This window comes from Staphylococcus edaphicus (assembly GCF_002614725.1).
GTDB lineage: Bacteria > Bacillota > Bacilli > Staphylococcales > Staphylococcaceae > Staphylococcus > Staphylococcus edaphicus.
This window is the reverse complement of record NZ_MRZN01000005.1, coordinates 57,672-115,342: the sequence shown is the minus strand read 5'-3', so window position 1 is coordinate 115,342 and position 57,671 is coordinate 57,672. Positions and strand designations below refer to the sequence as shown.

General features: G+C 31.1%; 51 protein-coding genes, 4 pseudogenes and 1 riboswitch (2 of these 56 cut by a window edge). Of the genes and pseudogenes, 23 read left to right on the top strand and 32 right to left on the bottom strand.

The genetic code is table 11. The features are described from left to right. Together BTJ66_RS05065 and BTJ66_RS05060 are read right to left on the bottom strand one after the other, a co-directional pair. Positions 1–3,839, bottom strand: the 5' portion of a protein-coding gene (locus BTJ66_RS05065; RefSeq protein WP_099089880.1) for a Rib/alpha-like domain-containing protein. 1,114 nt of this gene lie to the left of the window's left edge; 3,839 of the gene's 4,953 nt are visible here — the first part of the coding sequence; its start codon is at positions 3,837–3,839; its stop codon lies beyond the left edge, outside the window. A gap of 251 nt (positions 3,840–4,090) precedes the next feature. After that, a complete protein-coding gene (locus BTJ66_RS05060; protein ID WP_099089879.1) occupies positions 4,091–4,327 on the bottom strand; it encodes an HTH domain-containing protein in 237 nt (78 codons plus the stop codon). A gap of 633 nt (positions 4,328–4,960) precedes the next feature. Here BTJ66_RS05060 and BTJ66_RS13940 point away from each other — a divergent pair. Both BTJ66_RS13940 and BTJ66_RS05055 read left to right on the top strand, forming a co-directional pair. Further along, the gene (locus BTJ66_RS13940; protein WP_274521113.1) at positions 4,961–5,095 is read left to right on the top strand and encodes a hypothetical protein; all 135 of its coding nucleotides are present in this window, start codon (positions 4,961–4,963) and stop codon (positions 5,093–5,095) included. 359 nt (positions 5,096–5,454) lie between these two features. Beyond that, entirely contained in the window at positions 5,455–6,411 is a 957-nt protein-coding gene (locus tag BTJ66_RS05055; protein ID WP_099089878.1) for a DUF418 domain-containing protein, read from the top strand. A gap of 411 nt (positions 6,412–6,822) precedes the next feature. On the opposite strand, the gene BTJ66_RS05050 is transcribed toward BTJ66_RS05055, so the two are convergent. Together BTJ66_RS05050 and BTJ66_RS05045 are read right to left on the bottom strand one after the other, a co-directional pair. After that, positions 6,823–7,485, bottom strand: coding sequence for an ABC transporter ATP-binding protein (locus BTJ66_RS05050; protein WP_099089877.1), 663 nt, complete (start codon positions 7,483–7,485; stop codon positions 6,823–6,825). Between the two features lie 18 nt (positions 7,486–7,503). Further along, positions 7,504–8,553: an ABC transporter permease gene (locus BTJ66_RS05045; RefSeq protein WP_099089876.1), complete on the bottom strand. Its 1,050-nt coding sequence runs from the start codon at positions 8,551–8,553 to the stop codon at positions 7,504–7,506. Between the two features lie 321 nt (positions 8,554–8,874). Between BTJ66_RS05045 and BTJ66_RS05040 the strand changes: the two genes are divergently transcribed. The 7 genes from BTJ66_RS05040 to BTJ66_RS05010 all read left to right on the top strand — a co-directional run bounded on the left by BTJ66_RS05040 (position 8,875) and on the right by BTJ66_RS05010 (position 15,981). Beyond that, positions 8,875–9,804: a ketopantoate reductase family protein gene (locus BTJ66_RS05040; RefSeq protein ID WP_099089875.1), complete on the top strand. Its 930-nt coding sequence runs from the start codon at positions 8,875–8,877 to the stop codon at positions 9,802–9,804. Positions 9,805–10,485: 681 nt separating this feature from the next. Further along, on the top strand, positions 10,486–11,979 hold the full coding sequence (xylB, locus tag BTJ66_RS05035) for a xylulokinase (RefSeq protein ID WP_099089874.1): 1,494 nt from the start codon (positions 10,486–10,488) through the stop codon (positions 11,977–11,979). Positions 11,980–12,155: 176 nt separating this feature from the next. Beyond that, positions 12,156–12,264: riboswitch (TPP riboswitch) on the top strand. A 57-nt stretch (positions 12,265–12,321) separates the two neighbouring features. Then, entirely contained in the window at positions 12,322–12,918 is a 597-nt protein-coding gene (locus BTJ66_RS05030; protein ID WP_238597592.1) for a thiamine phosphate synthase, read from the top strand. Further along, on the top strand, positions 12,902–14,017 hold the full coding sequence (locus BTJ66_RS05025) for an NAD(P)/FAD-dependent oxidoreductase (protein WP_099089873.1): 1,116 nt from the start codon (positions 12,902–12,904) through the stop codon (positions 14,015–14,017). The genes BTJ66_RS05030 and BTJ66_RS05025 overlap by 17 nt, the downstream gene beginning before the upstream one ends. Then, positions 14,014–14,214 carry a sulfur carrier protein ThiS gene (thiS, locus tag BTJ66_RS05020; RefSeq protein WP_099089872.1) on the top strand — a complete coding sequence of 67 codons (201 nt, stop codon included), beginning with the start codon at positions 14,014–14,016 and terminating at the stop codon, positions 14,212–14,214. The genes BTJ66_RS05025 and thiS overlap by 4 nt, the downstream gene beginning before the upstream one ends. 1 nt (position 14,215) lies before the next feature. Continuing rightward, entirely contained in the window at positions 14,216–14,983 is a 768-nt protein-coding gene (locus BTJ66_RS05015) for a thiazole synthase (RefSeq protein ID WP_099089871.1), read from the top strand. Next, positions 14,980–15,981 carry a ThiF family adenylyltransferase gene (locus BTJ66_RS05010; RefSeq protein ID WP_099089870.1) on the top strand — a complete coding sequence of 334 codons (1,002 nt, stop codon included), beginning with the start codon at positions 14,980–14,982 and terminating at the stop codon, positions 15,979–15,981. The genes BTJ66_RS05015 and BTJ66_RS05010 overlap by 4 nt, the downstream gene beginning before the upstream one ends. 278 nt (positions 15,982–16,259) lie before the next feature. On the opposite strand, the gene BTJ66_RS05005 is transcribed toward BTJ66_RS05010, so the two are convergent. Further along, on the bottom strand, positions 16,260–16,601 hold the full coding sequence (locus BTJ66_RS05005) for a winged helix-turn-helix transcriptional regulator (RefSeq protein WP_238597591.1): 342 nt from the start codon (positions 16,599–16,601) through the stop codon (positions 16,260–16,262). Positions 16,602–16,707: 106 nt separating this feature from the next. On the opposite strand from BTJ66_RS05005, the gene BTJ66_RS05000 reads away from it, so the two are divergent. Beyond that, positions 16,708–17,367, top strand: a complete 660-nt coding sequence (locus tag BTJ66_RS05000; protein WP_099089869.1) for an MBL fold metallo-hydrolase — start codon at positions 16,708–16,710, stop codon at positions 17,365–17,367. 3 nt (positions 17,368–17,370) lie between these two features. Beyond that, a complete protein-coding gene (locus BTJ66_RS04995) occupies positions 17,371–18,147 on the top strand; it encodes a carbon-nitrogen family hydrolase (RefSeq protein ID WP_099089906.1) in 777 nt (258 codons plus the stop codon). Positions 18,148–18,578: 431 nt separating this feature from the next. Here BTJ66_RS04995 and BTJ66_RS04990 read toward each other — a convergent pair whose 3' ends face one another. The 4 genes from BTJ66_RS04990 to BTJ66_RS04975 form a co-directional block, all read right to left on the bottom strand. Beyond that, the gene (locus BTJ66_RS04990) at positions 18,579–21,734 is read right to left on the bottom strand and encodes a DEAD/DEAH box helicase (RefSeq protein WP_099089868.1); all 3,156 of its coding nucleotides are present in this window, start codon (positions 21,732–21,734) and stop codon (positions 18,579–18,581) included. 244 nt (positions 21,735–21,978) lie between these two features. After that, positions 21,979–23,217: a DNA (cytosine-5-)-methyltransferase gene (gene dcm, locus BTJ66_RS04985; RefSeq protein WP_099089867.1), complete on the bottom strand. Its 1,239-nt coding sequence runs from the start codon at positions 23,215–23,217 to the stop codon at positions 21,979–21,981. Between the two features lie 104 nt (positions 23,218–23,321). Further along, positions 23,322–24,791 carry a Sau3AI family type II restriction endonuclease gene (locus BTJ66_RS04980; RefSeq protein WP_099089866.1) on the bottom strand — a complete coding sequence of 490 codons (1,470 nt, stop codon included), beginning with the start codon at positions 24,789–24,791 and terminating at the stop codon, positions 23,322–23,324. Positions 24,792–24,948: 157 nt separating this feature from the next. Continuing rightward, positions 24,949–25,674: an HNH endonuclease gene (locus tag BTJ66_RS04975; RefSeq protein WP_161940543.1), complete on the bottom strand. Its 726-nt coding sequence runs from the start codon at positions 25,672–25,674 to the stop codon at positions 24,949–24,951. A gap of 502 nt (positions 25,675–26,176) precedes the next feature. Here BTJ66_RS04975 and thrS point away from each other — a divergent pair. Continuing rightward, positions 26,177–28,090, top strand: a complete 1,914-nt coding sequence (thrS, locus tag BTJ66_RS04970; RefSeq protein ID WP_099089864.1) for a threonine--tRNA ligase — start codon at positions 26,177–26,179, stop codon at positions 28,088–28,090. 665 nt (positions 28,091–28,755) lie between these two features. Here thrS and BTJ66_RS04965 read toward each other — a convergent pair. Then, the gene (locus BTJ66_RS04965) at positions 28,756–29,784 is read right to left on the bottom strand and encodes an NADP-dependent oxidoreductase (protein WP_099089863.1); all 1,029 of its coding nucleotides are present in this window, start codon (positions 29,782–29,784) and stop codon (positions 28,756–28,758) included. A gap of 48 nt (positions 29,785–29,832) precedes the next feature. Here BTJ66_RS04965 and BTJ66_RS04960 point away from each other — a divergent pair, with 48 nt between their 5' ends. Continuing rightward, positions 29,833–30,387, top strand: a complete 555-nt coding sequence (locus BTJ66_RS04960; protein WP_099089862.1) for a TetR/AcrR family transcriptional regulator — start codon at positions 29,833–29,835, stop codon at positions 30,385–30,387. 35 nt (positions 30,388–30,422) lie between these two features. On the opposite strand, the gene BTJ66_RS04955 is transcribed toward BTJ66_RS04960, so the two are convergent. Continuing rightward, positions 30,423–31,265 carry an alpha/beta fold hydrolase gene (locus tag BTJ66_RS04955; RefSeq protein WP_099089861.1) on the bottom strand — a complete coding sequence of 281 codons (843 nt, stop codon included), beginning with the start codon at positions 31,263–31,265 and terminating at the stop codon, positions 30,423–30,425. Between the two features lie 236 nt (positions 31,266–31,501). Between BTJ66_RS04955 and BTJ66_RS04950 the strand changes: the two are divergent. Next, positions 31,502–31,738, top strand: a pseudogene (locus tag BTJ66_RS04950) (carboxymuconolactone decarboxylase family protein); the annotation flags it as partial. Positions 31,739–31,919: 181 nt separating this feature from the next. After that, on the top strand, positions 31,920–33,005 hold the full coding sequence (locus BTJ66_RS04945; RefSeq protein WP_202971255.1) for an acyltransferase: 1,086 nt from the start codon (positions 31,920–31,922) through the stop codon (positions 33,003–33,005). A gap of 313 nt (positions 33,006–33,318) precedes the next feature. Here the strand turns inward: BTJ66_RS04945 and BTJ66_RS04940 are convergent, their stop codons facing one another. The 12 genes and pseudogenes from BTJ66_RS04940 to BTJ66_RS13625 all read right to left on the bottom strand — a co-directional run bounded on the left by BTJ66_RS04940 (position 33,319) and on the right by BTJ66_RS13625 (position 42,775). Further along, positions 33,319–34,200, bottom strand: a complete 882-nt coding sequence (locus BTJ66_RS04940) for a mechanosensitive ion channel family protein (protein ID WP_099089858.1) — start codon at positions 34,198–34,200, stop codon at positions 33,319–33,321. A gap of 736 nt (positions 34,201–34,936) precedes the next feature. Beyond that, complete coding sequence (locus BTJ66_RS04935; protein ID WP_099089857.1) at positions 34,937–35,224, bottom strand: hypothetical protein; 288 nt, start codon at positions 35,222–35,224, stop codon at positions 34,937–34,939. Between the two features lie 3 nt (positions 35,225–35,227). Beyond that, positions 35,228–35,554, bottom strand: a complete 327-nt coding sequence (locus BTJ66_RS04930) for a hypothetical protein (RefSeq protein WP_099089905.1) — start codon at positions 35,552–35,554, stop codon at positions 35,228–35,230. Further along, positions 35,554–36,918 (bottom strand): hypothetical protein, encoded by a 1,365-nt coding sequence (locus tag BTJ66_RS04925; RefSeq protein ID WP_099089856.1) that lies wholly within the window; start codon positions 36,916–36,918, stop codon positions 35,554–35,556. Before BTJ66_RS04925 ends, BTJ66_RS04930 begins: the two co-directional genes overlap by 1 nt. A gap of 2 nt (positions 36,919–36,920) precedes the next feature. Beyond that, positions 36,921–37,700 (bottom strand): tandem-type lipoprotein, encoded by a 780-nt coding sequence (locus BTJ66_RS04920; protein ID WP_099089855.1) that lies wholly within the window; start codon positions 37,698–37,700, stop codon positions 36,921–36,923. Positions 37,701–38,050: 350 nt separating this feature from the next. Continuing rightward, a pseudogene (locus tag BTJ66_RS04915) lies at positions 38,051–38,350 on the bottom strand (hypothetical protein); the annotation flags it as partial. A gap of 1 nt (position 38,351) precedes the next feature. Continuing rightward, on the bottom strand, positions 38,352–39,110 hold the full coding sequence (locus BTJ66_RS04910) for a tandem-type lipoprotein (RefSeq protein ID WP_099089853.1): 759 nt from the start codon (positions 39,108–39,110) through the stop codon (positions 38,352–38,354). 556 nt (positions 39,111–39,666) lie between these two features. Continuing rightward, a complete protein-coding gene (locus BTJ66_RS04905; protein WP_238597590.1) occupies positions 39,667–40,242 on the bottom strand; it encodes a hypothetical protein in 576 nt (191 codons plus the stop codon). Between the two features lie 187 nt (positions 40,243–40,429). Continuing rightward, positions 40,430–40,922: pseudogene (locus BTJ66_RS04900) on the bottom strand (tandem-type lipoprotein); the annotation flags it as partial. 328 nt (positions 40,923–41,250) lie between these two features. Then, complete coding sequence (locus BTJ66_RS13800; RefSeq protein ID WP_238597589.1) at positions 41,251–41,589, bottom strand: hypothetical protein; 339 nt, start codon at positions 41,587–41,589, stop codon at positions 41,251–41,253. A 61-nt stretch (positions 41,590–41,650) separates the two neighbouring features. Then, positions 41,651–42,286: a hypothetical protein gene (locus tag BTJ66_RS13795; RefSeq protein WP_238597588.1), complete on the bottom strand. Its 636-nt coding sequence runs from the start codon at positions 42,284–42,286 to the stop codon at positions 41,651–41,653. 156 nt (positions 42,287–42,442) lie between these two features. After that, positions 42,443–42,775: a hypothetical protein gene (locus tag BTJ66_RS13625; RefSeq protein WP_099089850.1), complete on the bottom strand. Its 333-nt coding sequence runs from the start codon at positions 42,773–42,775 to the stop codon at positions 42,443–42,445. 100 nt (positions 42,776–42,875) lie between these two features. Between BTJ66_RS13625 and BTJ66_RS04880 the strand changes: the two genes are divergently transcribed. Next, positions 42,876–43,205, top strand: a complete 330-nt coding sequence (locus tag BTJ66_RS04880) for a DUF1433 domain-containing protein (RefSeq protein WP_338014376.1) — start codon at positions 42,876–42,878, stop codon at positions 43,203–43,205. Beyond that, a pseudogene (locus BTJ66_RS04875) lies at positions 43,195–43,598 on the top strand (DUF1433 domain-containing protein). The gene BTJ66_RS04880 and the pseudogene BTJ66_RS04875 overlap by 11 nt, the downstream one beginning before the upstream one ends. A 105-nt stretch (positions 43,599–43,703) precedes the next feature. Here BTJ66_RS04875 and BTJ66_RS04870 read toward each other — a convergent pair. The 5 genes from BTJ66_RS04870 to BTJ66_RS04845 all read right to left on the bottom strand — a co-directional run bounded on the left by BTJ66_RS04870 (position 43,704) and on the right by BTJ66_RS04845 (position 49,083). Next, a complete protein-coding gene (locus BTJ66_RS04870; RefSeq protein WP_238597587.1) occupies positions 43,704–44,465 on the bottom strand; it encodes a helix-turn-helix transcriptional regulator in 762 nt (253 codons plus the stop codon). 126 nt (positions 44,466–44,591) lie between these two features. Continuing rightward, positions 44,592–45,755, bottom strand: a complete 1,164-nt coding sequence (locus tag BTJ66_RS04865) for a DUF418 domain-containing protein (RefSeq protein WP_099089848.1) — start codon at positions 45,753–45,755, stop codon at positions 44,592–44,594. A gap of 270 nt (positions 45,756–46,025) precedes the next feature. Further along, the gene (locus BTJ66_RS13790; protein WP_238597586.1) at positions 46,026–46,979 is read right to left on the bottom strand and encodes a hypothetical protein; all 954 of its coding nucleotides are present in this window, start codon (positions 46,977–46,979) and stop codon (positions 46,026–46,028) included. After that, on the bottom strand, positions 46,979–48,493 hold the full coding sequence (locus tag BTJ66_RS04850; RefSeq protein ID WP_099089847.1) for a protein kinase domain-containing protein: 1,515 nt from the start codon (positions 48,491–48,493) through the stop codon (positions 46,979–46,981). The genes BTJ66_RS13790 and BTJ66_RS04850 overlap by 1 nt, the downstream gene beginning before the upstream one ends. Positions 48,494–48,510: 17 nt before the next feature. Then, on the bottom strand, positions 48,511–49,083 hold the full coding sequence (locus BTJ66_RS04845; RefSeq protein WP_099089846.1) for a hypothetical protein: 573 nt from the start codon (positions 49,081–49,083) through the stop codon (positions 48,511–48,513). A 55-nt stretch (positions 49,084–49,138) separates the two neighbouring features. Between BTJ66_RS04845 and BTJ66_RS04840 the strand changes: the two genes are divergently transcribed. From BTJ66_RS04840 to BTJ66_RS13560, 3 genes are read left to right on the top strand one after another with little or no spacing between them, the layout of a single operon-like run. After that, entirely contained in the window at positions 49,139–49,420 is a 282-nt protein-coding gene (locus BTJ66_RS04840) for a hypothetical protein (protein WP_099089845.1), read from the top strand. An 18-nt stretch (positions 49,421–49,438) separates the two neighbouring features. Further along, positions 49,439–49,741 (top strand): hypothetical protein, encoded by a 303-nt coding sequence (locus BTJ66_RS04835; protein ID WP_099089844.1) that lies wholly within the window; start codon positions 49,439–49,441, stop codon positions 49,739–49,741. Positions 49,742–49,746: 5 nt separating this feature from the next. Then, positions 49,747–49,923 (top strand): hypothetical protein, encoded by a 177-nt coding sequence (locus tag BTJ66_RS13560; protein WP_161940542.1) that lies wholly within the window; start codon positions 49,747–49,749, stop codon positions 49,921–49,923. Between the two features lie 73 nt (positions 49,924–49,996). Here BTJ66_RS13560 and mecI read toward each other — a convergent pair whose 3' ends face one another. Both mecI and BTJ66_RS04825 read right to left on the bottom strand, forming a co-directional pair. Continuing rightward, complete coding sequence (gene mecI / locus BTJ66_RS04830) at positions 49,997–50,371, bottom strand: mecC-type methicillin resistance repressor MecI (RefSeq protein WP_099089843.1); 375 nt, start codon at positions 50,369–50,371, stop codon at positions 49,997–49,999. After that, positions 50,368–52,101: a BlaR1 family beta-lactam sensor/signal transducer gene (locus BTJ66_RS04825; RefSeq protein ID WP_153043318.1), complete on the bottom strand. Its 1,734-nt coding sequence runs from the start codon at positions 52,099–52,101 to the stop codon at positions 50,368–50,370. The genes mecI and BTJ66_RS04825 overlap by 4 nt, the downstream gene beginning before the upstream one ends. Positions 52,102–52,222: 121 nt before the next feature. Between BTJ66_RS04825 and mecC the strand changes: the two genes are divergently transcribed. Together mecC and blaZ are read left to right on the top strand one after the other, a co-directional pair. Next, entirely contained in the window at positions 52,223–54,220 is a 1,998-nt protein-coding gene (gene mecC / locus BTJ66_RS04820) for a PBP2a family beta-lactam-resistant peptidoglycan transpeptidase MecC (protein WP_099089841.1), read from the top strand. Between the two features lie 94 nt (positions 54,221–54,314). Further along, positions 54,315–55,166, top strand: a complete 852-nt coding sequence (gene blaZ / locus BTJ66_RS04815) for a mecC-type penicillin-hydrolyzing class A beta-lactamase BlaZ (RefSeq protein ID WP_099089840.1) — start codon at positions 54,315–54,317, stop codon at positions 55,164–55,166. 315 nt (positions 55,167–55,481) lie between these two features. Here blaZ and rlmH read toward each other — a convergent pair whose 3' ends face one another. After that, positions 55,482–55,961 carry a 23S rRNA (pseudouridine(1915)-N(3))-methyltransferase RlmH gene (gene rlmH, locus BTJ66_RS04810; protein ID WP_099089839.1) on the bottom strand — a complete coding sequence of 160 codons (480 nt, stop codon included), beginning with the start codon at positions 55,959–55,961 and terminating at the stop codon, positions 55,482–55,484. Positions 55,962–56,681: 720 nt separating this feature from the next. Further along, positions 56,682–57,482 (bottom strand): MBL fold metallo-hydrolase, encoded by an 801-nt coding sequence (locus BTJ66_RS04805; RefSeq protein WP_099089838.1) that lies wholly within the window; start codon positions 57,480–57,482, stop codon positions 56,682–56,684. A gap of 56 nt (positions 57,483–57,538) precedes the next feature. On the opposite strand from BTJ66_RS04805, the gene BTJ66_RS13505 reads away from it, so the two are divergent. Continuing rightward, positions 57,539–57,671 carry the 5' portion of a hypothetical protein gene (locus tag BTJ66_RS13505; RefSeq protein WP_153043317.1) on the top strand. It continues 110 nt past the right edge of the window, so only the first 133 of its 243 coding nucleotides appear in the window; it begins with the start codon at positions 57,539–57,541; its stop codon lies beyond the right edge, outside the window.

Below are 57,671 nucleotides of genomic sequence, written 5' to 3'. Positions count from 1 at the left end.
CTTGGATAATCTGGGATTGTTACTGCTCCTGTTACATCTTCTGCTGTTGTTGGTGTTCCATGATCTTTTGTTACACCTTCTGTTGTTGGTTCGTATGCTTGATTATCTGCTTCGTTACCTACTGTCACAGGTACTTTGATGTGATCTTTCGTGCCATCTGGGTATGTCACAGTCACGTCTACTTCTGTTGTGCCTGGTGTATTACCGTTCGGTAATTGGCTTTCATCATCCACTGTGATTTTCGGTTGTTCTTTGTCACTTGGATAATCTGGGATTGTTACTGCTCCTGTTACATCTTCCGCTGTTGTTGGCGTTCCATGATCTTTTGTTACACCTTCTGTTGTTGGTTCATATGCTTGATTATCTGCTTCGTTACCTACTGTCACGGGTACTTTGATGTGATCTGTTGTGCCATCTGGATATGTCACGGTCACGTCTACTTCTGTTGTGCCTGGTGTATTACCGTCCGGTAATTGGCTTTCATCATCCACTGTGATTTTCGGTTGTTCTTTATCACTTGGATAATCTGGAATCGTTACTGCTCCTGTTACATCTTCTGCTGTTGCTGGCGTACCATGATCTTTTGTTACACCTTCTGTTGTTGGTTCGTATGCTCGATTATCTGCTTCGTTGCCTACTGTCACGGGTACTTTGATGTGATCTGTTGTGCCATCTGGGTATGTCACGGTCACGTCTACTTCTGTTGTGCCTGGTGTATTACCGTCTGGTAATTGGCTTTCATCATCCACTGTGATTTTTGGTTGTTCTTTATCATTTGGATAATCTGGAATTGTTACTGCTCCTGTCACATCTTCTGCTGTTGCTGGCGTACCATGATCTTTTGTTACACCTTCTGTTGTTGGTTCATATGCTTGATTATCTGCTTCGTTACCTACTGTCACGGGTACTTTGATGTGATCTGTTGTGCCATCTGGATATGTCACAGTCACGTCTACTTCTGTTGTACCTGGTGTATTACCGTTCGGTAATTGGCTTTCATCATCCACTGTGATTTTCGGTTGTTCTTTATCATTTGGATAATCTGGAATTGTTACTGCTCCTGTTACATCTTCCGCTGTTGTTGGCGTTCCATGATCTTTTGTTACACCTTCTGTTGTTGGTTCGTAATGATCTTTATCACCTAAATGATCCGTTGAATCTTTAGGATTTGTTGAACCATTGATTTCATTATCATCTGGTACACCATCACCGTCATCGTCATCGTCAACAATGTCTGGCATACCATCTTTATCTGTATCTCTTTGTACTTTAATCACAAAATCTTCGCTTGCCGTTGCACCATTTTCATCAGTCACTGTAACAGTCACTTGGAAATCCCGTTCTTCTTCAAAAGTACTTGCTGATGGATTATTTGGATCCCAATTATCGTTCCAATCATTTACTATTGGTGTTCCAGAAATAATACCTGTTTCAGGATGATATGTTACGCCTTCTGGTAAGCCTTCTACTTTAATCTCTGAGCCTGGTTTATTAGTGTTTACAGTAACATCAGCAATTGGATTACCTTCTACAACTGTTTGATTATCAATTGCATCAATTTCAAGTTTAATAACGTTATCTGCAGCAAATGTATCTGCAGCGATTACATTATCATTAACTACTAATTGGACAGTATATGTTTTTCTACTATCGATGTCTTCAGGTACTGTAAATTGTGCTGCGCTCTCTGCTTCTGCTTTATTATTCACCGCCGTTCTAGAAAGCTCTACAGGTGTGTCACCTGATGTATCCAACCACACAATTTCAGTTTTCTCACCAGGATAATACATTGAACTTACATTACTTACTGCAGTATCACCCGGATGTGCTACATTATCAATTGCATCAAAATTAGTAATATCAATATCATATTTAGCTGGATCTGCAACTAATGCAAAGTGAACATTATAAGCATATGATTTATTAGCTGAAACGAATGGTACTGAGCTAGCATAATCATTAGGTGAAGTAAACACTGGAGATGAGTACCCTGTATAACCAGGAACTACATTACCATCTTTATCCATTACATATTGATACATGTAATTAACATCGAATTTGTCATCAAACCTAGCAGTATATTCACCGTTTACAATTGGTGCTACTACTGTTTGTTGAATGTATTCTGGATTTGTTTTGATTAATGCTTGTTGTGCTTTAATACGTTCATTTACATCGTCTATACCATTTGTAGTAGATAGCGCTTGCTTACCTTCTGGAGTTAAGACACTTGTAACTACTCTAAAACCATTTTTCGCTTCTTCTAACGTTTGATCAACAAACGATTCACCAGCTGAAGTTGGATATTCTGTTCCGGCAGTTGATGTTTCCCACCAAACCTTACCACTTACCGCATAGCGATCTTTCTTATTAATTGTATCTGGGAGGTAGGAAGGGTTTTTGTCTGGTCCTTTATCATCATATTTCCATTCAGATTCTGGTGTCGTCATTGTGGCATTAGTCGGTTTTTCGTAAACATAAACAGCCGTTCTTTGAATACTGTGCCCTGCTAAAATAAATTCACCTGTTGGTACAACCGCACCAGAAAACCCTGTTGAATTACCCGGTTGTTTTCTATAAGTAAAATATTCATTACCATTTTTTGAATTTTGACCAGGTGCTAACCACATTTTATATTTTTGACCTGATACAGATTGGAAGTCTGGCTTGTGAACTTTACCATTTGCATCTGTCCAACCTTCACCAATGTCAAACGCATACGTTCCATTACCACCTTGATCTGAACGAGTACCACCTAAGTCATGAGTAATAGCTTGATAAACAGGAGAGACTGTGCCATCTTTATCCATCCATTGTAGATATACTTTGTAATCATTTAACGCTGTTTTTGATCCGTTAATACCAGGGCTATAGTTATCAGTTGCAACATCTAACCAACCACTGACAATGCCTTTTGTAGTTTGAAAATCAGAACCCTTAGTAATTTTTCCTGACGCGATAGCATCAACATCAACAATTTGATTAGATGTTGTAGCTAATGTGTTCACATGTCTGTTAGAAGCAATATTAATGGATTCACTATCACGCGGTGTAGCAGATCTATATACTGTGGCTAATGGTTTGCTTTCCTTTTGTTTATTAGCTAAATCTTTAAGTAATGCCAATTGTAGTTCTCGTTCGCTCATGTTTTTTGTATCTAAATCACGAACTACTTCTCGAGCTTTTTCATTTGAAACATTAGCAGCATTCTTATAATATGTAATAGTTGTTTCTTTGTCTGTCACATGTGAAATGTCTACATTATTTTCTTTTGGCAATGTTTCAGTACTTTGTGATGTGTTTTGTGGCGTCTCTTTTGATGTTGACTCTTCAATACGTTCTGAAACCTCTTTTGGCGCTGCCTCTTCAGTGCTTCGTGACGTTTCTTTGGATGCTACTTCTTCAGTGGGTTCTGAAGCCTCTTCTGATGTTGACTCTTTTACATTTTGTGGGGTTTCTTTGGATGTTGGTTCTTCTGTTACTTCCGAATCCTCTTTAGATGTCGCTTCTTCTGTACCTTGTGGCGTTTCTTTGAATGCTACTTCTTCAATACTTTCTGGAACTTCATTAGATGTTGGTTCTTCAGCATTTTCTGCAACTTCTTTTGATGGTGAAGCTTCAGTATTGTCCAGGGTTTCTTTTCCTTGATTTGTTTCAGCTTCCGTATTTTCTTGGTCAAGCTCTGTAGTATTTGTACTATTTTCTTGAGCCTCTGCTTGATTACTTAATCCAAAAAGTAAAGTTGCACCAACTAATATTGATGCTGTACCCACCGTAAATTTACGGATTGAATACTTATTTAATTTATTAGATAAAAAATCTAATCTTTTACCATTCATCTTTTTTAAAACCACCTTTTTTTGATATACCAAGAAAACAGACTTATTATAGGTATTGATCACCTATAAACACATAAGCTAATTCAATAAATTCGCTTTTTTAACCCAAGTGCAATCAGTAACATAGTATTTAGTCCCTCGTATGAGTATCCTTCCTAATATACAGCTCATAATCCAACCTTTGTTTTAAAGTTATTATCATAGCTACTAAGTATTAAAACCGTTTTCTTTTTTCAAAGATCAGACAAATTTTAAAAATTTATTTCTCTTCCATTCTTAATAGAGTACTTACAATTAACATAGTCATAATAGATTTCTTTCTTTTCAATCCACTCATCATTATCATAAAAATAATTTCTTATCTCTTGAATGTCCCTTATAATTGTTCTTTCGCTAACTTTAAACTCAGTAGAAAGCTCCAACTTATCCAATTCTTTTCGTTTTAATAAACGTGTATATATACTCAAAAGCCTATGTGAACGATTCAACTAAGTCACCCTCTTTCTTGGTAACATTATTGTACAATTAAGGAACGACATATAATGGCACAACTATATAAAAATTACATATTTTTTATATAGTTTTTAAAAATTTATGTTCACATTTTCTAATAATTCAATAACGCTACCATTTAATTAGTTATAAATAATGAAATTATAATAGTTATTATAAAATATTTATTTTTTCTCTTCATCGGAATAAGAAATTTATTTTACTTAAACTAAATTATACAAAGGTGCAAAACTAAAATGTACATATAAATAATGATTCATTACTAGTTTGAATACAATATAGTTTCAAACTAAATACTAGAATCTGACATCAATATAAATCTTTCCCATTATTAGCGTATAAATAGTAGAAAACTGGAATAAAATTAAAGGACTACGATTTCAAGAATGACAATCGTAGTCCTTAACTAAGGCAAATGTTTAATTATGTGTTTTATAAATTTATTTTTTAATGAATTCTATGAACTCCCAGATAATCCAAATAACTCGACTAACCCAGAAAACCCAATCAACACTAATGATACTAAGCGCTTTAACTATGTATCAAGCTTAAATACGTTAGTAACAGCTACTAGTTTTAATTGAGTTGTAGATTAAGGAGATGACAAAATGAGTAATCATATCACTAATCAAAATGTTTTACCTAGTGCTGAAAAACTACAGGAAAGTTTGACTATATCAATCGGAACACTTATGTCATTGACTGGTATGCTATTACATTTATTTATACGAAAAAAATCATAAAACACTAATTGATACGCTACTAATTTTCTTAATTACAATGAGAATTAGTAGCTTTTTATTTTTGAATTCTAAAAACAATGGTAAATAAACTCAAAATTATAATAAACTTTTCTACTAAAAAAAGTACTAGGCTTTCTTCTGCTTTTTTAATCATTCGTATATAGTAGTTTTCTATAATCATGACATTAAAAGCAATAATTACTTCATAATAAAGATTTTAATAGCACACGATTTTATCAGTATTCACAAATATTACAACTTTGTTCGTATATCATGTGATTTTGTCACTTCATTTACATTACAGTCTTTTCAATGATTGCTACAATCGCAATGTGACTACACAAGAGAGAGGGATTACAGTGAATAATCATAGAATAGTAGGATTAGATATTATTAGAGGTCTAGCTATTTGTATCGTTATTTTTGTCAATATGCATGAAGTACTACCTATTATAAAAGGAACTAAGCCTCATTTCTCTGACACTGATAAATGGATAGACTCAATATTCAAAATTGTCATAAATGAAAAGTTCATTAGTTTATTTACAATCCTATTTGGTATTGGGATGGGCATTTTTATAAATAATGCCAAACAAAAACATTTATCTCCTTTAATGTTAATGTTTAGAAGATTAATTTTTTTACTTGTAATTGGTTTGCCACTCGTTATTTATGAGTTGCCGTTTGTAGGTTATGCTCTTTATGGAATGATCATTATGTTTGCTACATTAATCAAAAGAAAATGGATTATATTATGCTTAGCAACACTCTCCATAGCATATACTTTAGGCAATACATTTATTTATCATAGTAGTTCTTTAAACATATTGTTTTTGATGCTGTTTGGTCTATATATGAGTGAAAGTAAAAAGATATATGATATCAGAAAGCATGTTAAATTTTTCTTTACTACATTTTGTATATCATTAGTTACTTTACTCATTATTATTAGCTTATATCTCTTGGATATGAGTAATTGGCAAACAACACTTTCATTGTCAGCGCCATTGCAAACGATTATTTATTTTATCGTATTACTGTATCTCACATTGTTAACGCCTGTACAAAAATTATTAAAACCTTTTGAAAATGTAGGTAAAATGGCGTTTACATTATTTATTTTACAAATATTATCCATTATCATTACACTGAAATTAACTGGTATAAATTATCCTACCCCAACCGAATCATTATTATATGGGTTTCCTATACTATTATTAATGATTATTATCTCATCATTATGGTTAGCAAAATTCAACCAAGGTCCTTTAGAAAAATTATGGAGAAAATGGACTTATAAAAATGTAAAACGATAAATTAATCATACCCTTTTATTAAATTTTGACAGTTTCACTCATTTGATTCGTATTCTTGTAGAATAAGATTTATTTACTTCTTATATTATGATTTCAAAATATACAGTTGATAATGAAATATAAAAAAAGCTGAGCATCATTTTGCTCAGCTTTTTTATATAAATGATTTAATCAATTATTTGCGCAACTTATTTTGACGATTATAGACCTTGTCCTGTAGCCCATCTCTTATCAAGTTTAACAAAACACTATGCTATAATCAGCTTTACGTTGTTTAATTTCGTTTCAGAGTATCAATAAATAGCGCAATTTTCACGATCTACTAAAGCTCTGCTGTATTGGGAAAATCCACTACCTCTCAATCATTAGCAAAGTATTTCAACCAACAGGCTTTTACTATAAACCTTTAAATTACGTAAGTGTAAGTATGCCATCTTCCATATGATAGACTTTGTCACAATACGCAGTAAGCCGCTCGTCGTGCGTAACAACGATGCATGTTTTGTGCTTCTCTTTTGTCTGCTCTTTTAAAATTTTCATAACTTCCATCGCATTCTTGGTATCAAGCGAAGCTGTTGGTTCATCAGCCAAAATAATAGATGGTTTTGTATATAGCGCTTTGGCTATTGCTACGCGTTGTTTCTGCCCACCAGATATTTCACTTGGAAGTTTATTTTCAAGCGTTTCAAGATTTAACTGTGAAATAAGTTGATTATAGTCCTCTGCTGTTAAGACGTCTTTTTTTTGTTTTTTTAATAATATAAATTGTTGTTTCACCGTTAAAAAAGGAACAAGGTTTGTCGCTTGAAGTATAAAACCAATCTCCTGCATTCTCGTACGGGCCAATGCTTTTTGAGACATTTGAGAAACTTCTCTATTGTTAATGATAATATCACCAGAACTTGGTGTTTGCAGTGCACCCGCCATTGTTAAGCATGTGCTTTTCCCAGAACCTGATGGCCCGATAATTGCGGTAAGTTCATTTTGATTGAATTTCAGTGTTGTTGGTTTAACAGCTTCTATTTTTTGATTGCCATCTTGAAAATATTTCGTTACATTTTTAAATTCCAACATTTGTTATACGCTCCTACTCTATCCAATCGCTTTGAGAGGATCTACTTTTCTGATTGTTAATATAGAGAACAAACTACCGATTAATGACACTAAGATAAGGACGACACCGTAGACAACAAGCGTTACTGCACTAAATTTAATAGGAACGGCACTAGGTAAAAACGCGCCTGTAATCAACGTTAACAGCAGACCAATGACTGTACCAATCATCGCAATAATCAATGTTTGTGATAATACAACTTTTGCTAAGTAGCCATTCGTAAATCCTTGCGCCTTTAACACACCAAATAAATTTGTTTTTTGCAAAGTAATCACATATAAAAATATGCCTATAACCGTTGCAGAAATAACAAATAAAAATGAAATCATAAAAGTTAATGTTAGATTTTGTGCCTGATAACCAGGTAAGTTTTTAACGAAACTTTCTATTTCAATGGCTTCTAAATCATTATTTACATGCTTATCTTTCCAGTGTTTATCTTTTACAACAACTGCATTTGTCTTATTCTGACCTAAGGAAGCATTGATTTTTTCAATCGTCTGATTATTGGCAAATAGTACAGGAGAGGCATTGTATTTAGCACTTTCACTAAAACCTACAATTTTCAACTTCTCATCTGACTGAGATAGGGATAAATGATCACCTATTTTAAAGTTTTTCTCTTTCAAGGTTTCATCTGCGATTACTTCATTATTGGAAGTGAATTTTTTCCCTTCAATCATTTTAGGTATTAAAAATGAATTGTCAGTAACGCCAAATAACAGCGCATTTTCTTCAACATTTCCATTAGAAACAATGACACCCGATTGTTTTAACGTTGTTTGTTTGTTATATGTATCTTTTACATCTTTCTCATTGAATATCGATTGTTCAACAGTCTGGTTTGCATCTTTATTTAATACGATTGCATCTGCTTGCCATTTATCAATACCTTCTCTATTCATATTGATTAGGCCACTTGCTAACCCTGAAAGTAAAAAAAGTAAGTAACTAATCATGATTAATACACCAATAATCAAACTGAATTTTAGTTTATTCCGTTTTATTTCATTCCAAGCTAAAAACATAAAAAACCTTCTTCCCTCGACTCACTCTATTTGCCTTACACGCTGAATCAATCAATTACTTTCGTATCTCATATTCATTATAGGCGTTGCGTCTATGTAAATAAACCGTTCACATCAAAACATCTTCTCTATAGTCAATTACCCCCTACTAGAATATGTAATTATGCTAAGAATTAAATCTCAAGCAATACTTTATGCCTTGTCTAATTAGACAAATAAATCATCAATAGAATCGATGCTCAATTTAAAATACATAAAATGATATAGTTATACTATGCTTTACTTTTTAAAAACGAAACATAACTAAGGAGCGTGTTTTGAATGTATAAAATAGCTATAGCGGGAGCAGGCGCAATGGGTGGAAGAATTGGTGTTTCAATAAAAGATGCTGGCTATGATGTTACACTTATAGATAATTGGGAAGAACACGTCAAACGTATTAATACAAAGGGTATGGAGATTAAAACAGAAAACGATACCTTTTTTGTCAATTTGCCAGCTGTACTAACTAAAGATATTTCAACTAAATTTGATCTTATTATTATACTAACTAAGGCTATGGCGTCTGAAGAAATGTTACAATCCTTACATGAGGCTGGCTGTATTCATAATGATACAGCCATATTAAGTATGATGAATGGCTTGGGTCATGAAGAACGACTTTCACAAATTGTTCCCCTATCACAAATTTATCTTGCTGTAACTATGTGGACTGCAGGACTTCGTGGACCAGGACAATTATTACTAGAAGGAGAAGGGTCTATATATTTACAAAGAGCTGACGGCGCAATGGATGCCCATACTAATACAATTCTTCAAATACTCAATGACTCAGGTTTAAATGCACAAATTAGTACCAATGTTTTTGAAGCAATATGGTCCAAAGCAACATTAAATAGTGTTTTGAATCCTCTTTGTACAATATTAAACAAAACCATTTATGAATTTGGTAATGATGCCTATTCAAATGAAATAGTGATGGCAATCATTGAAGAGATTGTCGCAGTTGCAAAAGCAAAAGGGATTCATTTGGATAACAATGCACTTTTAAAAAAAGTTGAATTATCCTATCCCAAAGATGCGCAAGGCCTCCACTATCCATCGATGCATCAAGACTATACAAACGGCCGTTTAACTGAAATTGATTACCTTAATGGACAAATATCAACTTATGGAAAAGAATTCGATGTTCCTACACCGATTAATACCATGTTAACCCACCTTATCCATCAATTAGAATCAAAATTATAACTACCAAAAGTAATTTTAATTATTGTTCTATCGACGAAGTGCTTAGAAGGCACTTCGTCTTAATTTTGCCCTAAACACTTCACTAAAGAAAAATTAAATATCAATTATGGAGACCTTCCGCCAAATAGCGAACACTTTTACTCGTGTAAAAGTACAATGACCATTTCATATAAATCGTACCGATAAAAAATTTATATATAATTTCCATGCATCAAAAATATTGAAGGCACTTCTTCAAATGTTTTCAGTGTACACACAAATAAAATGACTTAATATACTCAACCACTTAACCATTAAAATTATCCTCAGAAACATATGTGGACATCTGTCGTCTAATCAAAAATAATGATTCTCCCGCTCTGCTCATGTCTTATTATGTGAAACAAGCCTTTTTCATGCTGTATTTTATCCTGAGTTCAGTCTAACTTCAGACAAACCGCACTGTTACCACAATCATTCTAGAGACTAGCGTGACTAATGGCCACATAGCTTACTAAAAAGTAAAACATGAGCTTACATTGATTCTTTTTATTAGCAGTGTAAATCCTATGTTGAACCATAATTCACGCCAGTAACAAATTTTTTTCGAATTTTTAATTTAAATTAAATCATGTTATAAATAGTAAACATAAAATACTGTAATATCTTATTTTAAATATCTAAAACAAAGGAGCCCCCTATATGAAAGAAGTAGTGCTAGGTATAGATGTTGGGACAAGTGCCGTCAAAGTAATCGCTGTGACCAAGTATGGTGAAGTACTAAAAAGCGTTCATGCACCAGTAAAAACCATGAATTTTATAAATGGTTATAGTGAGCAAAATCCGGATGATTGGTTTGAGGGCGCATGCGATTGTATCAAACAGTTAATACACAGCAAGGAATTAACTCACTATCAAGTGACAGGCTTATCATTGTCTGGTCAAATGCATAGTTTAGTCATTCTAGACGATGAATATAAACCAATTCGTAATGCTATTTTGTGGAATGATACAAGATCAACATTCCAATGTAATTTAATTAAAAAGAAATTGGGAGATTATGTATTAGATAATCCAGTATTAGAAGGATTTACGCTGACTAAATTATTGTGGATAAAGGAAAATGAACCTAATCATTGGCTTAATACTGAAGTATTCCTATTGCCTAAAGACTACGTCCGCTTTAAATTGACGGATAAATTAAATATGGAATATTCAGATGCTTCCAGTACACTGTTATTAGATAATCAGCAAAAATGTTGGGCTAAAGAAGTTGGCCGACAATTTGGTATTGATCATATTTATCCTAATCTAGTAAATTCTGATGACTTTGTGGGCTATGTGACTGAACATGTTGCACAGGAATTAGGATTAAATAATCTCGTGGCTGTATTCGCAGGAGGTGGTGATAACGCATGTGGTGCACTTGGTTCAGGAGTTATCGCTGATAACCAAACACTGTGTAGTATCGGTACTTCTGGAGTTGTATTATCTTGTGAATCTGATAAAAATGCCGACTATCAACAAAACATGCACTATTTTAATCACGTCGTAACGGATATGTCTTATGTAATGGGCGTGACCCTCGCTGCAGGTGATAGTCTAAGGTGGTTGAAAAATAATATACTGCCGCATTTAAACTATGACCAAATTATTTCAAAAGCCAAGTCGGCACCTTTAGGTAGTAATGGACTATTATTTACACCATACTTATCTGGTGAACGCACACCCCACGGAGATGCTAGTATTAGAGGGAGTTTCATAGGACTTAAGACATCACATAATCGTAATGATATAGCACGTTCTGTTATTGAAGGCATCACTTTTTCTTTATATGAATCTATAAATTATTTACGTCATATGGGTAAAACAATCACATCTGTTACATCAATTGGTGGCGGTGCACAAAGCGACTTTTGGCTACAACTCCAAGCCGATATATTTAATACTAAAATTAAAAAATTGAAACATGAAGAAGGCCCTTGTATGGGAGCTGCAATGTTAGCTGCCTTAGGATTAGGCTGGTATGAACATGTGGCCGATATAACAAAGCATTTTATAAAGTATGAATACGTTTTTGAACCTGATTCTAAAAGACACAAACAATATATGGCTTACTTTGAATTGTACCAAGCTGTTTATCAGCAAACACAATCGATTACTGCGCAATTGCTTAAAATATCTGACGTTGATTAATGTTAAAAATATTTCTTCCGAAATGAGCACAAAATTGTGTTTATCAAGGTAATCAAATATAGTAATATACACATTTATTTTTAAGTGAAACTTGAAAAAACAAATAGGATACGTTAAATTGAAGATAATTATTCAGAAAATTAGAAACACAGTATAATGAACAATTAAATAGTTTGCGAAACCACTGGAAGTGCCTTGTCAAAGGCTGAGACCGAAGTAATAACTTAGGAATTCCTTGAACCTGATCCAGTTTGTACTGGCGTAGGAAAGTGGCGTTTAGGTATATTACTCGTTATTTCAACGTCATTTTTCTAGCCGGAAAAGTGACGTTTTTTTAATGGGGTGAGCCATATTTTTATAGCAATTACCGAATACGAAAATTTAGATTCAGATGATATGACACATTATTTAAAAATAGAATCCATGATTGATTTTTTAATGATACGTACACCAATGTCACACAAGGACCTGGTTAACTGGATTAATGGTTTAATACACAGTGGATTTTCAAGAAACAAAATAATCATTCATAGCAATATTGCTGTTTTAGAACAGTGTCATTTACAGGCAATACACTTTAGTGAGTCTGACGTACGTGTAAATTCTTTCAAACACACACATCCTATTATTCAAATCAGTATGTCGACACATCATGAACAAAGCATAAAACAGGCACAAGCACGCCATTTAGATTTTATATTGTTTAGCCATATTTTTAAAACCAATTCTAAACCGGATCAACCACCAAGAACAAAAACAGAAATTGATAAAGCGTTACAACATCACATACCAATTATTGCACTTGGTGGTGTGAATGAACAAACACTGAACTATTTGCCGAAGGGATTTGATGGTATTGCTGGCATTACAATATTCAGAAGAAAAAGCATAGCATCTATTGCTGTATTAAGGGAGAGATGGAATGAATACCAAATTTGATGTCATTATTATTGGGTCAGGTGTGATAGGCATGTCAATTGCCAGGGAGCTGAGTCAAAAAGGTGCACGTGTCGCGATTATAGATCGGAATATTCGCGGTATGTATGCATCTTACGCAGCTGGAGGCATGTTAGGTGCACATAATGAATTTACGGAGGCGTGTCAGTTATTTCACTTTGCTAAAGAATCTCAAAAAATGTTTAAACCGCTTCAAGACAGTTTACTTTCAGAAGTCGATATGGATATTGAATATTTGGAAAGTGGATTGGTTAAAATTGCAGAAAGTGAACAAGATAATCCAATCGTGGAAAAACAATTCAAATTTCTGCACCAACATAATACCAATACGCAATTATTATCTCCAAAGTCCCTAGAAGACATTACCGATCATAATGTAAAGTCGCCATCTTTAACAGCGATGCTGATACCTGAAGACAATCAAGTCAACGCACATAAATATACTAAAGCATTATTTCACTCTTTAGCTAAACGTCACATCCAATTTATTGGTCATAGTGAAGTGCAAGCAATTAACAAGCAAGGTAATGGGTATGCGGTGCTTACGCAAAAAGAAACATATCATTCTAACAAGGTTGTTGTCGCTGGTGGCGCATGGAGTGGTCAGTTATTAAACCGGTATCTTCCTGAACATCAAGTTACCGGCGTAAAAGGCGAGGTACTCTTAGTCGAGCACCCCACTTTAAACCTTAACACCACACTATTTATGACGAATGGCTGTTATATCATTCCTAAAATGAACCATCGTTACTTAATAGGTGCGACAAGCTATTACGATAATTATTCTGTCGGCGTATCAAAATCTGGAAAAAATTGGTTGTGCGAACAAGCTACAAGCTACGTACCAAACTTAGCAAACAGTAAACTGATTCATCAATGGTCTGGTATAAGGCCATTTGGCTTAAACGGTAAGCCGATTATGGATGAAGTAGATAACAATCTATTCGTTGTTACTGGTCACCATCGCAATGGCATTTTATTATCGCCATTGATTGGTTTAAAAATGAGCGAATGGATTGAAAGTGGACGCAAACCAGTGGCATTTGAAGACTTTTCAATTGAAAGGAGCTGTAGAACATGAAATGCGTTATAAATGGTGATGATTTTACTTTTAATCAGGCGCTAAGTATTCAAGCAATACTCCAAGAATTAGATTTGGATGCCGATAGAGTGATTGTTCAGCATAATGAAAATTTAGTAAAACAAGAAGACTACCAAGCAGTAAAGATTAATGATGAAGATTGTCTTGAACTATTAGAATTTGTAGGAGGCGGATAATATGTTTAACATTGGTGACTTTGAATTAAACGCGAGATTATTATTAGGTACAGGTAAGTTTGACAACGAAACGATACAAACAAAAGCGATTGAAACGTCTGAAACTGAAGTATTAACCTTTGCAGTCAGACGCATGAATTTATACGACAAAGCGCTTCCTAACCCATTAGCAAAAGTTGATTTATCAAAATTTATTACTTTTCCAAATACGGCAGGTGCAAAAACAGCAGAGGAAGCAGTCCATATCGCCAAAATTGCTAACCATGCGGGCGTATGTGACATGATTAAAGTCGAAGTTATCGGTGATGATGAAACGCTATTGCCTGACCCATTAGAAACATATGAAGCTTGTGACATTTTATTAAAACAAGGCTATACCGTTTGTCCATATGTATCTAATGACGTGGTATTAGCCAAACGTTTAGAAGATTTAGGCGTACATGCGATTATGCCTTTAGCATCACCAATTGGCACAGGGCGCGGCATCAATAATCCATTGAATTTACGCTATATTATTGAACGCGCAAACGTACCTATTATTGTAGATGCAGGAATAGGTTCACCTAAAGACGCCTGCCACGCTATGGAACTTGGTGCAGATGCTGTGTTGCTTAATACAGCGATTTCTAGTGCCAAGGACCCTGTAAAGATGGCTGAAGCAATGAAGTTGGGTATTAATGCAGGCAGACTAAGTTATGAAGCTGGTCGTATTCCAGTTAAATATACTGCTCAAGCATCTAGTCCACAAGAAGGCATCGGATTTCTATGAATGAACGTTATAGCCGCCAAATTCGTTACAATGCGTTTAGCGAATACGGGCAAGAACAACTACAGAAACTTCATGTGATGATTATGGGCGTCGGCGCATTAGGAAGTCATAGTGCAGAAATGTTGGTCCGTATGGGTGTTGGCCGATTAACCGTAATTGATATGGATATCGTTGATGAATCAAACCTGCATAGACAAGCGACCTATGATGAGTCTGATGTAGCGCATATGCTTCCGAAAGTAGAAGCCTTAAAAGCACATCTCAATTTAATTAATAGCAATGTAGCAATTACAGCTTTAAATCAAGAACTCACAACTTCCAATATTGAAGCTATTTTATATGAACAACAACCCGACATCGTGTTGGATGGAATGGATCATTTTGAGATTAGATTTCTAATTAATGAAATATGCTACAAATGTAATGTACCGTGGATTTATGGTGCAGCCGTTGGGAGTAAAGGTACCGTCTTTGGTATAGATTATCAAGGACCTTGTTTAAAATGTATGTTACGTGTCATACCAACGACAGGAGAAAGTTGTTCTATTAATGGCGTCTTACCCCCAAACGTATCGCAAGTCGCAAACATGCAAGTGTCAGAGCTCATTCGATGGGTCGCTGGCGACGGCTTTTCTCAAAAAATAATGACCTTCGATTGCTTTAATTTAAAATTTAATACATTTAACGCAGAGAATTTGAAGGATACCCAATGTCCTATATGTGTTCATCATAACTATGAGCTACTCAATACACAGCAGAAACAATCTGTTGAAGCACTTTGTGGAGATGTATTTTTGTTTCGGCTGGGCACTAAAATCTTTGAACTTGTAGACTATCTACCGCTAAATGTAACGAAAAGTAATCATTTTGTGAAATTAGCTAATTACGGAGATTATACGATGACCATTTTTAAAGATGGACGTACACACGTATACGGTATTGAAGACCACAAACAAGCAGAAACGATTTATCATCAACTCTTGAAAGCTATAAAATAGCACCATTGTATAGTTTGTGCGTCGTTAATATATTTTTGTATAGCAAGTTGTGTGTGTCTGATAATAGTCGCATCTATACATGCTATCTATTTTTGGTTGACTGACCAAAATGATATGAGCTTCTATAGATGTGATTTTTTATGCCACGCTGAAATTATACTTTCCCTTGTGTCATGTGTGCGATTTATTTTAACAAAATATAATGCGTAACTAAAATACTTATCTACTGTTATCAGAAAACTATTATCACACGGTTATTTTCCTTACAAAGTTAATATCTATGAACTTGTATTTATAATTTGAGTCATTTCTTGAATCATTGGGTAGATAGTCTTCCCTTTTGGTGTTAATGCGTATTTAACCTTATTTTGATAGTCATCCATTTCTTCCCTTTGTACAATTTGTAGTGAAATTAAATCATTCAGTTGTTCTGTTAATGTTTTTCTGCTTATTCCTGGTATATCTCTATGTAGCGCATTATAAAAATGAGGTTCATGATAAAGTGCGCTGATAATGATACCTTTCCATTTCCCACCTAATGCCCGAAGAATGGTTTCAATCGGACATCCACGTTGAATCACTGCATTACAATTACCATACTTGATTGCTGTATGCATCATGGTTTCCCTCCTATAATCAACCAGTTACTTATTTGTGCCTTCTTGTGATAGCAATAATCCTATTTTACACTTTTATCATATCAAATCTTACAAAGGAGTGGGGAAATTGGAACTAAAACAAATATCAACTCATATTTATAAATTAACTGTAGAAACTACAGTCGGTATTCCAATTATTATCAACACATGGTATGTCGTGAATGGAGATAATGTATATATTATCGATACAGGAATGGCATCCTATACTGATATGCAAATTAAAACAGCTCAACTACTTGGTACACCTCAAGCAATATTTTTAACACATGGGCACTTAGATCATATAAACGGCGCAAATAGCATAACGGAAGCACTCAATATTCCGATGTATGCGCACGAACTTGAATTACCCTATATTGACGGCGTATTACCTTATCCAAATAAAAATGAAGTTGAAACAACTCGTGTTGCACATAAAGTACAACCACTGAACCCATCATTAAATATGCCTTTCACTTACTATTTAACACCCGGTCATGCACCAGGACATGTGATTTACTATCACAATGAAGACGATGTATTGATTTGTGGAGATTTATTTATCTCGAATTCCGAAACATTACATCCGCCAATAAATAAATTCACTTATGATATGACACAAAATATTAATAACGGAAGCATCATTGATAAAGTTAAACCTAAATTAATTACCACTTCACATGGTCATGACATTGTCTATTCAGAAGACATTTATCCACTATATAAATTTAAATATGAGGAGCAGTAAATGATGAAAATTCAAATATTCCAATTTGAAATTGTAGAAGCCAATTTTGACAATAATAAAAATAAAATAAAACGCTTATTTAAGGAGAATTATACTGATGCAGATGTCGTTGTCATACCCGAAATGTGGAACAATGGCTATGCATTAAGTCAATTAGCAAACAAAGCTGACATCAATCTAGAAAACAGCTATCCCTTTATTCAGAAGCTTGCAGAATCATACAATACAAATATTATAGCTGGATCTGTTTCAAATTATAAAAATGATGGTATTTACAACACCGCCTTTTCGGTAGCCAATGACGGTACACTCATCAATACCACAGATAAAATTCATTTAGTACCAATGCTTGATGAACATAAATTTTTAAAAGGCGGTACAAATAAGCCTAACGTTTTTGAAGTAAATGGTGTCCCTGCAACACAAGTTATATGTTATGACTTGCGTTACCCTGAAATTACTAGGGCATCTATCAAGTCTGGCGCCCAAATTGTGTTTGTTGTCGCCCAGTGGACAACTAAAAACTTGCACCACTGGCGTACATTACTTCAAGCACGTGCAATCGAAAATAATTGTTACGTCATTGCTTGTAATAGCGTGGGTAAAGTCAATCACAAAAACCACCAATCTAACACCTACGCTGGACATTCAATGATTGTCACGCCAGATGGCAACATTTTAATCGAAGCTCAAGCTGAAGCAGCAGTTTTAGCAACAGAAATTGATGTCAGTGCCATTGAAAAACAAAGAAAAGCCATACCGACATTAAATGATGTTTAATTTTATCTAATGTATAAATATGAAAATGTTTTTATTCTCACAAATTAGTGAAATTTCACTTCTCATTATCGGTTTATAATTGGATTTTTGAAAATATATTTGAATTATAGATAAGTTTTATCTATTACTTTTTAATGCGACTAGTTAAAATTATATATTTAATCTATCAATATCAACTATAATTGCACATTCTATAGTATAAACAAAAAGCACTTTCAAGGTATTGAGCTTGAAAGTGTTTTTAATCTCTTTTTTAATTTAATTAATTATATGTTTTTCTTCAAACTCCTTAGAGCTTAATTTAAATAGCTATTTTGTGTATAAATAAAAAATTTTTGTTACAGTAACTATTCTTAATAAAAATACCTACAATATAGCTCCCATATAAGCTCGCACATTCGATGATTTGATTATTAGCACTCCAAATCACATTATTGATCTACGTTCTTTTCTTTATTTATAATTTCATAAAATGGCTTTGTCTGTATTCTTCGCAGGTCACCTATAACATAGAATTCTTTTTTAGCCCTTGTAACTGCTACATTTAATAAGTTGGGTTTCTCACATGACCAATTCACAGCACCATCTTGAGTGTTGTCAGTACCTACTACAAAGTATACTTTATGTGCTTCTTTTCCTTGAAAAGTATGAACCGTACCTATAGATTTATTAACCCAGTTATTGATTCTCTCACGTTCAACATTAATCTTAGTGGGTAATTGGGATTTCACTAAACGTCTTATTTGTTGTTGTACTGCTGAAAATGGCGATATCACGAATGAATTGGGTTCTATCTGGTTAGCTTTTATTGCTTTATTCCAATCATTAACAACTAGTTCTAGCAATTTTTCACCATGTTCTTTCACATATTGTTTTTGAGTTGAAGTTCCAATTACATTATGCCACCCTATCCTACCAATTTCTTCAACATTACTAGGTAGTACCATTTTATTATTATAAGCAATTTGATTAGCTACTGTGAACATAGGGTTTAAACACCGTCTATGCACCCAGAGTGGAATGCCTATCCAGATTTTTTGACTTTTCCCTGTAACATCCTTTTTCCAGTAACCATAATAATTAGCATGATCTGCAACAGATTGAACGGAGGCTTCTTTTGATACCAAACGTTCTGGTACATTATAATTTTTACGTATGTTATCTATTAAATGACTTTCTAGTGTAACAACAGGTTCTATTTGAATTGGATCTCCTACAACTGTAACTTTTTTAGACCGATATAAAGCTCCAACAGCTGCTTGAGGAACTGCTTGTCCCGCTTCATCTATGAATAAATAATCGATAAAATCTTTGGGGATGCCTTGATACATAGCTTTAAAGCTCGCAAATGTCGTACTCACAATTGGAAATATCAAATGTATGACATTCCATGCGTTATATACTAACTCAGGCTTTGTATCTATCAATTTGCGTCTATCTTTAAAATCTTTGATGGCATGATAAACTGATGTATTATTAGCAATCAATAACAGTTTATGCAACATCATTGCTCTTAAAAATAACATTGCTCGTCTATACTGCAACTCATCACTCGTCCATAAATTAGAAATTTGTCGCTCATCATAATTAGTCTTACTCCAAAAGTCTTTGGAAGGAATTGTAATATTTGATTCATTACGAAATGCTTCGAAAACTTGTACTTTATGATTAACGTCTTCTACTTCTTTTTGAATTTTTAATAGCTTATTATTTAATGACTCTTGTTTTTCATTATTACTATCAATGTCATCTTGTTTAGCCATTTTAGCTTTCTCTAAATCCAACTTTTGTGTTAATAACTGTTGCCTTTCTTTATTATATTTCTGAAATTGTTCATCTTCTTCTGCACTAAACATGGCTTTTAGTTTATTAACCAATCCTTTGTTACGTTCTTTTATAGATTGGAGTAAGTCATTGATGACATCTAATTGGTTGTCATGATGATTAATTTGTTTATCTATACCTATTAATGCTTCATTGCCTTTATCTATTTCATTTTTAATTTTTTGTATATTATTTTTTACTGTTTGTTTTTCAGCTTTGAGTGAATTTTCTTTATTTATAGCTTGTTCATAGTCTTTATACACTTCGAATGCTTTAATAGATTCCTTTTTTAACTTCTCTACATTTTTAAGCTCTTCTAAAAATAGTTCTTTTTGAGTTTTCCATTCTTTCATTAATTCTTGCACACTAAAATTATTATTCTCATTTTGCAGCATTTTAGCAAAATCAATAGCATCTTTATCTTGTTTTAGAAGATGATGTAGAACTTCATTAATATTTTTACTTTTACCAAATACACCTGAAAACAGCCCCCATGCGTCTTCACCAATCAAATCTCCAGCTATTTCAGCAAAACTGTCTAACTCTTGCGCTAACCCTGCATAATCTTTTTCATATTCTGGAAATGCGCAATGTTCAGGCTCTCTAATAATCTCTTCTAATTTCGGCAAATCTTTAGAAATATTCTCAACCGCTCCATTATTACTCGAAGCAACAACCATCTTGTATTTTGAAATAGCTTCTTTTAAAAGGTAAACCTCTTTCTCATCTGTTTCATGTAATTTTTGGGGGTTAAACGCACTTTTAGGATTTTCAAGCTTAGCTAATTCTTTACCTCTTTCAACTACAATGTGTGCAAATACCTCTTTTAATAACGTTGTCTTACCCGTTCCAGGCGGTCCATTGACTGAACTAATCTTTTTATCACTACTCGTTATTTGATTTACAGCAACTTGTTGCATGAGCGATAGTCTGAATTCTGTCTGTGAAGGCCAACGTCCATCAGGTAGTTGTGACGGATGTAAAAATTGCTCGATAAGTTCTTTGTTTTCATCAACTTCTATTCGTTGATCTTCCTCTAGTCCTTCTATATAGTCTACTAATGTCTGATTTGGGCCATTCTTTGCCATTTCAATATCACTTATAAAGAAACTGTTAAATTCTGGTCGAGGTAACTCATTGTTTTTCACAAATTCTATAGCTATATAATGTCGAAATAATCCATTGTTTTTTGAATTTAAAACTGAAAAATACTTATCATAAGCTTTATCCATTTTTTCCAATTTTTGTTCATTAATAGGTTCATCCGCTACAATTTCATTAACCTTCTGTAGAAATTTTTCAACTGAGTCATTGAACTGCGCTTCTATATTTGCATTCTTGTCTCTTTCGATTTCTTTTAATGCGCTCATAATCATTGGAATATGTAAGGAATCTGCTATAACTTTACCATTTTCATCTGTATTAAAGGTATATCCATAACAATGTGTTGTATTAGGATTATAAATCTCTAAATGACTATCAAAAATATCTTGAATTTTCAGATTAATTTCTTTATAACGAAAGCAATTCCTATAAAATTTGAAGATTCTTTTGCCTTTTACTTTCTTTTCGTTTGAAATGATAAAGCGCTTATCCATCCATATATCAAAATATTCATTAAAACTTTGAAGTTGCTTTTGCTTACTTTCATTTCTAAAATGATTAGCTGACAAAGTGTCTTCAGTTGTATAAGTCACTTCTCCAGGACTTAAAGATTCTAATAATAACCATGCTGACAATGTATCCTTTACCAAATGCCCCATCATAACCCACCTTGAGTATATTAATTTTTTTACTTAACACTATTTTAACAAATGAATTAATAACATTAATAGTTTTTTAAAATTTCAAAAATTACTTTTTACTAATATAATTGAAATTATCATAAATCGCAAAATTTTTTTAGTGATTATATAAGTAGCTTTAGTATATCTACGAGGCAGTTAATTAAAAAAATTCAGTAGCGATTGATACGCTACTGAATAGTATTAAATGCATAATATTATTTTAAAACAGTTTCAACTGACTGAAAGAATCCTTGGTCATATGTTCTATTTTCTCTATTTGATTACCTATTCTAGTTATAATAGGAACAACTAAGGCATTACCCATACAGAAAAACCTCATCCTATCTGGCATGGTGTCTGTCCAATTATCAGGAAATCCATTCAATCTTTCCGCTTCAATTGGTGTTAATGTACGATAAGTGTTATTAATATTCAAAAAGTGCGTGCTTCTATTTACAGAAGCTTCACTTGTTAACATTGTTCTAGCTGGTAAATCGAGCGCGTCTGTTTCTGACATACCACCTTCTGAAAAGTAGTATTCATGACCTTCTTTTGTTGTTCGCTTAATCTTCTTAGGACCTCGTAAGTATCGAAATTTTTCGATTTGATCAGAGTTTAATGAATAGCTGTCCCCAACATTATCTTCTATTATATCATTTAATGTTAATGCATTTTCATATTTCGGTATCGTGTCAATAGTCAGGACTTTGCCATCTCTCATAATACCACTATTGTAAAAATGGAACTTAAAATTATCTGACACTTCAACTATATCACTTGAAAGTGTTGTTTGTGCTACTCTGTTTTTATTAGGCTCATTTTCAATAGGAAACGCTTGTGCAAACATTCCATTTTTGTAAATGATATCTTCAAGATTTTCTTTACTCATCTCATTACTGTAATCTAAATCATGTTTATACCCAAAAATAAATACTCTTCTTCGTCTTTGTGCGTTGCCGTAATCAGCAGCATTTATTACTCTCCATTCAACCACATATCCTAACTCACTTAGAGTTGATAACATGACCGCAAAGTCTCTGCCTCTTTGATTTGATGGTGATTTAAGTAAGCGATCTACATTCTCTAACAATAAATATTTGGGATACGTATTCTGAACAAATCGTATAATTTGCCAAAATAATACACCTTTCTTTCCTTGAATTCCAAGTTCACCGTTTAAGGTTCGAGCAACGGAATAGTCTTGACACGGAAAACCTCCAACAATCATATCAGCATTGGTATCTGCCATTTCTTTATCTGATATTTCTCCTATATCTCTATTCACATGTTCTCCAGTGTCAAACCGCTTATTATAACAGTCAAAAGCATGTTGCACTTTACGTGAAGGCTCCCACTGATTTGCCCAAGTGACATCAAAAATTCTATTTTTTGTTTGTTCTAAACCTAAACGAAACCCGCCAACTCCAGCAAATAGCTCTACTACTTTAATATCATCCATTAGGCGACCTCCTAAAATTACTTGTTAACCATTATACCACAAAAGCGAACGATCGTTCTATATTTATGTCATAATTAAACATTGTAAATTATAACATAGATTGATTAAAGTAATTCTTCAACTTGCTTTTTAATATAATCATTATTAATCCAAAAACATTGCTTAGTCATCCACTCATTTGAATAATCAGCACTTTCTGGTTTATTAATCCATTTAGCTGGGGTTGGTAATTTATCAGCATACCGCCCTTTTTCACTGTAATCTCTTTGTTGCTCATGCGGCCTTACATGACAAATTAAATTATCAGACTTACTTATAAAATTATTGTTTATTCTCCAACCATCTTTAGTTCCTTTATCTGGAACAGCTTCTAAAGTAACACCCTTATTAATTTTATCTACTGTGTCTTCCCACATTTTATATACAGGGCCTTCTATATCTTCCTCTGGCATACTAAAGAACTTAATGCCTTTAAAAACATCTATTTTATTCTCAGCCTTTACTACAAAAAATAAAAATCTTGTCTCTAATAAAAAATTATGCCACTGTGCACTTGGTAGACCGTCTTCATCAATCCATTGTTCATTAGCTAATTCTTCAAATTTAAAAGCTCCAAACGACATACTTTCTTTATTTCTATTATTTTCATCAAATTTAATAGTCTTCACGACTATCGAGGACTTTTCAAACTCTTCCACTTCAGGAAATGGTTTGCTTTTAGTTATTTTCCCTTTCAAATTTAAAATGGCAGATGCAAGTCTATAATTTAAATTATATGCCCCTTTTTTGATATTAAAATGTTCACATAATTCATCGATTGACCATCCAATATAAGGTTGAAATTTTTCTATTACGATATCTTCTATTGTTTTTGTTTTTATTTCAAACTTGTCTTTGATGATAGAGTCTATTTGCTCATCACCTAATACATATTTTCTTAATAATGAAGTCATATATCCTGACTTGAATGAAAATGCTCTTTGTTTTGCCTTTATATCTGAAAATGGCTGTGTTCTAACAGACTTAGCCGATGCACCTTTTGTACATGGTGATAAATAATTTGTTAAACCTTCGCTTAATTCATGCGCTTTACCATTATTTATGTAATCATGAATGATTTCCCAGTCTTGCCTAATAATTTCATAATCCACAGGGTTGTGCTTCATTTCATATAATATCGCTTCTTTTATAAGCCATTCATCCTGTTTAAGTTCTTTATCATGTTCATAAAAAGCTAGTTCAATCGTGCCATTTTTGTACAAAAAGCTGCTTTGTTCAAATTGTTCTTTAGCTACTTTTTCATAATTTATTATATTTAATACTAATCTTTCCTTTGAACTATATTGTCCATTTTTTAATTTTTTTATAGGCGTTGCTTTTAATTCAACTCCAGCTTCTTCCATATCTGGCCTACTATCACTATCTTTTTGTTTACCAAACCATGTCTCAAATGCATCCCCTGCAGAACTTTTTGTACCAGAAATTAGTATGCCATCATTGAGTTCTATTAACCTTTTCCCCACCGCTTCCTTAGCTCTATTATGAACCTGTTGCTTTGTTTTATATTCGGTCACAATACCCCTCCACCACTATATATTTGCATTTAATAAAATACTTATTGATTTCAAAACATTTAATAGTACTCAAATTGGAAAAATAATAATCCATAAAATTTCGAGATGTACAAATCTTTGTTAATAGACATTCTTTAGATATAACATAATTAGATTGTTAAAATTTATTCGCTTTTCTATGTTCTTTCAAATACTTTTTATCTGGAATATTTTCAGATGGAATGCTGAATTTTAAATCAGTATCAATACCGTTTTTATTGAAATCCAATACTTTTGTAAATAATACATTATAACTATCGGAAATACTAATTTTTCCTTTATCAAATAATTTGTCATGTAGCACACATAAAATAATTCCATTACTAAGATCTATTTTCTCTTTTTGATTAGAGTTACTCCACGGTTTTATATGACTAGCAACTAGTAAGTCTGTATCTGTAATGTTACATAAAGCGCACTTATTGTCATAATTTTCCAGTAATTTCTTTCTCCATTTTGCTTGTCCAATCCTTAATTTCCCAATTTTCAATACATTCTTACCATCATTTTTCGTAAATTCAGAAAATGGTATTTTAATATCCTCTAAATCAACATTTCTAATTTCTTCATGCAAATCGTTAATATCTATGTTTTCTATTTCTTTTAAAATTTCTTTTTGAATATTTTTACTATTATCTCCATATAAAATACCTTTTGTGGAACTATCGTACCCATAAACTTGAAGAACATTCCATGACTCCCATCCATTTTTTCTCTTACCAAGAACAATTTCCTCTATTGTTCTTGTACTTTCACCTAATACTACATGTCTGTAGATAATTTCCGAACGTATTTTCATATCTAATGATTCTACAAAATTAACCATACTCTTTTTAACAGTCATCACAATCCTCCAGCCCCAATAATTAACAAGCCATACCATAAATAAAAATCACTATACACTCATTTGAAAAATTATAAACAAATTGTTTTTGTGCAATATTACAATTTAATTTCATTAAAATGATTACTATGATTTTAACATATAAAAGCATAAATATAGGATTGTTAAAATCCCATAAATTTAGAATATATTGCAATTACTAATAAACTCATTTATGATGATAAGTAATTTAAAATGTTAATCGGAGAAAAAGAAAAAGTATTTAATTAAAAATAGGGAATAGAGGTCATCGGCTGAAAGCTTCTATAATCATAAATACTTTACTACTTTGGAGATATGTATGAAAATACATCGTTTAATGACATGTTACGTTGTTCACTGAGCCCTAATTGGTTAACAAATCAGTTAGGGGAATTTGGGTGGTACCACGAGACTGCGCTCGTCCCTATATCTATTAGGGATAAGCGCAGTTTTTTTATTAAAAAATAAAGGAGTGTTATCAATGTTTGTAGATAATGTGAATATTAAATTATCAAATAATAATGAATTGGAGGTGCCCCAAGAAACAACATTACTTCATGTTGCTAAAAATATTGGTAGCTCTTTCTCTAAAAAAGCTGTCCTAGCATATGTTAACGGTGAATTAAAGGAACTCACTTATAAGATTAAAGAAGATAGTAAAGTTGAATTTATGACTTTTGATGATAAAAATGCTGAAAAATCAATGAGGTATACATTATCATTTTTGTTAGGATATATCATTCAACAACAATTCGAAGGAATCGAAATTGCTGATATAGGTGTTTCTAATACAGATTTTTATTGTGACTTTAAAACAGCTAAAAGAAATCTCAATAGAGATGATTTGAAACTGATAAACAAGTCACTAAATAAACTTATCAAATCTAATCCAACATTAACAATTTTAGAAGTATCAAAAGAAGAAGCACAAGAAGTTTTGGCAGATAAAAAATACATGAAATATCATGTTGAAAGCAATGAAGATAATATTGTTAGAATAGCTGGATTTGGTAATTATAAATCATTAATTAGTTATCCTCTTATTATTAATTTATCAAAACTACAAAACTACAAACTTAAAAACATTTCTTCTACTAATTGGCTAAGAGATGTAAACAACGAATCCTTACAGCGTATATCAGGTGTAGCTTTTTCTAGTGAGAAATCCTTAAAAGAGCATGAAGAATTTCTTGAAAAATACGAAAATATTAATCATAGAAGAATAGGTAAAGAACTCAATTTGTTTACATTTTCTGATTATGCACCTGGTATGCCTTTTTATAAACACAATGGCCAAATTATACGTCTTGAACTTCAAAACCTTCTAAGAAAACTACAATTTGAAGAAGATTATGAAGAAGTTTATACACCGTTTATAATGAATGAATCATTGTGGAAGAATAGTGGTCATTGGGAGCACTATAAAGATAATATGTATTTTACAGAAGTAGATGATATAAAATATTCATTGAAACCTATGAATTGTCCAGGTCATATGCTCATTTATAAAAATGAGCATCATTCATATAGAGATTTACCTATTCGCATGGCTGAATTTGGACAAGTACATCGACATGAATTAAGTGGCTCTTTAAATGGTTTGTTCAGAGTAAGAACTTTTAATCAAGATGATGCTCACATATATGTAAGTAAAAGCCAAATAGAAAGTGAAATTCTTAATGTACTTAATTTAATTGATAAGGTATATACAATCTTTGGGTTTGATTACAGTATTGAATTATCTACACGGCCAGACGATTACATGGGAGATCTAAGTTTATGGGATTTTGCTGAAACATCACTTGAAAATGTTTTAAACTATAACAAGTTAAAGTATACAATTAATAAAAAAGACGGCGCATTCTATGGTCCTAAAATAGATATCCATATAAATGATGCTTTGGGAAGAAGTCATCAATGTGGAACAATCCAACTTGATTTCCAGATGCCTGAAAAATTTGATTTAAATTATATTAATGAATATAACGAGAAAGCAAGACCTGTAGTAATTCATCGCGCAATCTATGGATCTATCGATCGCTTTTTAGGTATTTTACTCGAACATTTTGGTGGTAATTTACCTTTATGGTTAGCACCAAAGCAAGTTAATATTATACCAGTAAACAATAAAATACATTTAGCTCATGTAGAACAAGTTAAAAAGAAATTAAAAACTCATCGAATAAGAGTTACTGTAGATAGTAGCGAAGAAAAAATGAGTTATAAAATTAGACAATCTCAAATTAAAAAAGTGCCTTATACAATTGTTGTCGGAGATAACGAAGTAAAAAACGATAGACTTTCTATTCGAAAACATGGTGAAAATAAAGAGCAAATACTTGCTGTTGCAGATTTTATAGAAAAGCTTATAAAAGAAAAGAACGTATTATACTAATGTGTTAAAGCCCTTCATCAATGTGTGAAGGGCTTTTTAAGCTAATAATGTAAATTTATCGAATTCATTAATTGATAAAAATATTTTGCTTTATGTGCCTTATTTAACTTAAACTTTGATTCCAGTGTATGTGAAATTTGTTTTGCAGTAAGATTTTTGTTTGAGCTCAACATCCATAGAATAGCTAGTACATTACCTAATTTAGACATAAAGAGGACCTTGTAAATAAACCGATTTAAATGCCTATATTTTTATCCGCATCACTTGTGATACGCTTCCCCCTGTTACTGATATTGCTAAAATTTTAAAAAGGACAACCTGAGCTTTGGCTCATGCATAAGTCCCACTATCTCAATAAATTGAGAAGTGGGACTTTAATTTTCATTTCAGTCGTCTGCTGAGAATATGATGTGAGGCTTAGCAAAATCAACTATGTAGCAATCTCTTATATCAGAAAATAAGCAACTCCTAAACTATCAAATACAGCAAATTCTTTTCGTCTGATTTAAAACTTTCAAAATTAATAAATCTCAGTTATCCCTATTCACAGTTGAATGTGTTCATAGATAATTCCGTATACCAGTAATGTCTTCTTTTAGCACTCTATATGCATATCATTTTTCAGACTTATAAATTGATTTGACGCATATTGATAATTGTCATGTTTATTCGCTCGTAGCGTCCTCCATATCATCAAATTGCAATAAAACTTTACCATTTGTATGATGATTAAATACATAATCTAGCGCCTCATTCACCTCGTTTACTGTAAATATTTTTGAATCAATATCTGGAATAATGTTTTCTCTTTCTATCATTTGAGTTAGTGTGCTTAATTGATTACCATCAGCTCGTACATAAACAAATCGATAGTTGATACCTTTAGAATGTGCTTTTTTATCGAATTTTTTACCGGCTAAAGAGAATAATATAGTTTTTAATTTTGAATACCCATTTTTTTCAGCAAAATGCTTATTTGGTGAGTTTATTAAACTTACTAACGTTCCTCCATGCTTGATAACAGATAGTTCTTTATCGAATTCATGTGGTCCTAATGTATCGATAATATAATCTACGTCAGTTAGCACGTCCCAATAATTTTCTTGTTTATAGTCAAGATATTGATCGACTCCTTTAGCGATAAATTGCTCTTTTAATCTTGGACTACCGGAAACAATGACTTTAAGCCCTAACGACTTTGCTATAGGTACTGCCATTTGTCCAAAACTTCCAGATCCCCCTGGAATAAATAATGTTTTACCAGGTTCTATATTAAGTTCCTCGGTTAGTGCTTGATAAGCCGTTAAACCTGTCAATGCTGCTGCAGCACCCGTTTTGAAATTTAAATTATTGGATAATTTTGAAATGTATTTTGCATCAACTGTAACATAATCAGCAAAAGCACCTATTTTTTCAACTGGCAACCGTGTATACACAGCATCACCAATAGAGAAGTTTTTTATACCACTGCCTATCTTTGAGATTTTACCTGTAAGTTCGTTACCAAGTGTAAAAGGTTTTTGATAATCTTGAATTAAGCGTACTTTTCCAGAAATGGTTAAATTTTCTAATGGATTGATTGCAGCATAAGCAACTTGAATTAATACCTCATTGTCATTAACTTTGGGTATTGGAATTTCATTGACTTCTACACTTAAATTTTTATTGTATTTATTAAGCTGAATTGCTTTCATACTTTAACACCTCTTTATATTTTAATAAATTATGGTAGTATATTGATTATGGAAAAACATAAAATAACACGACGTTTAATAATTAATACTGCACATACATTGATTCAAGAAACTCAAAAATCTGAGATTTCACTTTCGAAAATTGCCTCTGCGCTTAACATCACGCATGCAGCAATATATAAACATTTTAAAGACAAACAAGATTTATGGATTGCTGTTTGTGCAGACTGGTTCCAAACATACATCATTAATAATATTGACATTAAAGATGACGCATATGATGACAACCAGTTGTGGCTACATGATTATATCTGGGCATTTGTTAACGCTAAAAAAAATGCTTACCAGTCAAATCAATTGATGTTTGAATTAAATACGTATTATGTTGAAAAAAACCCATTTATCCTTCAAAAAGTGTTAAAACCTTGTTTTATACGCATACAACAAAAAATGAATTATGATGACAGTAATTTATATAAACCCGAAATAATTTTATCGGCATTTTCAACATTTACACTCCCTATGTTTAAAGACACTTGGAGCTTACCAGACTATCACTTACGCTTTGAAATGACTTGGGATTTAATAAAGTACAATGTATAGAATAAGCGATGATTATTAATATCATTGCTTATTTTTTATTCATTTAAGAATAGATTTACATGCTGAGCAAAGCGTTTTGGATGTTGATGTAAGTGACCATGACCTGCTTCAGGATATATAATTAGTTGTGCATCAAGAATGTTTTCACTTAGAATAATGCTATTTTCTGTAGGTACCATAATGTCATTATCTCCATTAATTACTAATGTAGATTGCTGTAATTGATTAAGCTGATTTAATGCGTGTTCATGATCACTGCTTGACCATTTTTCAATAGCTGCCAATTGTGCATCACGCACTTGTAAAGTACTTTCAATCGTTTTTTGATTTAAGATGCGTTTTAATGAGGCAATACCTAAGGCTTTGCCATTTTCAGTGTTAGGATAGAATAAAAATAAGAATGTATTTATTACATCTTCTTGATTACCATCTTCTCTATACATTGCATCTTGTAATGCAGGATGTGTAGGTGATATACCGCCAGCTGCAGATGTTCCAGAAACAATCAGTTTACGAATGAGTTCAGGATGTTGAATTGTTAGCATTTGTGCAACCATACCGCCAATTGAAAACCCTAATAAATCTACTTGTTCATATCCTAATGCAGTAATAAATTGAAACTCGTTTTCTGACATTTCTTCAATTGTTGTTGGTGTCACACCATTTGTATAACCAACACCAGTATTATCAAATAAAATAACTGGACGTTCGCCTACGATATGTTCTAACATTGCAGGATCCCAATTTTCCATTGTTCCACGAAAATGTATTAGAAAAACAAGTGGAATGCCTTCTTTCTTCCCAAATTTTTTATATGCAAAATCTATATCTCCAACAGAAATATAGTTATTTTCACTAGGTAAAGTAAAACGAGTCATATTAGCGCTCCTTTTTAGTTACAATTTCAATATTTTGTAACTAAAAGATAGCACAATCCTTTAATTATTTCTATAATTACACATCACACATCTAAAATCGCTTTACGAGATGATACAATTACACATTAAAATATTGAAAAAGATTAGATGATGTAGCGCCTGGTTTAAGTAAGTACGTTACCGAATTTGCTTTTGGAGATATTTATTCAAGATAGGAATAAGATTATAGGAAACGTGCAATTAGTACAATATCTGCACTAGTCACACTTGGCACCAAACCACAGTTTGAATTAAACATTAATGTATCATTAACAGTTGGTTTAACATCTCAAGAAATTTCAGAAACTATTATGAATTTATTAACTTATGTAGGTTTTCCAAGAATATTAAATGCTTTAAAAATTGTTAAACGCGTCTACCAAGAACGTTACGGTTTTTATAATTCAAAATGTAACCAACCTTACTCCTTTTAGCATATTATTTTTCATTTTTAAATAATGCCTTTTACAACTTCTCCTAAATTTACATCTTATATTTAGACATAATTATTTAACTATATTTAATTAAATAATTTTCATTTTCACTACTAAATTAAATAATCTTTATGCTATAATAAATTGGTTTGTAATTATAATCTTTTTATGGGGGTACGTTTTGAAGTATATTGAAGAAATACCTATTATTAGGTCTATTGCAACGTTATTTATCGTATGTGTCCATCTATCTGTTTCATATACAAATAACGAAAACAGTTATAGTATGACCATCATTGCAGGATACCTTAGTCAAATTGGTCGGCTCGGGACGCCTGTGTTCGCAGTTATTAGTGCTTTTTTGTTAACACATTCTGTCTTAAAACGTGGTTTTGATTTAAACTATTTTGTAAAATCAAGATTCACCAAAATATTTATACCATACATAATTTGGACTACTGTCTATTTATATTACTTAGGTGTTGTGGAAGTAACCCTGGATAGTAATAAAAACTTTATTGGCTATTATTTATATGGCACTGGAAATTACCATTTATATTTTATATTAACCGTTCTTCAGTTTTATATTTTATTTCCAGTCTTACAAAAAATTAAAAAAGGTGTACCCTTATTGCTTACTTATGTGCTTTCGACAATACTCACTATTTTCTGGCAATTAAACTACGAACAACTCTCGATTGATATACCAGTTATAGGTACTTTTCTTATGAGTAGAGCATTTATTCTCAATTGGATTTCTTATTTTATTTTAGGAATCATTTTTGCCAAACATTATGAGGAGATAAACAATGGTATTAGAAAGTATAAAACTTTATTATTACCTTCTATTACAGCCATTTTTATCTCATTTTTAATATTTATTGATTTAAATCATTTTGTAACTTCATCCCACCCGATGTTTTTATTATATACACCGTTTTTCTTAGTATTTTTGATTTATTTTTATCTTCTTATTACAAAGCGTAAATCAATCATGCAAATACTAACTTTAATCGGTAATTACTCTATGGGAATTTATTTAGTTCATCCTTTAGTAAAATGGCTTGTAATGAAAATACCAATTTTTGATAATAGAGATAGTTTATTATTGTACGGGGTTTTATTTATTATTATTGTTATCATATCTGTATTAATCATTCATTTGCTTATTAAAATTCCGAATGGCAACTATATCGTTCCAGTGCCTAAAAAATCAAAATTTGTTAGTAATCAAACTAATAGCTTTAGTCGTAAAGCGACAAACTAACTTAACCAAATTCCTTAATGTCTTATTCCAAAAAAAGTGGCTATTATAAACTGATATACTTTCTTAAAAAGTAAACATTTTAAAAATGAAAACTTTGAAGACCAAAACCTAATCATTATTAACAGAGACCCCACACCTTTGACAACAATACCCATTAGTTATTCACGATGATATGGTTTCAGTCATTAATGAACTGCTGTTGATCTCATAAAATTCCAAATAAACTAATATGCTTGTATAGTTTAAAAAATAAAAGCGTATCTACATGTATAATTAACACGTAGATACGCTTTCTTTATTTATAATTTCAATATTATTCAACTTGTGGTTCTTCAAATTTTGCCAGCGTTGGTTTTGGTGTAGCAATACCTTCATCATTAAAATAGTTTAGAACTTCTTTACGCAATAGTCTTTGCCCCGGAAAATGCATACCCGGCTTTACATGCGCTAATAGTTTAATAATCATTTGATTGCCATCGATGCTGTCTAATCCTAATAAATCAGGTGCTGCGACAAATGAGTCATATTTATCTTTGAGTGTTGGTAAAAACTCTAATAATTTTTTCTCAATCATTTCATAATCCTCTGACGGAGAAACGGGTATCATCACAAGTGGTGATACATCTGTTGCAGAATAATTGACTATTTCACTGATTGTTCCATTGGGTAAAGTGTATATTTCACCTGTATCTGATTGTATACGTGTAGACCTTAAACCAATCGTTTTAACTGTCCCCTCTGCAATCGTTACACCAGAAGCATTTATTTGCACATAATCGCTCACATCAAATTGTCCTTCAAATATAATAAAGAAACCAGTTATGATATCTTTGACAATTGTTTGTGCACCAAAGCCGACTGCTAGACCGACTACACCCGCTCCGGCTAAAATCGCTGATACACTTATCCCAAAGCGTGAAAGAATTGAAGTGAGCACGATAAACCATACAACATAACTAATTAAATTTTGAACAAGTGTAGATAACGTCTCACTCCGCTTAATTTTATAATGTGTTTTTTTCTTTGCATTTACTTTAAAGAATTTCGTCACTAATTTCTTCGCGATGGTAATCACAATAATACCCATCAAAATATATGCCAAAATAATTAATATATTGACTAAGAGCGCTTGATAAAATTCAACCTGTGTAAGTGGTTCTATCAACTTCATAAAAAATTGCTTCAATTGATTCATATTGTATTTCCTCCATTCTTAGCTCGTAATACGGTTGTGTTACAATACATCAAATAGTAGTGATTTATTAAGAAATTGTTTTTCCCATTACAAAAGTTATCATACTTTAATTGTTATCTAAACCCTTTGAGGTTTTAGCCAACGCACACCAACGTAAAATGCCATTTTCATTTCAATATGCTGTCTAAAAGCAGATAACTAGTGCACTTATTTTATCCGCCATTATTACTCTCCTTTAGCTTAACTTTGTTATAGACCCTAGGACTAAATAAAGCATATTGATAAAATAAATTTATAACGGCTGTACTCTATTAACGGTTGGTGATTTATATCCTCAATTGTTACTTTTAGGGATAAAAAAGAGCACAGATACCGCTTATAATTATAAACGCCTACACCATAATTAAAGGAGAGGTATCTGTACTTAATAATAGGCTATATCGAAGCCCTTGAATTTGAAACCACAAATATTTATTTTCATTGTATACGTACTTTATTTAATAATGCAGTCAAAATTTTACTGGTTCTAATAATTCTATGATTTCACCGTTTGGACCTTCACGATTACATATAATTACCGAACACCTCTAACTTAAATTACGAACTATAATCCTAAGTTTCCCACTAATTTTCTAGTGAGTTGGTTAATCTTATTATAAATTATATTAATAACCTTTTTTATTCCTTTATACACTTCTGTGAAAGACAATCATGATACAATGTTAAAGTTGACTTTCTAATCCACAATACTCTTTAAACTTTCTCCTATCTTATCCAATTCAGACATTGCACTGTCAACCCAATCCCCTTTAGCTGATTTTTTAAACCCACTTCTAAATGTGTTACAATGACTGATTGTTTGTTCAATAAGCATTTCTTCTTCGTTTTTCATTTTGTTTTCATGGTCATGATGCCGCTTGTTATGTTCTGGTGCAATGACATTTGTAATACGTTTTTTTTCCATCATTTTTTTCAGTTCACTTACAGCTGATTCATCAAGTGCGACTGGGTTTGTCATTAACATAACTTAATCACCATCCTCTATTTGCTCAGATTGCTTTAGATATTCTTTTCTTAGTTCATCTTTGTAATTTTCTAATTTTATCTCGTTTTGTCTAAGTTGTTGATTGACTTCATGCTCGTATTCTTCTATATTGTTTAGCATTCTGCCACTCGCTTCATTACTGTAATTCATTTTTTCTTTTAAATGTATGAGCAAATCATAGCTCTGCTCATTTTCTCTTCGTATTCGATGCCTTAGTTCATTCAATTTTTGTAATGCTTGATCTACTTGCTTTTTTTCTGCGTCATATACATCTTCTAATTCATTAAGTTGCTTATATTCAGAAAGCATCATGCTAAATCTCCAATTTGACTTGCGAGCGATTGATCTTTCGCAATAATTTCATTGATACTCGTCTTAATTTTTGAAACATAAGTATCGTATTGTGATGATACATTCGTAAGTTGTGTTAATTTATGAGAAATTTTACTATGTGGCATCGTTACTAATTTGTTTTCATTAACACTTCCCGCATTAAGGGCGTCTAAGACTTCTCCATTAGAAAGATGTTTTCCCATCGCCCTTCCAGACTCCTGGGCGTCTTCCCAATTTTTTTCAAACAACTTTTCCATATCAGCGTACATCTTTCGCAACTGTTGCATCTCTTCTTCTACCATTTGACTTAGACTTTCAGCAATCGAAAGCGCTGTCAAAAATTCTAATAATTTTTGTTGAGATGACGATAATGCACCACCACTTGCTTGCACCATATTCGCTTTCACTGTATCAATTTGTTGTAGTTTATTTGACGCCTGCTTTTTCGCAGCCACAAAGGATTTATTGTTGGCATCTTGATATCCCTTTGGCTTATCTAATACTGCTTTGATTTCACTTTGCTCGCGTTTCCCTAAAAATCCGAGCATTGCATGCCCTTTACCATTTTTAATTACCATTTCATTTCCTGCAGATACATATTCAGTCTTTTTTATAATGCCATTTAATTCATCCTTATCAGAAACAATTCTTAATATGTTGCCATCATAACTTTTAATAAATGACTCTATATATGCATCTTTTTCTTTATCAGGAAGACTAGATACTGGTCCCTTTATAAATCCTCTGATATCTTTAACCGTTAATGGCGCAGGATTATAAACAACCACATTGTCAATATCATTACTAGCACCTATGATAATCGCATCACGGCCCCCCAAAGAGTGACCTGTGATCGTATCTATATCATAGTCTTTTTTAATATCCTTGATAAATTGTTGTGTGTTTTTAAAATGCGCATCTTTATCCGTAACAGTATTTAATCCAATGTTTGCATCTGCACCAAAATCTAGCATTGAGCCTCTTGCATCTATTGCCTCTTGTTTATCCTTAATAAAATTAAAGGGGTTAAGCGTATTTTTTAATTGATCCCCATGTACATTTGTCCCTGCCATTCCGACAGTCACTTTTCCTGTATCTTGATTTAAAAAAGCAGTTGATGTGGTGCCTGTATTAGGATCCATGTAACTATCGACATACTCAAGATTTGTAGGGAACTTATTATTTCTTTTTAAATTACTGATTTGTCTATTAATTTTTGTACTATTTAAGTTATTACTATTTGCATTTTCGATTTCATAACTAATATTCGAAATTGAACTAGTTTCTTCTGAATAATTAGTTAAATTTTTCGATTTTATTTGATATTCATTTTGCTTCATATTTAATCATCCTTGCTCGGGTTAAAGTTAACGCTATCAGTAAAATAAATATTCTCATCTTGGTTTTGAACAAAAGTAAATTCTAAATCTTTATAACCTAACGATGAACCTTTTAAATCACCAGTTCCTTTTAACAATAATTTAGGTGCCTGCTTGGTTGGAATATCATATCTCTTTCTTAATTGTTTTACATTGTAATCACCATTGTCTAAATCATACTCTGCCGCATAGCTAGGTACATTGGGATTATATGAAATATCTTCATTTTTATAATTATTTAAATCTTTAAAATTTGCATATTGTAAAAAGAACTTAAAATTATCTATCTCATTTTTTAGTTTTTCATCATTTATTTTTTCGATAGGAATTATTTCATTATTTTTCATTTTTACCGGATATTTTTTTTCAGTATCATGTGGTCTCCCCTTACTATCTTCTATTGTTTCACTTACAAAAAAGTATCCTTTAGTCGTTCGACTATTCCTATTCATATATAAAACCATACCTCTTGATTTCATATTCTTTCCTTTTGGTTGATTGACCATTTCAGAGTTAAGTGTCCAAGTTCCTTTGTCATCTTTGTCAAATTCTTCATCTCGATAACCTTCTTTATCATATAAGTCCTCAAGATTTTTGATTGGATACATACTTAATGTTTTCTCAAAACTCTTTTTAATTTTTTCTTCTTTATTATCTTCTTTTGTCATAATTCCACATCCCCCAATAAAAATCGTTAAAATTAAGAAACTTGCAAATAATGTTAACCTTCTTGAATGTTTCATATTTTCACATCTTTCTATTTATCGTAAATTTTTAAACACTATATAAACGAAAATCTTAATTACTTTACTTATTACTCTTTTATATTACCAAACAATATATATTTAATCCATTTAAGTTATAAATAACTTTTTATTTTATGCATTATAATTAGTATTTATAAAAATGCATCATTTATGATACGAATTACTTTGATAGTGATATGCTAAAAAACACCAAAATATAGTTGAATTTATTTTGGTGTCAATTTTATGATTTAGTTTTTTAGTATTAAATAGCCTGAGTTTTGTAACGGTCCTCGTACGACTACAGTCTTTGCTTATCCTTATTAAATTGGAAGGATATCCGTATTTTTTAATTGGTCGATATGAACATTTGTCCCTGCCATTCCCACAGTCACTTTTCCTGTATCTTGATTTAAAAAAGCCGTTGATGTCGTGTCTGTATTAGGGTCAGTATAGCTATCTACATACTCAAGATTTGAAGGGAATTGATTAGTTTCTTTTAAATTTTCCATTTGATCATTTACATCAGATTTAGTCAAATCATTATCATTCGCATTTTCTATATCATAACTTATCATTGAAATAGCTGTCGTTCTCTCTGTTTCATCAGTCATATTATTAGAATTTATTTGATAATTGGTTACCATTTTATTCTCCTTTACTTGGCTCAAATTTTATAAAATCAGAGAACATTATATTTTCTTCTTTATTTTGACTAAAGATATATTCGATTTTTTTATATCCAATAGAATTGTTATCTAATTCTCCTATTGATTTCATTTTTAAAGTTGGTGCCTTTTTTGTCGGGATATTGTAAAAATCTCTTATTTTTTTAACGTTATCATCACTATTCTCTAATTGATATTTAGCTTCATAACTAGGTACATTAGGATTACTTGAAATTTTACCATCTTTATATTTTTCTATATGTTTAAAATTTGCATACTGACTAAAAAACTTAAAATTCTCTATTTCTTTTTCTAAATTCTTGTCAGAAACACTTTGCTTTAAAACAATTTTATTATTTTTTAATTCGATAGGATAAGTTTCTTTTTCAAGTTTCTCATCTTCATCATACTTATTAATATAAAATTTTCCTGTTGCTTTTTTATTATTTCTATTTAAAAAAAGTACCATACCTCTTGTCTCAAGATTTTGATTTTTATTACGCACTGTCATATAGTTTTGTAGTGTCCATGTCCCTTTATCACCTTTCTCAAATTCTTCATCTCTATAACCTTCTTTATCATACAGATCTTCAAGGTTTTTGATTGGATACATATTTAATGATTTCTCAAAACTCTTTTTAATTTTTTCTTCTTTATTATCTTCTTTTGTCATAATTCCACATCCCCCAATAAAAATTGTTAAAGCTAACAAAATTACAAACAAAGCTAAATGTTTCATATTTTCACATCTCTCTATTTATCGTAAATTTTTAAACACCATATAAATGAAAATCTTAATTACTTTACTTATTACCCTTTATATTGCCAAACAATATATATTTAATACATTTAATATTTAGATGTATCTTTGTCTTACACATCACAAAGAATTTATTCAAAGTTACGTTGTGGTTTCTACTTTATAGCGTATGCACATAGTTACAACTTAGAATTTTTGAAGAAAATAATTATCAATAACTTCATATTTAGATACTTTTTCATTATCGTGCGGTTTTCCTAACTATCTTTTGTTATTTCGCTTACATAAAAATATACTTCATCATCGAATGTATAGCTTCAAGAATTGTGATAGTATACATATCTACTGATATTTGTTGGTATTTTAAAAAAATCTCATTTTATATGACCTTGGTTTAGTAACCGAATTGACCATACTACGTTAATATTCAAACCATGCACTACTTTTAATTCAATACCTTAAAATTGTTTATCTCTTTAATTATAAATTACAAAACGAATAAAAAAAGAGCACCCATGAATGAGCGCTCAAACTATTATTCCTCAATTGTATTAACTGCTGTTTCAGCATTATCACTATTTTTATTCGCAACTTTCTTCATAACAATTAACATTATTGAAAGTGCTGATAATACTATATAAGCAATACCACCTGCTTGTTTTTTTATCAAACTACCGTGATAGTAGCCCACACCACCTTCATCTGTATAAATTTTCGTATTGTGATCAATAATTAAACCTAGTCCCCACCAAATTGATAAACTAATCATAATACAGAAAATGTATATTTTAAACACATGCCATTTCTTTTTATGTGTAAATAGTGGTAGTAAACACAGAGCATGTGGAATGAAAAGTATCAATCCTGCAATGCCCACAGTGAATATGATAATCCAAAAAAGCCCACTAGCTAATAAATAATAACTAATAATCTGATCTAAACCAACCGTAGCAAATATGAAAAACATAATAGAAATAGCATATTTAAATTTTTCACTCACTTTATTAACCTTTAAAACAAATTTATTAATTGATTGATTGCTTTTTAGAATACTCATCACTATACATTCAATAACTGCCCAAATAATTCCAGCTATTATTAATAAACTCATAATGGGATGCATCGATAAAAACTCCATAAGATTCACCTGCTTGTCTCTATTTTAAAAAGCTGTGATTACATTAAATCGTTCTATTTTTCGTAAAGTTGGTTATTCAATTTATTATATATATTAATTTTGATGTTTTGGAAATAATAGCATTTCTTATCTTTATTTCGTGTGCACTTTGAACTCATATTTAATGGCCCTCACTTGGTTTATAGTCTAAACTGTCAGAAAAATATATGTTCTCTTTAGGTTTTTCGATAAAAGTAAATTCAATATCTTTAGACCCAATAGAAGAACCTTTTAAGTCACCTGTACCTTTTAACAATAATTTAGGTGGTTGTTGGGTAGGAATATCGTATCTCTTTCTTAATTGTTTTACATTATAATCACTATTTTCTAAATCATACTCTGCTGAATAGCTAGGAACTTTTGGATTGGTTGCTATATTTCCATTTTTATAATCTTTTAAAGAGTTGAAATTTGCATATTGAGAAAAAACTTGAATTCTTCTATTTCCTTCTTCACATTAAAATTTTCAATTCTTTCAGTTGGAATGATTTTATTATTTTCCATTTTTATAGGGCATTTTTTTGAGTATTTTGACTAACCCCTTTACTATCCGTAGATATTTTATTAATTATATAATTTCCTTTTGATGTCCTTGTATTTCGATTTACTTGCAAACAAAACTATTTTTTTTGAATGTTTCATATTTTCACATCTCTCTATTTATAGTAAATTTGTAAACACTATATAAATCAAAATCTTAAACACTTTACATATTACTCTTTTATATTACCAAACAATATATATTTAATCCATTTAAGATATAACTTTATTTTAGTTTTGCGCTTTATAATTGTCCTTAAAAAACCGCATCATTTATGATACGCTTCTGCTTATCGGGGAGTAATGCGGTTTTATAAATGTTAAATTGATATTTCACTTACTTCAATTAATATAAAAGATGGTATAAAAAGCGCTATACCTAATATTATAGGTATAACGCCATTACCATGAGTATAACTTACAGCTGTCGACACATTCTTTTACATTTTCGGAATCATCGAGAACTTTAGAATGATAATTAGCAGTTGTTTCCACCATCGCATCACCAGTTTTACCTTCGAAACCATATATGAGTGTGCCTTTTAGATTGAAAATCTCTTTAACTAAGCCGTCTATTTCTTCTGGACATTCATTGATTAGTTCTTTTTCATTCTCAATCATATTTTTTAATTCATCTTTCATATTATGTTTAAGCATTTGTAATTCTGCAAGTTCTTTACCTCTTTTTGCAGTTTCTTCTATTAGTTTCTTGCCACCTTCTACGATATCCAATTTCCTCACTCCTTGAACATGTGATACATTTCGCTTAATTCTTTGTCGCGACTTTCCATTTTTCGACCGGCTACAACGATTTTTTCAGCGAATGTTTCGAGTTGCTTCTTATGACTATGTAGTGTACTGATTGTGGTTTCGAATTTATCTGATCAAAGAAATCATAATGACCAGATTTAGTTAACTCATCCATATAATTCTCAATATCTGAAGGGTGAATATACTTATAACCACCACTTGATACTTGTTCAACATATTTATCTTCAATTTGTCTTGCTTTACGTTTTGAGCTTTCCATATATCTTTCAAGATTTGAAATTACAGCATCAATTACAGTTATCTTAGCTCTAAGTCTTTCAGCAATCTTTTCAGCTTCTTTTGAATCGACTTTTATTTTTACGCTGCCCCCACTAAAACCAAAAAGGCTTAAGCCATGTGCATGAGCTGGATTAAACGAATCAAAGGGATCAGTACGCTCAACATCTTCAACAAAGATATCTAGTCCAATCGTTTTAGATGCAAGGCGGGACATGCCAATCGCATCAGAAGTGTGAGTGTAATCGATGATTTTCTTGTCATATTTTTCAGCATTGTAATCATTTTTGATTTCATCTGGTAATATACTATAACCATTTGGCGCTGAAAAAGTACGTGTTTGATCAAAGTTATGCATGACGGCCATTACTGCAGCAATCGTTCCACCCAAACTATGACCGCTACCATAAACGTTCTTATAGTTCCCTTTTTCTAATACAGCTTTTGTCCAGGCATTCGCTTCATCAAATTGTGAATTTTTCGCAGTATTTTCAGGAAATTTTCCGGGGATTTCTTTAACAGATAAGTCACTATACTGCCCATGATGTTAAACTTTTTTAGGATTGGTTTCAACTTGTTTATTCGAAATTCCAGATAATCCCAATTGAACATCAGTACCTAAATCAGCAGGTTCTTTAGGATTTGTGCCCGCATAAGCAAAATAAACGGTATCATTATCCACCTTACCATCTTTCCCAATCGGCGAAACGGCCATAGCTTGAAAACCATTCCCTTTGTCTACACGTGAGGCTTGAACTTTGAAATTTTGTTTTGAATTACTTTTGAAATTTACCGAAAATGTTTTTTCGTTAATAGGGCTATCATAAACTCTATCTGATAGTTTATAATATGTATTATCACTATTTTGTAATTTTTCCATAATATCACCTCGAAGGAATGATTTTTTGAATAAAAAAGTATTGTGCACATTAATTATATTTATAAGTATAATATTAATAGTTGGAGGCGTCTATTTAAAAATGGAATATGATGAAAAGAAAGAGTCAGAAGCAAAATATTATGATGAACAAGAAAAAAAAATAACCTTATTTTTAAAATATAATATGAAAGATTTTAGAGGTATTAAATTCACTGAACATAAAAGAAATCAAATGGGAAATTTTGTTTTTAAAGGCTATGTAAATGATGATAAGAACAAAAACTTTACAGCTACAGCATATCATGACGATGATTATCAATTTGAAGGAACAATTGGTTGGAGTGAAGGACTAAGTGAACTTGAGAAGGTAGACTTGAAATCTGTATCTGAAATAAAAAAAGAAGAAAAAAATAAAAAAGATGAAAATTAAATATACATTAATAGCATTATTAGTAATTACGATTATAGTTTTCGGTATATACTTTAAAATTCAGTATGACAATAAAAAAGAAGCAGAGGAAAAGTATTATAACGAACAAAAAGAAAGAATCACCCTTTATATGAAACATAATGTGAAAGATTATAAAACCATTGAATTTACAGAAATTAAAAAAATCCAATGGATGGGTATGATATAAGCGGTTATATTAACAATGATAAGAAATTGTCATTTAGTGTTGGTATAAGATCTACCGAAAATTTTCAATTTAATGCAAACATAGCTTATTCAGATGAATTAGATGGTAAATTTGTAAAAAATACAAAAACGGTGTCACAAATAAAGAAAGAGAAAGAGCAAGAACATAAACAAGATGAAAATTAAGTGTTTGATTTATTAATTTAAGAAAAGTTTAGCTCACCTAAATAGGTGGGTTGTTTTACGCGTCAATTTAGTTCAGTTTATTCCTATTTTGTTTTTTCGTTAAAATCACAAAAATGTGATAACTACGCCTATTTCTGACATATTCCTAAATGAGAAAATGATCTCATTTTCCATAATTGGTAATAAATTAACCATGAAATAGCTGTCTACTGAGAAGTCTTCAAGCTGTTCAAACGTTTCATCAGTTAATGTGAGACTTTCTATTCTATCCACTCTAAATGTTCGAACATCATCTCTAAGATGGCAATATGCGACTAAATACCATTTGTTTTTCCAGTAAATAATTCTGTACGGATCCACCTGCCTGTCATTTGATGTGTCATCGCTTCTTTTCCAATATGAAATAATGACAGAATTTCTATTAACTATGCAACATTCTAATGCTTCTAAATGGCTATATGAAGGATATATGTTATTTTGCTTAATTACTTCAAGACTAGACGTATGTTTCTCTATTTCACTTTCTTGATCCATGTTCGAATGGTTTCTTAACTTTCTAATAGCACTATTTAACGAATTTCCACCATAATAACCCGCTTCTTCTGCAAAATTTGCTGCATGACATAGAGCTATTTGTTCCTCAGAATTAAAAAACAGGGGCGCTTCTATAAAATCATTTAACAATGTATATCCACCATTATGTCCAGTATCTGAAATGATGGGCACGCCACTTTTTGAAAGTGTATCCATATAGCGATACACAGTTCTGATATTCATTTCTAGCTTGTCTGAAATTTCCCTGGCAGTAACTTTCTTATCTGAACTAAGCATCCATAGAATCGCAAGTACATTATCTAATTTAGCCATAGGAAGCACCTCTTTAAAGGAAAAATGTGATACTAAAAACCTAGAGAATATATCATATTAATGTGTAACACTGATTAAATCAGTTTTCTACTTAACTTAACATTTTTACTATATTTATTAATGATTTCATGGTTTAAATTTCAAATATGTAAATACTCTTAATATATACTCAAGCGGCCCGTATCTAAAGTGTTTTTGATACCAAAACGCAATCATCACTTGAATAAAATACAATGTTATAAATGTAATGAAACTAAAGGATAATGTATCTGTACCAAAATAGCCTAAACCAAAGCTATAGAAAATACTCACACCTATTACACTTTGCAATATATAAAACGTTAATGACATTCTCCCTAAACTTTCAAGTCCTCTAAAAATCAGATGATTATCAAACTTTTGATATAAATACTTAAATAATGCAACATATCCCATTGCAAGTAGAAATCCAAATATATAAGTTAAATTTTCTGCTAGACCTTTATCTTCTATCCATAAATATGATGATTTTAAGATAAGAGAAATTGGTATTAAATAAATAAATAATTCAGACGACCAAAAGTCTTTAGCATCTTTTTCAAACCATTTACTTTTGGAAAGAAAAATGCCTATTCCAAAGAAAGTCGCTTCCATTATAAACACTGCTAAAAATATAAAACCAATCGATTCACCAAACATACCTTTTAATTGTTTGAAAAACGGATCCTTAAGCTCCCCAGCAGCATTGTTTATTTCGTTATAACTTCCATTTTGGTAAATGTCTTTCACTTTTTCAACATAATTTTCTTGTTTGTGTTTATTTTCTGGCAATTCACTGTTATCAAAGAAGGTCGTTGACAATAATGCAACAAATAATAATATCGCTATAATTGTAACCCATTTAAAGAAACCTTTATTTAATGATATAAATGGTAATACAAGTAACATTGAAATAGCGTAACCACTTAATATATCTCCCTCCCAAATGAAAGCAGCATGTAAAATACCGATAGTTAATATAAATACTGCTCGTCTAAAAAGTTTAATTCTTGGTCGCTTAATATCTTTATTTTTCATAGATTGGTATAACTTATCTAATGAAAAGCCAAATAGTAGTGCAAAGATAGGCATAAAGCTACTTTCAATAAATATTTTTATAAAATGAAAGATACCTAAATTAAATGTACTTAAATGATAATATTCTATATACGATTTACCCGAAAGTCCGTATTGAAAAATAAGTAAATTTGCTAAAAAAATCCCTAATAAACTGAATCCTCTTAAGGAATCTGCTACCCTTATTCTCTCCATTCTGTCACCCCGAAGTAAATGATAACACACTAAATAGTTGTATATTACTTAAATTCCAAAAAAGTATATACCCATAAAAATTATAACTTTAGTAGCATAATAATTAAAGAATCAACAATGTTAATTTTTCATTATCAAAAGATTTATAACTAACATTTCCTAATTTATTTAACATCAAATCTGCTCCTTTTATAAAAAATAAATTACATACAATCTATTTTTTAGTTTTATTTGTGATACGCTTCTGCGTATCGGTTGATGATGAGGTTTTTACGGAAATTCTAAATTTAAAAACCATTGTTCTAACTCATTAATTATTTCATCAATACTAACTTCTATAATATTTTCATTTCTATTACCTCTACTATTATCATATTTAAAACGATTGTTTTTTAAATCAACTTTATTTATTTCGTGAGCAAGGGCATCTCTCAATTTAGTATGAGGCATTTCTGGTATATCTGTATTGTAAAATTTTTTTACTAGTCCTTTTCTACCTTTTCTTGTACGTATATTTCCACTTATATACTGTTGAATAATTTTTTCATACGCTTTATCTATTAAATTTTCATCCCTTTCAGGTAAATTAGAAACAATTAATGAACTAACATAGCTCTCCGATAAAACAAATATTGTTAACATCAATGATTTTTTTACTAACTCGTCCTCTTCATTTAAAATTTTAGATTTAATTTTATCTATTTCATTTTTATACTCATTAAAATTTATTTGTTTAATAAAATAAAGATCTTCATCCATTTCTAGTGGCCAGTATTTAGATGATTCTGCCATTCCTTCATCATACTCGTAATGTAGACCTTGAGGAATTCCGTACTTTTCAAATAATTCTGTTATTGAACTCTTCAACCTATCCACTGTAGGGATTTGAACCTCATAATCCATAATTGAATTTATAAAATCCTCTGTACTAACTTCTTCATCTTCCTTTATAATAATTGCTTCATCACAAATAGCTTCGTATAATTCTTCTTCACTATTTTGTATAATCTTTAAAATTTCATAAAATTCAAACGGATTTATAGAACTCCCAAATGGTATGTCTATCCCTAATAAACTCATTACTTCTTCAACTTGGAAATCTTCGTAATCATCTAAACTAGGCCAATCTATATATCCACCAAACACAAAACCATCTTTACTTGATTCTATATCATCATATGGTTCTAAAATCTCTTTTAGGTTTTCTAAAAAGATATTGTCCATTATTTATCTCCTTTTAAAATATCCTCGATTATTGGTTCAATTCCAATAGATATAATATCTTTAATTAATCTTTGAGCATGATATCTGTTAACAGAATATGCTATCTCATTGAGAATAATCGCTGCAATTTCTTTTACTCTAAATGAAAATCTATCCTTCAAGATTTCATCCATAAAATCTGAGAATGGATCATAGTCTTCAAACTGTTTACATGTAGTTTTATACTCATTATTAATATTTTGTATTACTCCTTCTGAATAACTCTCTTTCTTCTTCATGAAGGCTATTATTGAATGCCTAACCTTAAAATTCGATGATAATACTATCTGGCAAATTTCATTTTCAGAAAGAGATGCATAATAAATTTCTATTTCATCGTCAAAAATACCTTGACCAATCTTATTCTTAATTTCTGAATTTTTATTTTTATCATTATGATATTTTAATACCTTTTCAAAATGATTTAATAAATCTTGAGCATTTTCATGTCGATATTCTGAACTCTCGTGTGTAGACTTTTCACTCACAGTTCTAAAAATATGTGAAATTTTGTTAGGGCTTTTAGTCATAATAAAATTAATAATTCTTCCCAAAGAAAAAACATCACTTCTCTTACTACTATCTTTGAGGCCAAGTAATTGTTCTGGTGCACAATAAAATAATTGACCCACTGCATTAGTATTTAGCGTCTGCTTGGAATACAAAACATTTAAATCTTTACCTAAGCCAAAGTCTGCAACCTTTATATTCCCATTAGTGAAAAATATATTTGTAGGGCTTAAATCTCTATGAATTATACCTTTTTCATGTACATTAGAAATTGTATAAAGTATTAGTCTAATTATTTTAATTTTAATTTCTAAATCTACTTCATAATTATTAATATAATGCTCTAATGTCATATCGGCTTTTTCCATTGAATATGATAGACGACTATTATCAAACTCGTATACATCAATAATTAACTCCATTGATGATAAGGACTTTGTAATATCAAACTCTCTTTTAAACCTACTACATATTGATTTATCACTATAATACTCACTTCTTAACTTTTTTATGATAAGACCAGTTGATTTCTGTAGATAAATATCAGCGTAGCCGCCACTTGTTAAATATGTTAAATCCTTATCCCTTTCCATTAGTATAAATTTATCATCCTTATATACTAAATAATAACCGTCATATTGTAACAATTCATTAAAGTACAACAAAGCATCATTAGATTTTTGCACTGCCTCTACTTCACTAAGGTGTAATTCTGTTTGGATATAACGAATACTTAAAATAACAGTAAAGAATTCATCTAATTTTTTTGTCTGTAACAACTGCTGTAATATATCAACAACATACCTCCACCTTGATGGAAAAGGGTTTTTGTATGTGTCCTTTCTATTAAAGTACTGATTAAAAAAACGCACTAAATCTGAACCTGTTTTATACTCATAAATGCTATTTTCATCGTCCCCGCTAAATACATTTGCAATTGTTTTAAGCATCTCTTCAGTTATCATAGTTATATCACCTCTAATTAATTATATCCTATAAGATTCAAAGGCTTATATTTGATAGCTCTATTAAACCTATTTCTATCTTGATCATTAAAGTCGCGACCTTTCAACCACCTTAACCTTAGCTCACTTCTTAATAAATTATAATATGAAAAAAGCGAGTCTTTCCTATATCTATTTTCATTTATAGAGTCTAAATACGGTATTCGATTTTCGTCCTCTAATACACATTGAGAAATCTCTTCTTCTAAAATAGCTTCATTTACCCACTTTTCTATTTCATTCATAGTCGCATTTATTACATAATTAACATCTAATACAAATAACTTAATGTCTTTATACTTACTTATATTATCAATACTTGCTCTCAATATTTTTAATCTAATCCATGGAAATTCAACGTTCGATAATTCCATACCTACTTCTCCTAATATTGTTTCCAACTTCTGATTACTAATATCTTTCGCTAATTTTTTCAATTCATGAGTAAGTCGCAATAATTCATTATAAAGTACAAATGAAAAATCAAGTTCTAAATAAAGTAACGAACGTAAACAATCAAAATCAGAATCGTAGTAATCTATTTCATCCATAAAATATTCATATAATGACTATCCGACCGAATACAAAAACAAAGTTCGTGTTCATATGCGCATTGAAAATTTAAAAAATAAAGATAATCCACTTAAGCCAAATGAAACATTCAAACTAATTACTGATGGTAAAGAAGCTAAAATGGTAGAGTTTGCGAATGATAAAGGATACATCGAAAGCACATCCTTTAGTCCAAGAATGACAGTATCCTTAGACATTATTTATAAGATAAAAGGTAATCCTAAGTCCTATAAATTACAGATTCGTGACAAGAAACTTCTAAAAGACAAAGTGTATGAATACGACATTACCCCCGATATTAGTAAGGTTAATTAAATTATTAGGAGAGATGAAATGAGTAATTATAAAGAAAAACTAAATAAAAAATTAAAAGATTCTCAAAAGTATATTAAAGATAATGATATGAAAGATGCCTCTCGAAGTAAATTAAAGCAATTCTTCTATGGTATTAAAAATGGTAAAAGATTACCAACCATGATTGCTTCCTTTCTACTTATGTTAATCTTTTGGGTACCTATAATGTATGGAAGTATGACACTAAGTATTTTTACAGGTCAAGATGGCATGTCTAATAAAGAGCTTAATGGCTTACAAGATAGACTAGATGACAGATATGAAAAAATGTTTGGAGAGTGATTAAAATGACATTAACAAAAGGTATTATATTAATATTAATACAATTATTTTGTGTGTTTTTAGCTATACAAGTTGGCTTAGCATCCGGTGGATTTTCATTTATAGTAATTTTAATTTTAGCATTTATACTATTTTCAATTATATATTTAGCATTCTTACATCCGTTTTGGAATAAAGGATGATTAAGATGGCTACTAACACCAAAAAGAGCATCCCTAATTTTCAGATAAGGGTGCTCTTTTAAAATATCTTCATTTAATATTTATTATTTAATATATTTTTCAATTCTTCAATATCATCTTCGGACAATTCTTCATTTTCAACAAAATTTAAGACTAATGAATTTAATCCACCTTCATACACTTTATCCAAAAACACTTTAGACGTTTTGTACTTCATATCTTTTTCCTCTACTATTGGGAAATATTCAAAAATTTTATTTCGACTTGTTCTATCTATGAATTTCTTTTTGTAAAGACGGTTGATTAGTGTTCTTATTGTTTTTGGACTCCATTCCTTGTGCTTTTGTACTATTTCTATAACGTCATTAGCACTTATTAATTTTTTATTCCAAATCGTATTCATTATTTCCCATTCTGACGCTGATATATCATAGCCTTCATGTGTCATTGCATTAACTCCATTTCTTCAAGAATTTTTTCAGAAATATGTTTCGCTTTCTTACCACTGGCATTATTCTTACTGTCTAAGTGTGTGGCAAAGTAGTAAGATTTTCCGTTTTTCTCAATTGTTCCAATAAACCATCCATTCGTTTCCTTGCCGTTTATAATACCTGTTCCAGTTTTACCTAGATATCTATATTGGTTAGCTTTTTTTAGCGTAATACTATCTTTTACAGCGTTGATATAATTTTCATCAAATTTAAGTTGTTGATTATCCATCTTCATTAACAACTTAACTTGTTCTATTGCAGAAATTTTTAAAGAGGACTCATTCCAATAATTTTTACTTCCTGATATGTTTTCATTACCATAATGTAATTCACTTATATAATTTTTAAGATCTTTATTTTTTATACTTCTATCTATATTCTCAAAATACCAATTCACAGAATACCTCATTGCTGAACTTAAATTTTGATTTTGATTCCATTCTTTAAAAACATTTTCTTTGCCATTCCATTTTTGTTCAGTATTATTCAATGACATAACATTTTTATCAAATCCAATTAATGCTAAATATGGTTTATATGTAGAATCAGGTGTGTATCTTTTTCTACTTTCTTTTTCGTTATATAAGAAGTACTCTTTTTTCTGATTATCATATAATACAAAGCTACCCTTAAAACCTGAGAAATGAGAACCTAATCCTTTCAAGTTTGTGTATTTGATATCATCCGTATATTCATTCTTGTCAGAATGAGCAGAAACCATCAACCCTTGCAGTAAAATCAATACAGATAAAACCACATAGGGTAAGAATTTCCATTTACGATTTCGAGTATTTTTAAATTTTGAAACATTCACAATACGACTCTTTAAATTAGATTGTGTGCCTAATAAATATTTTGCTGCAAAATTATTAACTGATTCTTTCTGTATAGCCCAACATTTCAAAATTGCCTTACCATAGCTTGTGTGATTTGATTGACTTAATCTTGTAAGAACTTGATTATCACATGAAATTTCACAATCAATATTAAATAATTTTTTTGCTAAATGTAATGCTGGATTGAACCATACTATACTAGTGAAAATTGTGAATATATAATTGCCCCATAAATCCTTATTCTTAATATGAATGAGTTCATGGCTAATTATATAATCAATTTCTTCTTCTTCCATCATATCCATTATATTTGTAGGCAAAACAATATAGTACTTTCCTAGCCAAAAGACCATTGGATTCTCTACTTCATCTACATGAATAATTGCAATAGATTTTTCTTTGATGTTTAAATCATTTATACATTTTTTTAATTGGTTATCTAATATTGGAGATCTAATAGACAAGTCTTTTATAAAGGCAATTTGCTTAATAGCAGAAATAAATTTAAAGCTAAAAAATATTAATCCAATAAACCAAACTACTAGTAAAATAATTAGGATAAACGGCATTTCATGATGCTGGATATCCAAAGCTAAATCTTTTGTTAAATTAGTATTTTCATTTGATAAATTATGATTTATAGACTTAGATGAATGTGAAATCATATCAGATGAAAGTATACCTGGAATGTTAAGTTGCAATAAATTATTTATCGGTATTAAAGGTAAAAATATTGAAAGAACAACTAGTAACCAAACTTTATGATTTAACTGAGCCTTAAAATACTTAATACATATAATACGGACAATCATAATTAATAACAAAGTCATAATTGAACTAATTATACTCATTATCAAGAATTGTTGTAGCAATGTTCACACCTCACTTCTTAACTATTATATCATTATTTTGACAAACAGACTACAAATGTAATATTATTGGATTACATTTGTAGTACCAAAGGAGGAAGAGATGAAAAAAATTTATATTAGTGTGCTAGTTCTTTTACTAATTATGATTATAATAACTTGGTTATTCAAAGATGACGATATTGAGAAAACAATTAGTTCTATTGAAAAAAGAAACTATAACGAAGTATATAAAAATAGTTCAGAAAAATCTAAACTGGCATATGGAGAAGAAGAAATTGTAGATAGGAATAAAAAAATTTACAAAGATTTAAGTGTCAATAACTTAAAAATTACTAATCATGAAATTAAAAAAACTGGAAAAGATAAAAAGCAAGTTGATGTTAAATATAACATATATACAAAATATGGAACTATACGACGTAATACACAATTAAACTTTATTTATGAAGATAAGCATTGGAAATTAGATTGGAGACCAGACGTAATAGTACCTGGTTTGAAAAATGGACAGAAAATTAATATAGAAACATTAAAATCAGAGCGAGGCAAAATAAAAGATAGAAATGGTATAGAATTAGCTAAAACTGGAAATACATATGAAATCGGTATTGTCCCTAACAAAACACCCAAAGAAAAATATGATGATATTGCTCGTGACTTACAAATTGATACAAAAGCTATAACCAATAAAGTTAATCAAAAATGGGTTCAGCCAGATTCATTTGTACCAATTAAAAAGATAAATAAACAAGATGAATATATAGACAAATTAATTAAATCATACAATTTACAAATAAACACTATAAAAAGCCGTGTTTATCCATTGAACGAAGCAACAGTACACCTTTTAGGTTATGTGGGTCCAATTAATTCTGACGAGTTAAAAAGTAAGCAATTTAGAAACTATAGCAAAAATACTGTTATTGGAAAAAAAGGCTTAGAACGCCTCTATGATAAACAATTGCAAAACACTGATGGTTTTAAGGTATCCATTGCAAATACTTATGACAATAAACCTTTAGACACATTATTGAAGAAAAAGGCTGAAAACGGAAAAGATCTTCATTTAACTATAGATGCTAGAGTACAAGAAAGTATTTATAAACATATGAAAAATGACGATGGATCTGGTACAGCATTACAACCAAAAACTGGAGAAATTTTAGCTTTGGTAAGTACCCCATCGTATGATGTTTATCCATTCATGAATGGACTAAGCAATAATGACTACCGTAAATTAACTAACAATAAAAAAGAGCCTTTGATCAACAAATTTCAAATCACTACATCACCAGGTTCAACCCAAAAAATATTAACATCTATTATAGCCTTAAAAGAAAATAAACTAGACGAAAATACTAATTTTGATATTTATGGTAAGGGTTGGCAAAAAGATGCATCATGGGGGGATTATAATATCACAAGATTTAAAGTAGTAGACAGTAATATCGATTTAAAGCAAGCAATAGAATCATCAGACAACATATTTTTTGCCCGCATTGCATTAGCATTAGGAGCTAAAAAATTTGAGCAAGGTATGCAAGATTTAGGAATCGGTGAAAATATCCCGAGTGATTATCCCTTTTATAAAGCACAAATCTCAAATAGTAATCTAAACAATGAAATATTATTAGCAGATTCAGGATATGGCCAAGGCGAGATACTAGTAAATCCTATACAAATTTTATCAATATACAGTGCTTTAGAAAATAACGGAAATATACAAAACCCTCATGTTTTACGTAAAACAAAATCTCAAATATGGAAAAAAGATATTATATCTAAAAAAGACATAGACATATTAACTAATGGTATGGAACGTGTAGTTAATAAAACACATAGGGATGATATATACAAAAATTATGCTCGAATTATAGGTAAATCTGGCACAGCAGAATTAAAAATGAACCAAGGGGAAACTGGAAGACAAATAGGTTGGTTTGTTTCATATAATAAAAATAATCCTAATATGTTAATGGCGATTAATGTTAAAGACGTTCAAAATAAAGGGATGGCCAGCTATAATGCTACTATATCTGGAAAAGTTTATGATGATTTGTATGATAATGGAAAAACTCAATTTGATATAGATCAGTAATTCGAATACTTCTTTTGACTTGGTATTAATTAAAAATAATAGTGGGGAATTGTTTTCACAAAGATTACATTTGTAATATACAGGAGGAATAAAATTGAAAAAATTAATAATTTTAGTCGTGTTAGCGTTGATATTAAGTGCTTGTAATAGTAAGAATTCAACTAATAACGACATTGAAAAGATCGAAAAAAAATATGGTGCTAACGTAGGTATGTATGCTCTTAATACTCAAAATGGTAAAGAATTATCATTTAATGAAAATAAGCGTTTTGCTTATGCTTCCACATTAAAAACTATAAGTAGCGCAATGCTGCTTGAACAAACACCTTACAACAAATTAGATAAAAAAATTCACATTAATAAAGATGATATTGTTCCATATTCACCAGTGTTAGAAAAATATATTGGCAAAGAGATAACTTTAAAAAAGCTTATAGAAGCTACCATGTTATTTAGCGATAACACGGCTAATAATAAAATTATCGATGAATTGGGAGGATATGGGCAAGTAAAAACGAAACTGATAGATTTAGGCGATACAACGACACATCCATCTAGAAAAGAACCAGACTTAAATTTTTATTCACCAAAGGATAAACGAGATACAAGTACTCCATTAGCCTATGGTAAAACTTTAAAGAAACTTATAGCTGATGGAGATCTTAGCAAAGCAAACAAAGATTTCTTACTTAATCTAATGTTCAAAAATAAAAGTGGCGATACATTAATTAAGGATGGTGCACCTTCAAACTTTAAAGTTATGGATAAGAGTGGTCAAGCACTAACATACGGTTCAAGAAACGATGTTGCGTTTGTTTATCCAGATGGACAAGATAAACCTATAATTTTGGTGATATTTACAAATAAAGATAGAAAGTATGGTAAACCTAATGACAAAATAGTAAGTGAGGTTGCTGAAATTGTACTAAAAAATATTAATGAGTAACTAGTTTTTAAAGACTACAATAAAGGACTAATCTGTATAAAATAGATTAGTCCTTTATTGCGTATAAAATACCATAATTTTAATAGTATAGAATTTCCTAAAAAATAGACATAGAATATCAAGTAACATCTCAGCAATGATACTAATGATTAAAATAAACATACAATAACAGAATAAATTATAAATGTTATTGTAGATAAAAATATTCTTTTAGTTTCTATGTACTTTCTTACTATCAAAAAGATTGATAACTCTCGCAAAAACATAACGGCAATTCTCATAAACCTCATACGTAAAGAGACTAAAAAAACCGCATCACTTGTGATATGCTTCTCCCCGCATAATCTTAAACGCACGGTAGACTTGCTCAATTAAAATGACGCGCATCATTTGATGTGGGAAGGTCATCTTACTGAAAGAAAGGGCATAGTCGCTGCGATTTAGTACGTCTTTATGCAGACCGTTAGATCCGCCAATAATAAAGGTGAAGTCGCTTTGGCCACGAGTCATGCGGCTTTCAATTTCTTTTGCTAAGCCTTCGGACGTTAGCATATTGCCTTTGATTTCTAACGTAATGACTGTGGATTGTGGTTTTACTTTTGCTAATAGACGTTGACCTTCTTTTTCTTTCACTTGTTCAACTTCTTTATCGCTCATGTTTTCAGGTGCTTTTTCATCAGGCACTTCGACAATTTCTATTTTTGAATACGCGCCTAAACGTTTTTCGTATTCTGCAATGGCTTGCTTCCAGTATTTCTCTTTTAATTTGCCTACTGTGAGTATTGTAATCTTCATATTTATCCTCCGAGTTTTGGAAAAAGTATAGATTGTTAAAGTTATCCACAAGTTATACACTTATTCACACTATTCCCTCTTATTATAACAGTAATGTATACGACTTTTTAATAACTTTTACGTTTTATTCACAAAAAGAGAGAACTATGCTGTGTATTTGTGGATAACTCTGTGCATAATGTGGGTATTTCCATGTTAATTGTGCACATCTCTGGATAACTTTGGACAAAATAGTGGATAAGTTGCCGGTTGTCTTACATACTTATTCACAAACTTAACCTTTTCTTCATAAACTTAGCGTTTAATCCTTATTACTAGCCAAGTTATCCACTATTTATATTTATTCGGTAACTGTATATTTCACCTAAGTTAAGACATAGGGTTGTATAATCATGGATTATTTATAATCAAAGTTAGCAAAAAAAAATCTATACCTCATCCTGAGATATAGGTTCGTTCATTGAGTAGTCGCTATAATTTTCCACATAACGCATAATTACGTTGGTTTATACTTATGCAATAATTTCTTTAATGCTCAAATTTATCCGCTATGATGGTGCATCTGTCAATGCGCAGTAATTGACTGGTTTCTCTCTATATATATAAAGCTACCCATCATTGCGAGATATCAATCTCTCTCCCGCTCCTTATGTGGATCATATTAGCTTACGCTAATGCATAAAGAAGCCCTAAACTCCTTCCATGAAGGAGCAAGGGCTTCTATAACGTATATATAGGTGTTGCGTTGGCTTTGTCGGTATCACAAAGCAGTACTTCTTTTTCTGTGTCAATGTCATTTTCGTTGAGTACTTGTCCGACGCTCATACGTGCGAGGTCTTTCATATTGTTGTCTTGTGATAAGTGAGACAGATAAATGCGTTTTGTACTGCCTGTAATGACATCTGTCATGGCATGGCCTGCATCTTCATTTGAAACATGGCCCATATCGCTTAGGATACGTTGTTTGGTCTTCCAAGGATAGCCGCACATGCGTAACATATCGACATCATGATTACTTTCGAAGACGAACGCATCACTGCCTTGAATCATGCCTTTCATGCGGTCTGAAACGTAACCAGTATCTGTCAAAATGGTAAATTTCTTATAATTATTATGGAAAATATAAAATTGTGGGTCAATGGCATCATGTGATACGTTAAATGATTCGATGTCAAAACCGGCTAATGATTTTGTTTCATATGGGTTAAAGATGAATTTTTGGTCCATTGGAATTTTGCTGTCTTTCTTATCGATGGCTGTCCATGTTTTTTCATTAGCATAAATTGGCAACTTGTATTTACGTGCTAATACGCCTAACCCTTTAATATGGTCTGAATGTTCATGTGTTACTAAGATGCCATTAAGATCTTTAATCTGTTTGTCTATTTGGCCAAATAGTTCTTCCATTTTCTTTCCTGTCAAACCTGCGTCGACTAGGATACTACCTTTATCACTTTCTACATAAGTGGCGTTTCCTGTACTACCACTCGCTAATACACTCATACGTATCAAGCGATTCACCCTTTCTAATCTATAAACATTGTTTAACTTTATTTTGGTTGGTCAGTCTACGGTTTATGTGCCGTCAACATGCCCGTTGTCTAATTATTTCTATTGAACAAACGCAATCAATCACTGCTCAGACCACAACCGCTTCCCCTGAGAAATCAATCTGGATGCTATCCAGTCAAACACATACAAATGTGGTCT

Coding starts and splice junctions, on each gene's coding strand:
- BTJ66_RS13940 (WP_274521113.1), top strand. CDS start 4,961: ATGAGTAATCATATCACTAATCAAAATGTTTTACCTAGTGCTGAAAAA.
- BTJ66_RS05050 (WP_099089877.1), bottom strand. CDS start 7,485: ATGTTGGAATTTAAAAATGTAACGAAATATTTTCAAGATGGCAATCAA.
- BTJ66_RS05045 (WP_099089876.1), bottom strand. CDS start 8,553: ATGTTTTTAGCTTGGAATGAAATAAAACGGAATAAACTAAAATTCAGT.
- BTJ66_RS05040 (WP_099089875.1), top strand. CDS start 8,875: ATGTATAAAATAGCTATAGCGGGAGCAGGCGCAATGGGTGGAAGAATT.
- xylB (WP_099089874.1), top strand. CDS start 10,486: ATGAAAGAAGTAGTGCTAGGTATAGATGTTGGGACAAGTGCCGTCAAA.
- BTJ66_RS05025 (WP_099089873.1), top strand. CDS start 12,902: ATGAATACCAAATTTGATGTCATTATTATTGGGTCAGGTGTGATAGGC.
- thiS (WP_099089872.1), top strand. CDS start 14,014: ATGAAATGCGTTATAAATGGTGATGATTTTACTTTTAATCAGGCGCTA.
- BTJ66_RS05015 (WP_099089871.1), top strand. CDS start 14,216: ATGTTTAACATTGGTGACTTTGAATTAAACGCGAGATTATTATTAGGT.
- BTJ66_RS05010 (WP_099089870.1), top strand. CDS start 14,980: ATGAATGAACGTTATAGCCGCCAAATTCGTTACAATGCGTTTAGCGAA.
- BTJ66_RS05005 (WP_238597591.1), bottom strand. CDS start 16,601: ATGATGCATACAGCAATCAAGTATGGTAATTGTAATGCAGTGATTCAA.
- BTJ66_RS04995 (WP_099089906.1), top strand. CDS start 17,371: ATGAAAATTCAAATATTCCAATTTGAAATTGTAGAAGCCAATTTTGAC.
- BTJ66_RS04990 (WP_099089868.1), bottom strand. CDS start 21,734: ATGGGGCATTTGGTAAAGGATACATTGTCAGCATGGTTATTATTAGAA.
- dcm (WP_099089867.1), bottom strand. CDS start 23,217: ATGGATGATATTAAAGTAGTAGAGCTATTTGCTGGAGTTGGCGGGTTT.
- BTJ66_RS04975 (WP_161940543.1), bottom strand. CDS start 25,674: ATGACTGTTAAAAAGAGTATGGTTAATTTTGTAGAATCATTAGATATG.
- thrS (WP_099089864.1), top strand. CDS start 26,177: ATGTTTGTAGATAATGTGAATATTAAATTATCAAATAATAATGAATTG.
- BTJ66_RS04965 (WP_099089863.1), bottom strand. CDS start 29,784: ATGAAAGCAATTCAGCTTAATAAATACAATAAAAATTTAAGTGTAGAA.
- BTJ66_RS04960 (WP_099089862.1), top strand. CDS start 29,833: ATGGAAAAACATAAAATAACACGACGTTTAATAATTAATACTGCACAT.
- BTJ66_RS04955 (WP_099089861.1), bottom strand. CDS start 31,265: ATGACTCGTTTTACTTTACCTAGTGAAAATAACTATATTTCTGTTGGA.
- BTJ66_RS04940 (WP_099089858.1), bottom strand. CDS start 34,200: ATGAATCAATTGAAGCAATTTTTTATGAAGTTGATAGAACCACTTACA.
- BTJ66_RS04935 (WP_099089857.1), bottom strand. CDS start 35,224: ATGTTAATGACAAACCCAGTCGCACTTGATGAATCAGCTGTAAGTGAA.
- BTJ66_RS04930 (WP_099089905.1), bottom strand. CDS start 35,554: ATGCTTTCTGAATATAAGCAACTTAATGAATTAGAAGATGTATATGAC.
- BTJ66_RS04925 (WP_099089856.1), bottom strand. CDS start 36,918: ATGAAGCAAAATGAATATCAAATAAAATCGAAAAATTTAACTAATTAT.
- BTJ66_RS04920 (WP_099089855.1), bottom strand. CDS start 37,700: ATGAAACATTCAAGAAGGTTAACATTATTTGCAAGTTTCTTAATTTTA.
- BTJ66_RS04910 (WP_099089853.1), bottom strand. CDS start 39,110: ATGAAACATTTAGCTTTGTTTGTAATTTTGTTAGCTTTAACAATTTTT.
- BTJ66_RS04905 (WP_238597590.1), bottom strand. CDS start 40,242: ATGAGTTTATTAATAATAGCTGGAATTATTTGGGCAGTTATTGAATGT.
- BTJ66_RS13625 (WP_099089850.1), bottom strand. CDS start 42,775: ATGGAAAAATTACAAAATAGTGATAATACATATTATAAACTATCAGAT.
- BTJ66_RS04880 (WP_338014376.1), top strand. CDS start 42,876: ATGGAATATGATGAAAAGAAAGAGTCAGAAGCAAAATATTATGATGAA.
- BTJ66_RS04870 (WP_238597587.1), bottom strand. CDS start 44,465: ATGGCTAAATTAGATAATGTACTTGCGATTCTATGGATGCTTAGTTCA.
- BTJ66_RS04865 (WP_099089848.1), bottom strand. CDS start 45,755: ATGGAGAGAATAAGGGTAGCAGATTCCTTAAGAGGATTCAGTTTATTA.
- BTJ66_RS13790 (WP_238597586.1), bottom strand. CDS start 46,979: ATGGACAATATCTTTTTAGAAAACCTAAAAGAGATTTTAGAACCATAT.
- BTJ66_RS04850 (WP_099089847.1), bottom strand. CDS start 48,493: ATGATAACTGAAGAGATGCTTAAAACAATTGCAAATGTATTTAGCGGG.
- BTJ66_RS04845 (WP_099089846.1), bottom strand. CDS start 49,083: ATGGATGAAATAGATTACTACGATTCTGATTTTGATTGTTTACGTTCG.
- BTJ66_RS04840 (WP_099089845.1), top strand. CDS start 49,139: ATGCGCATTGAAAATTTAAAAAATAAAGATAATCCACTTAAGCCAAAT.
- BTJ66_RS04835 (WP_099089844.1), top strand. CDS start 49,439: ATGAGTAATTATAAAGAAAAACTAAATAAAAAATTAAAAGATTCTCAA.
- BTJ66_RS13560 (WP_161940542.1), top strand. CDS start 49,747: ATGACATTAACAAAAGGTATTATATTAATATTAATACAATTATTTTGT.
- mecI (WP_099089843.1), bottom strand. CDS start 50,371: ATGACACATGAAGGCTATGATATATCAGCGTCAGAATGGGAAATAATG.
- BTJ66_RS04825 (WP_153043318.1), bottom strand. CDS start 52,101: ATGAGTATAATTAGTTCAATTATGACTTTGTTATTAATTATGATTGTC.
- mecC (WP_099089841.1), top strand. CDS start 52,223: ATGAAAAAAATTTATATTAGTGTGCTAGTTCTTTTACTAATTATGATT.
- rlmH (WP_099089839.1), bottom strand. CDS start 55,961: ATGAAGATTACAATACTCACAGTAGGCAAATTAAAAGAGAAATACTGG.